This is a genomic window from Longimicrobium sp. (genome assembly GCF_036399935.1).
Classification (GTDB): Bacteria; Gemmatimonadota; Gemmatimonadetes; order Longimicrobiales; family Longimicrobiaceae; genus Longimicrobium.
In genome coordinates, this window is record NZ_DASWMD010000042.1 from 1 (window position 1) to 54490 (window position 54490).

Consider the following 54490-nt stretch of genomic DNA (forward strand, 5'->3'; position numbering starts at 1 on the left):
CACCTCGGGCTTGGTGAGCTCGCCCACGGGGAACAGCAGCAGGGGGAGCAGTTCCGGCGGCAGCGCCCACAGGAAGTACGACTGGTCCTTCTTTTCGTCCTGCCCACGAAGCAGCACGGGGTTGCCGACCGCGTCCGCGCCCATGCGGGCGTAGTGGCCGGTGGCGATGAAGTCGCAGCCCAGCATTCGGCCGCGCTTCAGCAGATCGCGGAACTTGGTGTTGCCGTTGCAGCGCACGCACGGGTTGGGCGTTCTCCCTGCGGCATACTCCGACACGAAGTCGTCGATCACGTCGCGCGTGAACTCCTTCTCCACGTCGAACACGTAGTGCGGAATGCCCAGCCGGTCCGCCACGCGCTTGGCGTCGAGGATGCCGTCGAGCCCGCAGCACGTCTTGGACGGGCCGTTCGCCTCCGACTCGGATTCCGAGTAGCAGAACGTCTTCATCGTGGCGCCGATGACGTTGTAACCCTGCTCCACGAGCAGCGCCGCCGCCACCGACGAATCCACGCCGCCCGACATCGCCACGAGGACGGTCTTCTTCTCCATCGCTTCCCTTGTCGTGAAAACTGCGAGGCCCCTCCCCCAGCCCCTCCCCGCACAAACAACGTGCGGAGAGGGGAGAACTTCAACTGCTTTACGATCGAACCCGCTCTACGACCGATGGAAAAACGTCCAGCACGCGGTCGATGTCCGCTTCCGTCGTCTCGCGCCCCAGCGAGAAGCGCACGGACGGACCGGCGATCTCCGGCGCCACGCCCATCGCCGTCAGCACGTGCGACGGGGTGACCGCGCCGCTGCTGCACGCCGAGCCCGACGACGCGGCGATGCCCTCCAGGTCCAACCCCACCAGCAGCATCTCGGGATCGGCGCCCGGGACGGAGACGTTGCTGATGGTCGGCAGGCGGGGCGCGGCGGCGGCGTTCACCACCAGCTCCGGCACGCGTGCGCGGAGCCCCGCCTCCAGCCGGTCGCGCAGCGCGCCGATGCGCGCCATCACCTCCTCGCGCTCCGCCTCCGCGGCTTCCGCGGCGGCGGCGAAGGCGACGGCGCCCGCCACGTCCTCCGTGCCCGGCCGTAGCCCGCGCTCCTGCCCGCCGCCGTGCATCAGCGGCGCCAACTGGGTCCCGCGCCGGACGAAGAGCGCGCCCACGCCCTTGGGTCCGCCGATCTTGTGCGCGCTGAAAGCCAGGAGCGCGGCCGGGACTTCATCCACCCGCACCCGCAGCTTTCCCAGCGCCTGCACCGCGTCGGAATGGAACGCCACGCCCGCGTCTCGGCAGATCCCGGCGATCTCGTTTACCGGCTGCATAACGCCCACCTCGTTGTTCGCCCAGACGACCGAGAGCACGGACGGCGAATCGCCCGCCACGATCGCTTGGACCTGGTCGACGTCGATCCTGCCGTCGCCATCAACCGGAATCTCGTGCAGCGAACCGGCGCGTGCCGACCGCGTCGCCTGGAGCACCGCCTTGTGCTCGATGGCGGAGCAGGCCACGGATCTGTGCGGGTCCAGCCCTGCCCGGCCGAGCACGGCCAGGTTGTCGGCCTCGGTGCCGCCGCGGGTGAAGACGATTTCCGCCGGGTTCGCGCCGATCACGGCGGCGAAGCGGGCGCGGGCGTCTTCCAGCGCGGCGCGCGCCTCGCGGCCCCAGCGGTGAATGCTTGACGCGTTGCCCCATCGCTCGGAAAGCACCGCCAGCATGGCGTCGCGCGCCTCGGGGCGCAGCGGCGCGGTGGCGGCGTAGTCCAGGTACACGGGATCGGGCATCGGCCTCCGGGGCGTTCGGCTCGTCTTGATAAACGCCAGTGGCGCTTAGGTTTCGCTGGGGCCGCCGCGAGGGTTGAGAGCGGCGGGGGCGCGCACTACATTCCGCGCCGGGACGACCACTCCACCCGTGCGCTTTTCCGATGATTCCACCGCTTCCCGAAGGCCAGCCGCCGACCTTTCGCACCACCGTGCACGGCACCCTTTTCGGCGAGCGCGCCGTGCACGTGGCCGCGGTGGTGCAGGGTGACGAGCTGATCCTGATTCCCGATCCGCCGATGGAGGAGGATCCCGCGGTGTGGGTGCACGCGCGCGGCGGCGAGCCGCTGGGTCACCTGCCGCCTGAGATCAACAAGTGGCTGGCGCCATGGCTTCAGCGCGGCGGCGGCGCCACCGCCACGGCCGTCCGCGTGCACGGGGCAGACGTGCCGAGCTGGAAGCGGCTGGTGGTGGAGGTGCACTGCGCGGAGGGAACGGAAGTGCGTTAGTGCGTTAGTGCGTTAGTGCGAAAAGGACGGCTCCGAGTCCCCGGGCTTCCGTGTCGCTGCCGCGTTCGGGCTGAGGGGTGTCCTCAGGTTAGAATCCTTCGGCGCGCCAGGGCTGAGGTACGGGATGGTGCCGTGCGCTTGCGCCTCTGGATGACAACGCGTGGTGCTCCTGCCGACCCCCGTCGCACTCCCGCACTTCAAATGCTCCGCACCGGAAGCGCGACCACGTCGTCCACCTGCATGGTTTCAACGACGTGGAAGGGTTCGCCGTACTCCGTGCGGATGAGCGAGCCGTAGCGGGCGGCGTGCATGCGCACCTGGTCGTACAGCGGGCGATCGCCGCCGGGAAAGACTTCGCCCCCCCACGTCTTGCCGTCGAACTGGCTGGAGTAGCAGTGCACGGCCTGCATCTTCGTCTCCATCTGGTCGGTGATGTCGACGACGAAGCTGGGTTTCACCGGGTCTTCGCGGTACGCCAGCGCGTAGAGGATCTTGTGCGGGCGGTGCGGCTCGCCGGGTGCGTCGAGCTTGGCGAGCCCCGCCAGGAAGCACGCGTCGTACGCCAGCTGCGAGGCAATGCGGTGGTCGGGGTGGCGGCCGGTGATGTACGGAATGATGACCACGCGCGGCCGGAACGCGCGGATGAACCCCGCCAGCAGCCGCCGCGTGTCGGGCGTGTTCTCCAGCCCCGCGTCCGGCAGCCCGGCGTTGCGGCGCGCGGTGACGCCCAGCACGCGCGCCGCCGCATCGGCCTCGGCGCCACGCAGCTGTGCGCTGCCGTCGGTGCCCCGCTCGCCGGCGGTGAGGTCCAGGATGCCGGTGCGGTATCCCTGCGCCGCCGTCTTGGCCATCGTGCCGCCGCAGAGCAGCTCCACGTCGTCACGGTGCGCGGCGATGGCCAGCAGGTCCACGGGCGGGGCGAGCGTCTCGTCGTCGGTCACGGTCTGCTTGGTTTAGAGAACTTCGATCGGGGTTCGTTCGACAAGGCCGGCTCGCATGCCGCGGGAGCCTCCTCCCCCGTCCCCCGCTGCGCAGGGGAGGGGGAGACCTGAATCGCGCCTCGGCTGGCCTGGTGCACCGGGCTGGCTCCCTTCCCCCGCGCAGTTTGCGGGGGAAGGGCTGGGGATGGGGGGCGCCGGCCCGCGCACCGAACCCGAGTTGACCCACCCAATCCTGGAGTGTACCACCCTCTCCCGCTTGCGGGAGAGGGTGGCACGCGTGTCAGCGCGGCCGGGTGAGGGCCCCACGGCAGCCGAGGCCCACGCAACGGTGACCGCTGCCGCGCCCTGGCTTGTTACGTGTCCGCGGCTGGATCCTTCGGCGCGCGATGTCCTTGCGTGCGGGCCGGTGCCGGGCGCTTGCGCCTCTGGATGACACACCGCTCCCGCCGGACGTCGGCGCTCCCCATCAGGTGCCGACGCGCCCCAAAATGGCGAACCCCCGGCACCCCGCGCAAACGCGAGGTGCCGGGGGCTCTGCTTCCATCGACGTCCCTGCCCTACTCGTATCGCAGCGCATCCACCGGGTCCAGGCGCGCGGCCTTGAACGCGGGGTACAGGCCGAAGCCCATCCCGCCCACCGCCGCTACCAGCAGCGACGCCACGATCGCCCACAGCGGGATCGTCGCCGGGATGGGGCTGATGGCGCCGATCAGCCACGCCATGCACATGGCGATCGCCAGGCCGATGATGCCGCCCACCAGCGTCACCGTCATCGCCTCGACCAGGAACTGCCACAGGATCTCGCGCGGCGTGGCGCCCAGCGCCTTGCGAACGCCGATCTCGCGCGTCCGCTCCGTCACCGAGATCATCATGATGCCCACCACGCCCACGCCGCCCACGATCAGGCCGATCCCCGCCAGCACCAGCATCACCAGGAAGAACACGCCCGTCATGCGGTCGAACATCTCGGTGAACGCCTGCTGGCGGACCAGGGCGAAGTTGTCTTCCGCCCCGGGCCGCAGTCCGCGCGAAACGCGGAGCGCCGCCGTCACGTCGTCCATGGCCTGCGCCTGCGTGTAGCCCGTCGCGGGCACCACCAGCAGGCTCATCCAGTCACGGTCGGCGTCCAGCTTGGTGAGCGCCGTCCGCGTGGGAACGAACGCGAAGTTGCCCGCCGCCGCGGAAAAGATGTTCTCCGTCTCCTTGTACACGCCCACCACCAGGAACTGCTGGCCGCGCAGCCGGATGTGCTTGCCCACCGCCCGCGTGCCGTCGAACAGGGACCTCGCCAGCCCGTCGGAAAGCACCACCACCGGCGCGCCGCTCCGCTCGTCGGCCGCCACGAAGTTGCGGCCCTCGATGAAGTCGCCCTTGCTGTACTCGGGCCAGGTGGCGCCGCGCCCCGCGATGTTCACGCTGGGCACCGTGTTGTTGCGGTACTTGGCGCTTCCCCCCGCATCCGCCGCCGTCACCACAGAACGGATGGAGGGCAGCGCCTCGAGCATGTCGGCCTCGGCGAAGGTGATGGCCGGCTTGCCGTCCCACGGTGCGGTCTCGGCGTCGTTCACGAACTGCAGCTTCGTCTGGTCGAAGCGGTTGACGATGAAGTTGTTGGGGCCCAGCCCCTCCATCGCCGACATCACCGAGCCGCGCAGCCCCGTGATGGCGGCCGCCATCGTCATCACCGTCGCCACGCCGATGACGATGCCCAGGATGGTCAGCGAGGCGCGCACCTTGTTGCTGCGCAGCGACTCCAGGGCGATCAGCACCCCGTCGCGCACGGACGTCAGGTTCATCATGAGTGCGCTCCTATTCCGACCGCAGGGCCACGATGGGGTCCAGCCGCGAGGCGCGCCACGCCGGGTACACCCCGGCGACGAGGCCCACGCCGATCCCCAGGAACATCGCCAGCCCGATCGCCCCGCCCGACACCCGCGCCGGCAGCGGCGACACGGCCGACACCAGCTGCGCCAGCCCGATCCCCAGCGCAATCCCCAGCAGCCCGCCGAAGCCGGAGAGCGTGCCCGCCTCGATCATGAACTGGGTGAGGATGTCCACCCGCCGGGCCCCCAGCGACTTGCGGATGCCGATCTCCCGCGTGCGCTCGCTGACCGACACCAGCATCAGGTTCATGATCACCACGGCGCCCACGATCAGCGACACGCCCACCAGCATGGGCAGCGCCATCATCAGAAAGCCGTTGATCTTTTCCCAGAACCCCAGCGACCCCTCGGCCGTCTCGACCGAAAAGTTGTTCTCCTCGCGGGGACGCAGCCGGCGAAGGGTGCGCGCCAGGCCGGTGATCTCCGACTCCGCCTGGGGAACCAGCTCGCCGCGGGGCACCTGGAAGGAGATGTCCTCCACCTTTCCCGCCTGCTCCCAGACGCCGCCGTTCACCGGGCTCTTGGCGGGGGCGATGGCCATGCGGTCCATCGTGAAGCCGAAGATCGCGCCCTGCTTTTCCAGCAGCCCGATCACGCGGTAGGGGAGCCCGGCCACCCGCACCGTCTGGCCCACGGGGTTCAGCCCCGGGAACAGCGCGTCGGCCACCTCCACCCCCAGGATGATGACGGGCACCCCGCGCTGCGCCTCCTGCCGCGAGAAGGGCCGCCCCGCCTGGATGTCCATCTCGCGGACGCGGAAGAAGTTCTCGTTCGCCCCGATGATGTTGACGCCCGACAATTCCTTGCCGCGGCCGTTGCCCACGCGCGCCGACTGGTCGTAGCTGTACGACAGCAGCCCGGGGGTGGTGACGTTGGCCGCCAGCCACTCGGCCTCGTTCTGGGTGAAGAGCGGGCGCCGCATCCACTCGCGCCACTGGTCCTCGGTCTGGGGATCCTCGCCCAGCTCGGGAACGCGGCGCAGCAGCACCGTGTTGTGCCCCACGATGCGGCCGGCGAACTCCTCCTTCATGTACGCATCCATCCCCTTGAGCAGGGTGATGACGGCGATCAGGAAGGTGACGCCCACCACCGTGCCCAGCACGGTGAAGAAGGCGCGCATCTTGTTGGCGCGGATCATGGCCAGGGCGATTCTCACCGCTTCGCGGATGCCCATGGCTCAGGCTCCCACGCCGACGGGCTCTTGCACGCGCTGGCGATGAGGCTCGGGCGCCACCGGCGTCTGCCGCCGGTCGCTGGCGATCACCCCGTCCTTGAGCGTCACCACGCGCTCGGCGTGCGCCGCGATGTCGGGCTCGTGGGTGACCATGATGATGGTCTGCCCTTGGGCATGGAGGTCGGCGAAGAGCGCCATGATCTCCTCCGACGTCACCGAGTCCAGGTTGCCCGTGGGCTCGTCGGCCAGGATGATGCTGGGGCGCGTCACCAGGGCCCGGGCGATGGCCACGCGCTGCCGCTGCCCGCCGGACAGCTGGCTGGGCCGGTGGTCCATGCGGTCGCCCAGCCCCACGTGCTCCAGGGCCTGCACCGCGCGCGCGCGCCGCTCCTTCTTGGCGAACCCGCCGTAGACCAGCGGCAGCTCCACGTTTTCCAGCGCGGTGCTGCGCGGCAGCAGGTTGAAGGTCTGGAAGACGAAGCCGATCTCGCGGTTGCGGACCCGCGCCAGGTCGTCTTCCTTCATCCCCGCCACCTTCTGGCCGTTCAGCACGTACTCGCCGCCGGTAGGCGTGTCCAGGCAGCCGATCAGGTTCATGAAGGTGGACTTGCCCGAGCCCGACGGCCCCATGATGGCCACGTACTCGTTGCGATGGATCTCCAGGTCCACCCCGCGCAGGGCGCGCACCGTTTCCGCGCCCAGGTCGTAGTGCTTCTGAAGGTCCCGCGCCTGGATGATGGGCGCCGTGCTCATCCCTTCCTCCGTTCCGCCCCCTTGGCCTTGCCCTTTTCGCCCTCCTCCGGCTCCGGCAGGCGCACCTTGTTCCCGGCCTCGAGCTCGCGGATGGCCTGGTAGCTTCCCGCCACGACCATCTCGCCGCCGCGCAGGCCGCTGACCACCTCGAAGTAGCGGTCGCCCGCGATGCCGATCTTCACCGGCACCCACACGGCGCTGTCGCCGCGGATCACGAACACGCCCTCGACCTCTTCCTCCTCCTTGCGCTCGCCGCGCACCGCCTCGGGGCCGTCCTGCTCTTCGTCGGCCGCCTTGAACTTCTTCCCCTGCGCGTCGCGGACGGTGAGGGCGATGATGGGCACCGAGAGCGAGTTCTCCCGCGTCTCCGTGACGATCTCGGCCGTGGCCGACAGGTCGGGCCGCAGCCCCGCCGGCGGGTTGTCGAGGGTGATGACCACCTCGTAGTCCACCGACTGCTGCTGGGTGCTGCCGCCGGCGGAGGGGAGCTGGATGGAGCTGTTTCCGATGGCCGTCACCCGCCCGCTCAGGGCCTGGCCCGGAAAGGCGTCCACCTTCACCGAGGCGCTGTCGCCCAGCGTCAGCCCGGGAACGTCGGTCTCGTCCACCTGCACCTTGGCCTCCATCACCGACAGGTCGGCGATGGTCAGCAGGAGCGAGCCGGGGTTGTTCATCGTCCCCACCACGGCCGTTTCGCCCTGCTCGATGTTCAGCCGGGTGACGCGCCCGCTCATGGGGGCCACGATCGTGGTCTTGCTCAGCTGGTCGCGCGCCTCGCTGACCGCGGCCTGCGACTGGCTGATGGCGAAGCGCATGGCCTGGAACTCCTGCTCGGCCACCTGCACCTGGGTGCGGGCCTGCTCCACGTCCGCCGCCGAAACCAGCTCGTTGGTGCGCGACAGCTGCTCGGCGCGGTTCAGGTCGCTCTGCGCCTTGGTGAGCTGCGCGCGCTGCTGGGCGGCGCGGGCCTGGCTCTGCGACACGGCGGCTTCGGCGCGGCGCACGGCGGCCACGTACTGCGTGGGCTCGATGCGCAGCAGCAGGTCGCCCGCGTTCACCCACTGGCCCTCTTCCACCGCCACCTGCACCACGCGGCCCGAGATGTCGGCCGAGATGTCGACCTTGCGCTTGGGCTCGATCTTTCCGCTGGCCTGCACCACCGACACCAGCCCGCGGCGCGCCACCTGCTCGCCGCGCACCTCCACGCCCTCGTCGCCGCCGCCCATCGCCATCGCGGCGCCGACGGATACGATGGCCAGCACTCCCGCGACGATCGCGACCTTCTTCTTCTTCGACATGGTTCTATGTCCTTGGTCCGGGGGGCCGGAAATCAGCGAAGGGGGCGGCCGACCAGCGCCTCGAGCGCGGCCAGCGACTTGTGGTACATGTACACCGAGTCGATCACGGCGCGCTCGGCCTCGGAAAGCCGCGTCTGCGCGTCGGTCACCTCCAGCGAGTTGGCGGCGCCCAGGCGAAAGCGCTCGCGGGCCAGGCGCAGCTCCTCGGCGGCGTTCTCGGCCACCTGGCGCTGAAGCTCGGCGGTGCGGAAGGCCGTTTGCGCGTTCAGCACGCCGGTGCGTACGTCCAGCTCCAGGCGCTGCTGCTGGGAGCGCACCGCCAGCTCGGCGTCGCTGGCCTGCACGCGCGCCTCCTCGATCCTGCGCTCGCGGGCCAGGCCGTCGAAGATGGGCAGCGAAATGCTCAGCGAGGCCTGCAGGGGCTGGCGCGTGTAGCCGAAGGGAAAGCTGGGGTTTCCGGCGGCCACCTCGTCGCGGACGGCGGCGCGGACCATGGGGTCGGCGGCGTTCAGCGGCGAGCAGTCGGCGGCGGCCACCCCGGCGGCCGTGCGGATGACGTTGGTTTCCTGGCACGACGAGTACGCGCCGGCCAGCCCGCTCAGCTGCTGCTGCACCAGCGGATCGATGTTGCCGGCGCTGTACACCGACCCCACCAGCCCCACCTGCATGCTCACGCTGGGGAGGTACTGCGAGCGGGCCGCCGTCACCTGGGTGCGGGCGGCGCCGCTGCTGGCGCGCGCGGCCTGGATGGTGGGGTTGGCCTCCTGCGCCTCACGCACCAGCTCGTCGGCGTTCCACGACGGCGCGAAGAGCTCGAAGCGGCTGGTGAGCGGCGTGTCGGCCGCAAGGCTGACACCCATCAGCTGCCCCAGGCGAAGGACCTCGGTGGCGTGCGTGTTCTGCCGCTGCACCAGCGCCACCTCGGCCTGGCCACGCTGCACCTGCGCACGGCGCACCTCCAGCGGCGTTCCCGAGCCCACCTCCAGCCGGGCGCCGGCCAGCCGCTCGTGCTCGCGGGTGCGCTCCACCTCGCGGGCGGCCTGCTGCACCTGGTCGCCCGCCTGCAGCGCCGTCAGGTACTGCTGCCGCACCTGCATCACCAGGCTCCACTCGTAGCCGGCGATGCGGCTTTCCGTGGCCACGTGCTGCGCCCGGGCGATGCTGGGCTGAAGCAGCTTGGCCCGGCTGATGTCGTACTGCAGGCCCAGGTTCCAGTTGGACGAGTAGTACTCGGGCTTGGCGCCGAACGTCTGCGCACCGAAGCGCTGCTCGCCCGGCGCCGTGTAGCCGAACCCGGCGCTGGCGTTGGCGGACGGCAGGAAGTCGGCGCGGGCGGCGCGCATGCCGGCGCGGGTGGCGCCCACGTCGTTGCGCTGCGCCAGCATGTCGGGGTTGTTCTCGCGGGCCGATGCCACGGCCTGCTCGATGGTGAGCGCGGGCTGCTGTGCGGCAGCGGGCGGGGCAAACAGGAGCGCGGCGAGCGCCGAAAGGCCGGCGGCTCGGCGAATGATGATGGTCGACATGGGTCGATTTCGGTTGTCGGGGTCCTGCGGAGGGGCGGCCTGGTACCGCCTCGGGATGCCCTACGGGAACGGTGCTGGTGGAGTTTCAGACAGGTTCAGGAGGGATGCGCCAAATCTAATCGCGTGTCGCCGAAATCCCAAGGACGTGGGTTTCACGAAAGGCTAACAGATACGGACTTCTGCTCAACCGTGTTGTGTCACCCCCCCACCATTTTTATGGCACGCAATTCAGTTTTATGTCGCGCTCGCTTGTTTTTAATGTCGCGCTTCTGTATTTTATGTCACGCGATCCATTTAATGGCGCGCATTCGTGGCGTGCGACCCAGAGTCGCCACACCTGCGGCCACGCGGAGAAGCGCCGCGCCAACCTTGCCGACGGTCCGATGCCCAAGTCAGCCCAATCCACCATCGATCAAGAACTCGCCGGGATTGAACGGTGGATCGCGGAGCATCCAGAAGGGCTCCGGATCAGGGACCTCGCGCAGCAATATGCACGCGCTTATCCCGACAGGACGAAACGCACGCTGAACAGACGTCTCGACGAACTCATCCGCAGCGGACGGATCATCGCCCGTGGCGAGAGCGTGGGCCGCGTATACCTGCCGAAGGTGCTGGAAGCACGGCCAGCGGGCGATCAGGCTCTCGTGGAGGCACCCCGGCAGGAGAGTGAACCCGACTACGTTCCTGTCTCTCCCACGGGCCAAGAGGTGCGCACGCTGGTCCGCCGGCCGATCATGTATCGCGAGCCGGTGGGATATGATCGCGGATTCCTGGAAGCGTATGAGCCCGGCACGACCTGGTACCTGCAGGAAGATACCCGCCGCCAGCTGCACGAGATGGGCGTCACTCCCGATCCGCAACGACCTGCGGGCACGTTCGCGCGCGACGTCTTCGACCGCCTTCTCATCGACCTGGCCTGGGCATCGAGCCGGCTGGAAGGAAACACCTACACCCGGCTGGATACGCAGAACCTGCTTCAGTTCGGGCAGCGTGCGGAAGGCAAGGATGCCGAGAACGCGCAGATGATCCTCAATCACAAGAACGCGATCGAGTTCATCGTAGAAAGCGCGGAGATCATCGGGTTCGACCGCCGGACCCTCACCACTCTGCACAGCGCGCTTTCCGAGAACCTGCTCGGCGATCCCAGCGACGAAGGAAGCCTGCGGCAACGCCCGGTGCAGATCACCGGAACGCGCTACGTGCCCGTCGCCATTCCCCAGGTGATCGAGGACACCTTCGACCTGCTGCTCCGGAAAGCGGCGGCCATTCCCGATCCATTCGAGCAGGCGTTCTTCGGAATGGTCCACATCCCGTACCTGCAGCCGTTCTCCGACGTCAACAAGCGGACCTCGCGCCTGGCCGCGAACATCCCCCTGATCCGGGCGAACCTGTGCCCCCTGTCGTTCGTGGACGTACCGGAACGCGCATACGTCGAGGGCACCCTGGGCGTGTACGAGCTGACCCGGGTGGAACTGCTCCGCGACGTGTTCGTCTGGGCGTACGCCCGGTCCTGCGCCCAGTACAAGGTCGTGCGTGATTCGCTGGTGCAGCCGGATCCCATGCGGCTGAAGTACCGGAACGAACTGGCCGCGGTCGTCCGTGAAATCGTCCTGGGGATGCAGCCGCCGCGTGAAGACCTGGTCCGCGCGCAGGCGGAGGCGCAGGACATTCCCTCCGATGACCTGGAGGGGTTCAGCGAACGCGCGATTGCGCTGCTCAACGCACTCAACGAGGGGAGTGCGAGCCGCTATTATCTTCGGCAGAGCGACTTCCGCGCGTGGTACGACCGATACCGCGTGCGTCCATGAGATGACGCGGCCCAGAGGCTGAAAAAAGAAGCGCCGGGCGGTGGGCCCGGCGCTTCATCGTCCATCGCGGCCGCGCGTCAGCGCGGGATTTCGGTGCGCTCGGCGCGGTAGCCGCGGGCGGGCACCTCTACCCGGAGCACGCGGTTCAGCGCATCCACCCACACGTGATGCTCGTCGCCGCCCTGCGGCTGAACGACCAGGTGGAAGAGGGTGATGGAGGTGCCGCCCACCTGAACCCGCTCTTCGCCGCGGCTGCTGATGGTGGCCATCACCTGCCGGTTCTCGCGGGGGACGATCACGGGAAGGCGCCCGTTGTGGGTGCGCTGGGCCAGGAAGTGGTAGTGGTGCGCCACACCCTCGTCCAGCACCACGGCACCGCGGCTGGCCACGTACTCGCGCAGCTGCTCGCCCGACGCGGTGACGATCTTGGCGCTGAAGCGCCCGCCGCCCACCGTGCCGACGATCTTGCGCGGCGAGGTGCCGCCCACGTCCACCTGGTACTCCACGGGATCGCCCTCGATGCCGCGGGTGCGAAGCCGGGGATCCAGCTCCAGGCTCCCCTCGGGGAGGCGCACGCGCACGCGCCCGGTGGCGAACACCTCCTGCCCGGTGCCGCTCCCCGTCTGCCGGATGGTGAACTCTTCCGTGCCCACGTCCTGGTCCTGCGCGTAGACGCGAAACGTTCCCTGGTCGATCTGCGCCGCCGCCGGGGCGGCCGTCGCCAGCCCCGCGAGCAGGGCCAGCTTGCTGGAAATCTTCATTTCTCCTCACGTGATCGGCGGCGCGTCCGCGTGCAGCGGCAGGCGCCGGTCCGAAAGAGCATACCCCGCGGCGGGGCAGGGGTTTCTCCGCCCTACAGCTCGGGCTCGTCGGCCGGCGGGGCGATGAATACTTTGAGGCGGATCTTCTGCAGGATATGTTCGTAGATCCGTGCGCCCTTTTCCGCGGTGCCCAGCGTGGGCCGGCCCACCGCGCCCTCGCACTTGGAGGGGATGCGCTTCAATCGTCCCCCCACGAACTTTCGCGCCTTTTCGGGGTCCATCCGGTAGTCGCGCGCGGCGTACATCCGCACCGCGTCCGGTCGCAGGTGAAGCAGCAGCGAGGTGAGCACCTCGCCCGCGTGCTCCGGCTCGCCGCCCGCGTCCAGCAGCTCGCGCAGGTCCACCGAAAGCGCCTCCACCACCCGCACCCGCGCTCCCGCGGCGCGGATGGTGGCGATGGCCTCGGCATGCGGCGCGTGCACGTTGGCGGTGATGGCGATGAACTCGTCGAAGCCCTGCAGCGCCCACGAGGCCAGCAGCTCCATGAAGGCGCGGTGGAGCGTCTTGGGATGCAGCGCCGCGGTGCCGGCGTAGGTGGCTTCGCCGGGCAGGTTCACCCCGTACGGAAACGCGGGCGCGCGCAGCACGCCGAACTCCTGCGAAAGGTCGCGCGCCAGCGCCTCGGCCACGCAGGTGCCCGCGCCCACGGGCAGGTGGGGCCCCGACTGGTCGCAGGCCCCCACGGGAATGATCAGCCGGCGGTCGCGCCGCAGGTGCAGGGCGACGTCGGTCCACGGCAGGTCCGAAAGTGCGTAGGAGCGCTGGGGTTTGAGCATCGAGACGATGGCGGTTGCGGATGACGCCGCGAGCACGCAAGAAGCGGCCCCCACCCCGCCCGCCGGCGACGTCGCGGCGCGCGCCGGGTGGGCCGCGGGATGGGCGTCGCTCCTGCTGCTGGCGGTGTGGATGGGCCAGCTCACCCCCGGCTGGCTTCCCGCGGCCGCCGCCTGCGCCCTCGCCTGGGCGGTGCTCGCGCGCACCGTTCCCTGGCCATGGCGGGCGGCGACGCTCGCCGCGCTGGCCGTCACGCTTGGCCTGGCGGCGCACACCCAGCGGCAGCTGTGGAGCGTGGCCCACGACTGGTCGCGGGTGCGCGCGGCTGTGGACACCACCGCCGGCGAGCGGGTGAACGAGGGGCTGGACCAGCTCTTCGACCGCGGCGGCCGCGCCGTGCTGGGCGCCGCGGACCTGGCGGGCGGCGCCACCCGCCCCAGCGCCGGCCTCTTCGCCGAGATGAGCCGCATCCGCCACGAAACGGGGATGACGGCGCTGGCCATCTACCGCCCCGACGGCTCGCCCATGGTGTGGGCGGGCGAGCACCGGGGAGCGGTGCCCGATTCGGTGAAGCGCGGGATGGTGGAATCGTCCTTCTCCGCCGGCCCCCTCTTCGGCTACGTGTACTTTTCCGAGCGCCTGCAGACGGGAAACGTGGCCGTGGCCGCCAAGCTGCTGCAGGCCCACGTGAAGCTGGGCGAGGGGGTGCAGCCCTACGCCGAGCGCTTCGCCGAGCGAAACGGCATCGTCCCGCTCTTCACCACCCCCGAGCTGGCGCAGGGCGACCGCATCTGGGACTGGGCCACCGACTCCGTCACCATCCTCAGCGGCGTCTTCGAAACGCTCACCCAGCAGGGGTGGCGCGACCGCGTGATCCAGCGCGGACGCGAAGACGTGACCAGGGCCCTGGCCCTCGCCGCCCTGCTGATGGTGATCGCCTGGTACCGGCGGCCGTCGCGCGACCCCGCCCTTCCCGTGGCCGTTTTCACCGCCGGGCTCCTGCTGCTTCCCCTGGCCGATGCCTCGGCCGCGGCGGGGCTCTTCTCGCCCGTGCGCTTCGTCCTTCCCCTGCCGGTCGACGTTACGCTGGGGCAGCTGCTCGTCGTACTGTGCGGCGGCTCCATCTGGATGCTCGCGCGGCAGAAGGCGGGGCGCCTGCTGGGGCGCGTGCCGCTGGCCCTGCGCGTGGCCCTCGCCGCCTGCGTGCTGGTGACCGCGTCCTGGATGGTGCGGCACTCCGTGGCCGCCTCCGTGCTGGCCGAGCGCGAGGGCGGCGGCGCGCCGCTGATCGTGGGCTTCGCGCTGGGGATGGCGCTTCCGCTGTACCTGCTCTTCGGCCGCCGCAGCGACGGGCCGGTGAGGACGCACCTGGTGGTGGCGGCGCTGGCGGTCTCGGCCGCGCTGGGGCTTCTGCTGGCGGCGTGGTGGGGGCCGGGGCGCTACGTGCCGGTGTGGGCCGCCGCCGCCTGGGCCGTTCCCTTCGCACTGGCCGCCGCGGGGGTGCCGCGCAGCGAAAGCCGGCGCGGCGCGCTGCTGCCGTGGGTGTGCGTGGCGTGGATGGCGGCCACCCTGGCGCTGCCCACCCTGTGGACGATGCACCTGAACGAGCGGCTGCGCGAGTCCGAGCGCGAGCTGGTGAAGCTGGGCACCCAGGCGGACCCGTTCCTGGACTACCTGCTGCGCCAGTTCGCCGAAGAGGTGCTGCGGCTGGACGCCGAGGGGCGGCAGGGGGTAAGCCTGCTGTACCAGGCGTGGGTGGAGGCGGGGCTGGCGCGCGAGGGATACGAGGCGCGCATCACCCACTGGAACGGCGGCCGCGCCGGGAGCGAGCTTCGCCTGGCCGACGCGGCCCTGCCGCCGGAGCGCGTGGCCGCGCTGCTGGAGCTGGCGCGCCGGGAGGAGGAGCCCAAGCTGGAGCGGCTGACCAGCGTTCCCGGCCTGCACTACCTGCTGGTCGTTCCGCTGGCGGGGGGGCAGAGCGTGACGGTCGCGGTTCCCCCGCGGGCCTACCTGGGCCGCTCGCACTCGCTCGCCCGCTTCCTGGACCCCGAGGACAGCGACGCCACCGACGCGGCGGCCACGCTGTCGCTGGTTCCCGCGCCCCCCGGCGCGGCGGAGGCGGGGGGCGCCGTCCGCTGGGTGCGGGCCGAGAACGGCTGGCGCAGCGAGGCCACCGTCGCCTTCCCCGGCGCGCGGATGCACGCCCACCTGCTGGTGCCCACCCCCACGCGGCTGATCCTGTTCGCCCGCGGCGTCGTCTCCCTGGCGCTGGTGCTGGGCGCGCTGGCGGGGCTGTGGGCGCTGGGCCGCACCCTCTGCGGCGAGCCCTTGGGCGTGGAGCCGGCGCGCTGGGGATGGATCTTCACCTTCCGCGGGCGGCTTACGGGCGCGCTGTTCATCTTCTTCCTCCTGCCGATGGCGGCGTTCGGCGCCACCGCGTACCGCGCCCTTTCGCGCGAGGTGGAGCGCACCGCCGCCGCCATCGCCGACCGCGCGCTGACGCAGGCCGCCTCCGAGGCGCGCGGGCAGAGCCTGTCGGCGCTGGCCCGCCACGTGGACGCCGACCTGCTGCTGTACGAGCGCGGCGTCCTGCGCCAGGCCGCGGCCCCGGAGGTGATCGACCTGGGGCTGTACCACGCCTGGCTTCCCGCCTCCGTGTACCTGGACTTCGCCCAGAGCGAGGCCACGGAGCGGGTGGAGAACCGCCAGCTGGCCGGGCACGAGTACCTGGTGGCCTACCGCCGGCTCCCCGGCGGGCAGGTGCTGGCCTCGCCCACCCCGCTGGCCACGGGAGAGATCGCCCGGCGCCGGCGCGAGCTGGCGGACCTGGTGGCGCTGGCCGGGCTGGCGGGCGCGGTGCTTTCCATCGTCCTCTCCCTCTTCGTCGCACGGGCGTTCTCACGGCCCATCGAGGCGCTGAGCGGGGCCGCGGAAAGCGTGGGCGCGGGCAACCTTTCCGTGCGCCTTCCCGCTGGCCGCCGCGACGAGTTCGGCCGCGTGTACAGCGCGTTCAACCGCATGGTGCGCGGGCTTCGGCAGACGCAGGCGGCGCTGGTGCAGGAAACGCGGCGCACCGAGGCCATCGTGGCCGAGGCGGGCACCGGCGTGGTGGCGCTGGACGGGGCCGGGCGCGTGGCGCTGATCAACCCGCGCGCGGAGCAGATCCTGGGCGGCGAGGTGCCGGTAGGTGCGCGCATTCCTGAAGACCGGCCCCTGCCCGCCGCGGTGGCGGCCACGGTGCGCGACTTCCTGGCGTCCGGCGCGCGCGAGCGGGTGGACGAGCGCGAGGTGGACGGGCGCGTGATCCGCCTGCGCATGCGCGGACTGAGCGTGGACAAGGCGCGGCGCGGCGCCGTGCTGGTGCTGGAGGACGTGACCAACGAGATCCGCTCGGCCCGCGTGCTGGCGTGGGGCGAGATGGCGCGGCAGGTGGCGCACGAGATCAAGAACCCGCTGACGCCCATCAAGCTGGCCGTGCAGCACGTGCGTCGCGCCTGGGCCGACGGGCGCGACGACTTCGGAACCATCCTGGACCGCAACGTCGAGGCGGTGCTCCGCGAGATCGACCACCTGGGCGAGATCAGCCGCGCCTTCGCCCGCTTCGGGACGCCGGCCGAGGCGGCCGCGCCGGTGGAGCGGGTAGACGTGCGCCGCGTGGCGGAAGAAACGCTGGCCCTGTACCACGGCGGGCGCGACGGCATCCGCTACGAGCTGGACGTGCCGGCGGATGCGCCCCGCGTGAGCGCCCGCCCCGGCGAGCTGAAGGAGGTGCTGGTGAACCTGCTGGAGAACGCGCGCGGCGCGCTGGACGGCGACGGCGAGGTGAGGATCTCCGCCGCGCTTTCCGGCGGCGGCGAGTGGCTGCGCGTGGACGTGGCCGACACGGGCGAGGGGATTCCGCCCGAGTCGCTGCCGCGCGTCTTCGAACCGCAGTTCTCCACCCGCACCAGCGGCACGGGGCTGGGCCTGGCCATCGTCAAGCGCCTGGTAGAGGCGTGGGGCGGCGAGGTCACGGTCGATTCCACGCCGGGCGAGGGCACCACGGTGCACCTGCGGCTGCGGGTGGCCGAGCCCGCGGGATCGTAGTCAGCGTCGGCTGCCCGTCCAGGACCGGGTGCCCCGCGCGGCAGGACGGCTTCGGCCCGGAGTATCCTGCGTAGACTTGTGCAAACCGTGGAATACGTTGAGATTAGAAGGCATGGGATCCCCGGCCGGCATCGCCCGGGCGGCTCCCGCTCCCTGCTGCGTTCCTTCCCCGTGGTAGAAATCCGATGCGACGCATCCTCGCCTGTTCCGCCGCCGCCCTGCTCGTCGCGGGCTGCTCCGATTCCACCGCGCCGTCGGTGGCTACCACCGTCACGATCGCTCCCGGCTCGGTGTCGCTCGACGCGCTCGGCGCCACGCAGGTGGTCCGCGCGTCCGTCGCCGACCAGAAGGGAAAGGCGATGCCGGGCGTGGGCCTCACCTGGACGTCCAGCTCCACGGCCGCGAGCATCGTAGCGTCCGGCGGCGACAGCGCCGTGGTGACGGCCATCGGCAACGGCGCGGCCACGCTGACGGCCACGGCGGGCGAGGCCACCGGCACGGCGCAGGTGCAGGTGGCCCAGGTCGCCACGAGCCTGCAGAAGGTGGGCGGCGACGGCCAGTCCGGCGGGATCGGCGCACCGCTCGGCGGGCAGGTGCAGGTACAGGCGCGCGACCGGCTGGGCGCGGCGGTCGCGGGACAGGCGGTGACCTTCACCGTATCCACCGGCGGCGGCTCCGTTTCGTCGACTACGGTGGTCACCGGCAGCGATGGTACGGCATCCACCACGTGGACGCTGGGCGCCGCGGGGGCCAACACCCTCACCGCCACTCTGGCCGGCGCTCCCGCCTCGCAGGTGGTCTTCAACGCCACCGCGGTGACGACGCTAGCGGGCAGGATATTGATCGTCGCAGGCGGGTTCCAGGCCGCGATGGAAGGCGCGGCCGTGCCCGTTCCGCCGTCCGTGCGCGTCGAGAACCAGTCCGGCAGTGCCATGCCCGGCGTCACCGTGAACTTCAGCGTCACGTCGGGCGGCGGGCAGGTGACGGGAGGCTCAGCCATCACCAATGCGTCCGGCGTTGCTACCGTCACCCGGTGGACCCTGGGCCCGGCGGCGAACCTGAACACCCTGACGGCGGCGGTGCCCGGGACGGCGGCGGCGCCGGTCGTCTTCCGCGGCGCGGGGTGCTCGGGCGCGGGCCCGGCCTTCGAGATCACCGTCTGCATCACCACCGCGATGACCCCGTCGCAGCGGCAGGTGTTCCAGGCCTCGGCCGCCCGGTGGAGCACCATCATCAAGGGCGATTTGCCCGATGCCGCCGGGGACGTCCCGGAGAACGCGTGCGGCACCGGAACGCCGAGCGCCAACCAGACGTACGACGACCTGCTGATCTTCGCGGCCGTCACCGACATCGACGGCCCCGGCCAGGTGCTGGGCCAGGCGGGCCCGTGCTTCGTCCGCAACCCCAGCAGCCTGCCGGTGATCGGGAGGATGCAGTTCGACGTCGCCGACCTGAACGCGCTGGAAACGAGCGGGCGGCTGGGCGAGGTGATCCTCCACGAGATGGGGCACGTGCTGGGGATCGGAACGCTGTGGACGCACCTTGGCCTTCTGCAGAATCAAAGCACGGCCGAGGCCCCGCTGGATACCTACTTCACCGGCGCAGGGGCGATCGCGGGCTTCGACGCCATCGGCGGCACCACCTACACCGGCGGACAGAAGGTGCCGGTGGAGAACACCGGCGGACCGGGGACCATGAACGGACACTGGCGCGAGTCGGTGCTGAAGAACGAGCTGATGACCGGCTTCCTGAACGGCAACGTCACCAACCCGCTGAGCGTGCTGACGGCGCGGTCGCTGGCGGACCTTGGGTACGTCGTCAATCCCGCGGCGGCCGATCCCTTCTTCCTGACGCTCTCCGTCAGGGCCGACGGGGGTGCCTCGCAACCCGGGCTGCGGCTTCACAACGACCTCTACACCGGCCCGCTGTACACACTTTCGCGGACCGGCGAACGCACGAGGATCCGGTGACACTCAGGCATCGCCTGGCTCCGGCCCTGGCCCTGGGGACGGCCCTGGCGCTCTCCGGGGCCACCTGCGCCGGCCGTGGGCCCGCGCCCGCCGCCGTGCCGTGCGGACCCGTGGCGGGCGAGCTGGCCGCCGGTGCGCAGGCCGAGCCGCTGGAGGGGGAGTTCCGGCTGACCCTGGTGGCAGTCAGCGGCCCGCGGGCGGGGAGCTCGGCGGCGGGGACGCTGAGGCTGCACGCCTTTGGAAGCAGGCCGGCACCCGTCCCGGCGGCGGCGGGCGTGTCCCACCCGCTGTACGGCGCCACCGACGTGCGAATGGCCGACGTGGGCGCCGCGGCTCACGGTGACGCGGCGCGCGACGATCCCGCCGCCCCGGGGGTGCTCGTGATCGAGTGGCAGCGGTCGGGGCCGCCCGCGCGCAACGAGATCACCCTGCGCCTGGGCGCCGACGCCAACCACGGCGACCAGGTCCGGTTCGATGGCGCGCACATGGCGCTCTTCGTGACATCGATCTCGCCCGAGCGCTTCACGGGCCGCTGGCGAAGCGGCGGCGGCGACCAGCACGCCGAGGGCTACTTCTGCGCGGAGCGGACGGCCCGGCGCTGAAAACCCGGCCCACGCGGGCTGTACGGGAAACAGGAAGGAGGCACGGAGAACGATCGCGTTCTCCGTGCCTCTTTTCACGTCCGGCAAAGACGATTTCACACCCATGCCACGGAGAACGACACCGGGGCGCGGACTGATCCAGGCCTGTTTCGGTGCATGCGTTCCGAATGGGCGGGCCGTTGCGGCCACGGATGAAGCGCAGATCGCGTCTTCGGCCGAGCCCCGCGTGCGCCGCGCGACGCACCGTCTGCCGACGCGGACAGGCATTCCGCGTCCGCTCGTGGCGGCATCTGTGCCCAGCCGCTTCGGGACAGCGCGGGACCGAAGTGCTCCGTGGCGGATTGTGAAAGTTGACGGTGGAAACAGCGGTCCGGTAGCTTTCGGGGGTCCGCTTGCCCGCCGAACCGCCCCCGTGGAGGCCCGCTTTGCTCGCCCGAGTCCTGTCCGGCGCCGTGCTGGGAATCGACGCCTACCTCGTCACCGTCGAAGCCGACGTAGCCAGCGGCCTTCCCGCCTTCTTCACCGTCGGGCTGCCGCAGGGCGCGGTTAAGGAAGGCCGCGAGCGGGTGATCGCGGCCATCCAGAACAGCGGCTACCTGATCCCGCCCAAGCGGGTGACGATCAACCTGGCCCCGGCCGACATTGCCAAATCCGGCAGCGGGTTCGACCTGCCGATCGCGCTCGGGATCCTGGCTGGGACGGGGCAGCTGGACTCCATCGACCGGCTGGACCGGTACCTCCTGCTGGGGGAACTGGCACTGGACGGCGCGCTGCGGCCCATTCGCGGCGCGCTCTCCATCGCCATCACCGCCCGGGCCGCGGGGCTCGCCGGGGTCGTTCTTCCCCACGAGAACGTGCCCGAGGCGGCCGTCGTGGACGGGGTGGAGGTACGCGGCGCCACCACGCTCACCGAGGTCATCCACTTCATGGAGGGCTCCGGAGACCTGCCGCTCGCCTGCGTGGACCGCGACGAGCTGTTCCGCACCGCCTCCACGTACGACGCCGACTTCGCCGACGTGAAGGGGCAGGACCACGTCAAGCGTGCGCTGGAGGTGGCCGCCGCCGGCTCGCACAACATCCTCATGCTTGGCCCGCCGGGCTCGGGGAAGACCATGCTGGCCCAGCGCATTCCCAGCATCCTGCCGCCCCTCACCTTCGAGGAGGCGCTGGAAACCACGAAGATCCACTCCGTCGCCGGGCTGCTGACCGGGGGCAAGGCGCTGCTGAACGTGCGCCCCTTCCGCAACCCGCACACGACCATCTCCGACGCGGGCCTCATCGGCGGGGGCAGCAATCCACGCCCGGGTGAGGCGTCCCTCGCCCACAACGGCGTGCTCTTCCTGGACGAGCTTCCCGAGTTCCGCCGCAACGTGCTGGAGCAGCTTCGGCAGCCCCTGGAGGACGCGCGCATCACCATCTCCCGCGCCGCCATCTCACTGACCTATCCCTCTCGTTTCATGATGGTCGCCTCGATGAACCCGTGCCCCTGCGGCTTTCACGGCGACAGCCAGCGCCGATGCACGTGCAGCCCGCTGGCCGTGCAGAAGTACATGGGCCGCGTCTCGGGGCCGCTGCTGGACCGCATCGACCTGCACGTGGAAGTGCCGGCCGTGCGGTACCGCGAACTCGCCGACCAGCGAATGGGGGAGACGTCGGAAGCGATCCGCGCAAGGGTCACGCAGGCGCGCGAGATCCAGCGGAGCCGGTTCGGCAGCCGGCCCGACATGCACGCCAACGCGCACATGGGCGCGCGCGAGCTGCGGCAGTTCTGCAGCATCGGCGAGGGAAGCGACGCACTGCTGCGCACCGCCATCTCGCGCCTGGGCCTGTCCGCGCGCGCCTACCACCGCGTCCTGAAGATCGCGCGCACCATCGCCGACCTGGGCGGGGGTGGGGAGATCACCACCGCCCACGTCGGTGAGGCAATCCAGTACCGCTCGCTGGACCGGGCCGCATCCCCGGCCTGAGCACGGATCGACAGCAACGGACGCGCGGCCCCATATGTCCTTCCGTTGACAAACCGATAGATAGGACATATACTCACACCCACCCGCCGCGACGCAGGTCGCGGGGAGGGAACCGTGGCATACACAGCCTACCTCGCAGAGCCGTGGAGAAGCCGGGGCTGGAAGATCAAGATCTTCGATCGCGAGCGGAACGAGGAGCCGCACATCACGATCGTCCGCGGAACCGCGTACTGGCGATGGGGACTGCGATCTCGTCGGTTCCTGGGCCGCGAACCGGATGCGCGCGAGGTGCCCAGGGCACTGGTAGAGTTCGCGTGCGAGAACATCGTGCTGTTGACGAACGCGTGGAACATGCTGCATCCCCACAATCCCGTTGCTTCGAAGGAGGTGCTCGATGAATGAGGAATTTCTGCTCCTGGGAACGGGATGGGGCCACACCGCGGCGCTCGCGGACCTTCCGGCGCGACGGGCGGGCACCGCGGACGAACTCCAGAAGTGGGGCGGCTCGTCATCGGCGGATCTGCTGTGCATCGCGCACACGCCCGCCGACCTCAGCCACTTCGTGGGCGCCGCCCTGGAGTACAGGGCCAGGAGGCCGCGGGCCAGGCTTCACAAGGTGCTCGTTCTGCACCCGCTCACCGCAGGGCAGCGCACCATCTACCAGGACCTGTTTGCGCGCGTGTTGGCGCCGGGAGACGGAATTCAGATGCTTTCGACGAACGACCTGCTGGAGGCACTGGCCAGCGAAGATAGAGCGGACCGCGTGATCGGGGTTGCCGTAGATGGCGCCAGCGAACTGGTCATGATGTATCGCGGCAACCTGGACACCGTCATGGTGCCGTTTGCGTGGTTCCGCTCCCCGCACGCGAGCACGCGGCCCGACTTCTCGGATTTCGAGCCCGTGGATCACGGGATCGGCGTGCGTTTCGGCGAGTACGAGGCGGCGGTCGATGCCATCCTCTACGAGTTCGATCCCGCGTACCGGCGCCGCGTGAAGAACGCCGAAGTCGGCCGGGACGACAGCGTCGGCGGGTCGGTGCGCCGGCTGCGCAATCTGCGCGGCCTCAAGCAGTCGGACTTTCCGGGGATTTCCGTCAAGGAGATCGGCAGAATCGAGCGAGGCGAGGTCAAGGCGCCGCATCGGGCGACCCTCGACCGGATCGCCCAGACCTTTGGGGTTACCGTCGAAGCGCTCCGCACGTACTGATTGGACGGCTAGGCCGGTGCGGCCAAGTGCTCGTACAGCCCGGTGGCGCCTCGGTGGGAGAGCTTGCGGAGTGCGGCCGCCTGGGCGCGGGACACGGCCGCAGAGACCGTGCAGCCGGCGAGGAGGGCGGCGAAGCAGGTGACGCCCCACACGTCACCGCAGCCCGTGGGATCTCCCTCCCCGGGATCGACTGGGTGGGTGTCGACCGAAGCGGACTCCGCCGGGGAGGAGGAGCCCCGGTGCGCGGGCCAGGACAGCGGGTCCGGAGGGAAGTTCGGCCGCGAGCCCGTTGCCGCGCCCCGATCGCCGAGGGTGACGAGCACCAGCCCCGGTCCGGCGCCCAGGATGCGGCCGATGCGCGCCTCGATCGGCTCGCCCGGCTCGCCGATTTCACCCAGCTCGTCGGCGTTGAGCTGGATGGCGTCGAAGCAGGCGGCCCAGCGCTCCCACTCCGGCAGCTTCCGCGGCTGCCGCTCGCCCTTGCCGGGGCAGCCCAGAAAGAGCGAGTGAAGGTCGCAGTACAGCGGCCCGTGAAAGCACGCCCGCAGCTGCTCCGCCGTCTCCACCCCCATCTCGAAGCCGGAGAGGAAGTTGACGTACAGCGCGTCGAGACCCGCAACGCGCGGCTCCAGCTCGTCCCACGTCCACGCGTCGACGCCCCCCGTCAGCCGTTCGCCCCGGCGGGCGGCGTCGGTGTAGCGCAGTTCCACCCGGTTGTTGGGCTCGGGGACAGTGAGGATGCCCGGGCCGGCGCACACGCCGGGGAGCGCGGCCATGAACGCGTGCGCCTCGTCCGACAGGTCGGCGCCCACCCGGGCCAGCGGCACGATCTCCCATCCCGGGGGCCGTGCCGCAGCAGCCGCGGCGAGCGAGTACGCCACCCCGCCCCACGTCTCGAACGCCCGCCCGGCCCGCACGTCGGCCAGGGTCCAGATGGTGTCCCACACGAAGGTGCCGAGCACGCCCAGCTTCCGGGAGCGGGGGTGCGGGGGTGCGGGGGTGCCTTGGGGGTGGGTCATCCCGCCTTCCCTGCCCCGAACACGTCCCCTTCGTCGATCGTCCAGATACGGGGGGTGCCCAGTTCCAGGCTATTGCCGGCCGGATCGCGGAAGTACAGCGAGAAGCCGCCGCTTGGCCACCGGTGCTCGGTCTCGATGGGCACGCCGGCAGCCTGCAGGCGCTCGCGCCATGCATCGATCTCCGGCTCGCGCATGGCGAAGCACACGTGCCCCGGTCCGATTGCGCCGTGGCCAGGGATCATCCCGCCTTCCCGCGTGCGTTCGGGGTTGAAGACCAGCAGCACCCGCGATCCGCAGCGAAAGAACACGTGGCGACCCTCCACCCGCTGGATCACCTCCAGCCCCAGCACGCTCGTGTAGAAGCGATCCGCTGCGTCCAGGTCCGACGCGTAGACGCTCGCCTCCAGAATTTCTTCTGCCCGCATCGCCTTTCTCCGGGTTCAGGCCAGGCGCGAAAGGGCGTCCACCGCGTCGGAGCACCCGCGCGGCCCGGCGTCCCTGCGCAGGATGGAGAGCGCGGCCTCCGGCGTCATCCCGGCGCGGTACGGGCGGTCGGCGGTAAGCGCTTCGTAGATGTCGGCGACGGCGAGGATGCGCGCCGCGGGCTCGAGCTCGTCCGCGCCGACACCCCAGGGATAGCCGCTGCCGTCCAGCTTTTCGTGGTGAAGCGCCGACATCCTCGCGAATCCCTGGAAGGCGCCCACGCGCGACAGGATGGCCCACGTGTGCAGCGGGTGGCGCTCGATCTCCCTGCGCTCTTCCTCGTCCAGCCGCCCGGGCTTTTCCAGGATGCGGCTGCTGACGCCCAGCTTGCCGATGTCGTGAAGCAGCCCGCCCAGGTGCAGCCGGCGCAGGTCCGCGTCGTCCATCCCCATCTCCTCCCCCATCCGCACCGCGTACATCGCTACGTTTGTGGAGTGGCGGAACGTGTAGGGCGACTTGGCGTCGACGATGTCGGCGAAGGCCCCGGCGACCGTGTTCAGCATCTCCTCGTCGGCTCCGCGCCTGCGGTCGCGCGGCTCCTCGGCTACCACGCGCTCCAGGATGTGCGGCTGGCGAAGCTCGTTCCACCACGCCTCGTCGCGCCCCCAGCCCAGCAGCACGTCGACGAGGTCCGGATCGAACCAGGTTCCGCGCCGCTGGCGGGCGACACGAAGCGCGCCGCGCCGGCCGTCGCGGGCGTGGAAGATCTCCACGCACTGCGCCAGGTTGGCGATCCGCGCAAGGAGCGGGATCTCGTGCTCGCGCTTGCCTTCCGGGTAGCCCTTGCCGCACCAGTGCTCGTCGAGCGAGCGGATGGCCTCGGCCGTTTGCGGCGGAAAGCCGAGCTGCAGCGCGATGTTCGCCCCGCGGTCGCAGCGGATCTGGATGAGGTCGCGCGTGAGGTCGTCTTCCTGGGCGATCCGGGCAAAGTGCTTCACCCGCGCCCAGAGCGGCCGCCCGGCGCCTGCCGTGGCCGCCGTCCGCAGCGCCAGCCGGCCCCGGTGGTGCCAGTCGGTGAGCTTCATCTGGTACTTGCCGCGCTGATCGGCGGTGCCGAACAGCGAGGCGAAGCGCTGGGCGTTGCTGGAGCAGCCGGCGTCCTTCAGCAGCAGGGCATAGTACAGCGCCGAGCGCGCCTCGGCGTCCAGCCCCGCCTCTTCGCCCAGCCGCATGCCGATGGCGCAGGTGCGCAGGGTGTGGCCCTGCGGCTGCCCCTCCGTCAGGTCCAGCGCGTGCGACAGCGCCGAAAGCACCTCCGACAGGCTTACCGCTGCTTCGATGGTCTGCACCGCTCGCCCCCCGTTTCCACGACCGCCGGCCCATTCGGCACCGGCCGCCGAATCACCGTGCGAAGACCGTTCCTCGCCTGGCGGAGCTGTAGACCCCGGAAACAACTACGGCCACCCGAAGGTGGCCGTAGGATTGCCGCAGCCTCGCTGTGAAGGCCCGGCTACTCCGCGCCGCAGATGGATTCCAATTGGGCGAAGTCCACCAGCACGTCGCGGGGCTTGGAGCCGTCGGGCGGGCCCAGGATGCCGGCTTTTTCCAGCTGGTCCATGATGCGCGCCGCGCGGCCGTAGCCGATCCGCATCCGCCGCTGCAGCAGCGACGTGCTGCCGCCCTGGTGCTGAATGCACAATTCCGCGGCCGTGCGGAACAGCTTGTCGCGCTCGCCCGGCTCCTCGTCTGCCTCCAGCTCGCCCGTGTCTTCCTGCGCACGCACCTCGTCCAGGATGTTGGCCTCCACCACGTGCGACGGGTCCATCCCCCGCTCCAGCGCCTCCTGGCGGCGAAGCTGCGCCTGCTCGCGGTACCAGGCCATCAGCGCCTCGGTTTCGTCCGTCGACAGGTAGGCGCCCTGGATGCGGACGGGCTCGTTGCTGGCGGGCGGCATCAGCAGCATGTCGCCGTTGCCCAGCAGCGCGTCGGCGCCGTTCTGGTCCAGGATGGTGCGGCTGTCCACCTTGCTCGACACGCGGAAGGCGATGCGGCTGGGGAAGTTGGCCTTGATCAGCCCCGTGATCACGTTCACCGACGGGCGCTGCGTGGCCAGGATCAGGTGGATGCCGATGGCACGCGCCTTCTGCGCCAGCAGCGCCAGCGGCTTCTCCACCTCGCCCTGCACCGTCATCATCAGGTCCGCCAGCTCGTCGATGATGACCACGATGTACGGCAGCTCGCCGCCCTTGTAGATCCAGCGGTCCGGATCGCCCTCGTCGCCGTCGGCCTCGGGGGTGCGCAGGATGGCGTTCTGCTCCACCCGCTTGTTGAAGTCGCCGATGTTGCGGACGCTGTTCACCGACAGCAGCGCGTAGCGGCGCTCCATCTCCAGCACCGCCCACTTGAGCACCGCGGCGGCGTCGTTGTTGTCGGTGACGACCGGGTGCCGCAGGTGCGGAAGGTCGTTGTACATCGACAGCTCCACCATCTTGGGGTCCACCATCAGGAACCGCAGCGAGCGCGGCGTGTGGCGGAAGATGAGGGAGGTGATGATGGTGTTGACGCAGACGGACTTGCCGGAGCCCGTGGCGCCCGCGATCAGCAGGTGGGGCATCTTGGCCAGGTCGACCACGGTGGGCCGGCCGGCGATGTCCTTGCCCAGCGCCAGCGGCAGCGCGGCCTTGGTGGCGCGGTACGCGGGCGATTCGATGGTTTCGCGGAAGTACACCATCTCGGGCGTGGGATTGGGCACCTCCACACCCACGGCGCCCTTGCCCGGGATGGGCGCCACGATGCGCACCGAGGGCGCGCGCAGCGCCAGCGCCAGGTCGGCCTCCAGGTTGGCGATGCGCGCCACCTTCACCCCCGGCGCGGGGCTGATCTCGAACTGCGTGACCACCGGGCCCGACGTCATCCCGACGATCGACCCCTCGATCTTGAACGTGGCCAGCTTGTCGATCAGCACCTGGCCGAGCTTGTCGAGTTCCTCACGGTTGCGCGCATCGTCGCGCGGCGGCGCGGCGGTCAGCATGCCGCTTGGCGGCACGTCGTTGGCGAGCGGATCGCCGCTGTCTTCCGGGATCAGCTCCACCTGCTCGGCGCTCACGCCGCGCGGGCCGGCCGGCTTGGCCGCGACGGACTTCGGCGCCGCCTTCGCCTTGGCGGCGGCCACGGGCTGCGCCACAGGGACGGCGGCAGCGACGCCGTCGAGCACGGTGGCGTCCGGATCCACGGCCACGTCCTCGTCCAGCCCCTCCCAGTATCCCTCGATCTCCGCTTCCTCGTAGTCGTCCTCCACCGGCGCGGGCGCGGCCCCCGGAACCGGGGGCAGCCCTTCGTCCTCCTTCGCCTCGTCCGAGACGGTGCGCTTGGGGAGGAACTTCAGCGTGCTCGGCAGCGCCAGTGTGGGCTTGGGCAAGGCGACCGCCGCCTGCTTGGCCTGCGTGACGGCGAAGCGGCCGCCGTGGAACATGCTGCGCAGCGGGTTCCATCCCACCGTGGCTACGCAGAGGCCCGCAAAGGCGAAGAAGAGCACGATCGCACCGCCCACCGTGCCGATGGCCGAAACCAGCAGCATCGCGAGCGCGGCGCCCAGCCAGCCGGCGGCAAGCGTCGGCGTTCCGGCTGTGGCGCCGAGCACACTGATGGCGCCGGGGATGATCACCATCAGCCCCGACAGCAGGAACGTCCAGCGGAAGGCGGTCGCCGGCCCCATGCGGTGGTAGGCGAACGCGCCCCAGATCCACGCCAGCAGGGGCAGCGCCACGGCGCCCACGCCAAGGAATCCGATTACCGCCTGGCCCAGGTGCCGGCCGACGATCCCCACCACGTTGCCGGCGGGGAACACGCCTTCGGCGCCGACCGCGGCGACGGGGAACAGGCTGAGCGCCAGGAGCAGGCCCAGGGCGAACAGACCCAGGCCCCACAGCTCGCGCCGCTGCTTGTCATCGAGGGTAAACACAGTGCTCACCGGTCCTGCGGGGTCACACGGAAGCGCGGAGGCGGTGGCGAGGCCGTGCAGGCCCGTCCGCCGGGAGGAACAAGTGGTGAAACAAGATAGTGCGAACGGCGCTCCCGGCCAACGGGCACGTGGCGGGAGCAAATTTGACGCAACCCGCGCACCCGCCATACCGTGTGGTCGGCCGCACCGGCCGCCGTTCCCACACACCTCGACCGACGATGCGCTACTCCTATCACCTGCTGGACGTGTTCACCGACCGCGTGTTCGGCGGCAACCCGCTGGCCGTCTTCCCCGATGGCCAGGGTCTTTCCACCGGGCAGATGCAGCGCGTCGCGGCGGAGCTGAACCTGTCGGAAACGGTCTTCGTGTTCCAGGCCGAGACGGAGGCGGGAACGCGAAAGCTGCGCATCTTCACCCCCGCGGTCGAGCTTCCGTTCGCCGGGCACCCCACGGTGGGCACGGCGGTACTGCTCGCCGAAACGGGCGCGGTGCCGGAGGACGTCCAGAACATCGTCCTCGAAGAGACGGTCGGCCCGGTAGCCGTGCGGATCGCGCGGGAACCCGGCCGGCCGACCTTCGCGCAGCTCACGGCGGCGCAGGCCCCGGAGTTCGGCCCGCCGCCGCCTCCTACCGCGGAGCTGGCGCGGGTCATCGGCCTGGACGAGTCGGACCTGCTGGACGGGGAGTGGGCGCCGGGGACGGCCTCGTGCGGTGTGCCGTTCCTCATCCTGCCCGTACGCTCGCTCGAAGCCCTGGCCCGCGTGCGGATGGACCAGGGCGCATGGGAGCGCGTGCTGGCGGACACATGGGCGCCGCACGTGTACATCGTCGCGCCCGGCGCGGACCTGCGCGCGCGGATGTTCGCGCCCGCCATGGGCCTGGGCGAAGACCCCGCGACTGGCGCCGCGGCGACGGCGCTCGCCGCGTACCTGGCCCGCCGCGAGAACGGCGAGACGACGACGCAAAGGTGGACGGTGCAGCAGGGCGTGGAGATGGGCCGTCCCAGCACGCTCTACCTGGAGGCGGAGGTGGAAGCCGGCTCCATCACGGCGATCCGCGTGGGCGGCAGCGCGGTTTTAGTCGGTGAAGGCTGGATGGAGATACCGTCCGATGTTTCTACGTAACTCATTCATGGCTCAGAACTTGAACGCGGAGAGGCGACCGGTGTAAGGGAGCGTGGATGAGGCCCGGGTGCTCGGAACAGGAGAGGCTGATTGTCGCTAGGAATACAGAGATCCGCCCACAGATTCGCCGTCGTTACACTCACCCTGCTTCTCACGGCGGGTTGTCTGGACAACGTGGGACCGGTTGCCCCGGAGCCTGATCCCGATCCGGCCGTCACGAACCCGCATCCGGACCAGCCGCTCTTCCTGGAGGCCGCCCGCGCGGCGTGGCAGTACGCCGACAGCCAGTACCAGCCGGCGACCGGGTTGATCAACTCCGTCCACGACTACAAGTACGCCACCGTCTGGGACATCGCCAGCGGCCTGTCGGCGATGTACTGCGCCAACCGGCTGGGGCTGCTGCCGCGCGCGGAGTACGACACGCGGATGAGCCGGGCGCTCAAGACGCTGGAGACCATGCCCCTGTTCGAGGGGGCCGTGTTCAGCAAGAACTACCGGACTCCCACGGCCACCATCGCCGGGCGCGACGACCGCGACGTCAGTTCGTCGGAGCGCGGCACCGGGTGGTCGGCCACCGACCTCGGCCGGCTGCTCGTCTGGCTGCGCATCATCGCCGAGAACCAGCCCCAGTACGCCGCGGAGATCACTCGCATCGTCGCGCGGCTGGACCTGGACCGCGTGGTGGCCGACGGGTACCTGTGGGGCACGGACGTGGATGCCGCCGGAACCGTGCGCCGCTATCGCGAGGGCAGGCTGGGCTACGAGCAGTACGCGGCGCGCGGCTTCGAACTGTGGGGCTACCCCGCCCCGCGCGCGCTGAGCCTGTCCGAGAACACCTTTCCCATCGAGGTGCTGGGCGTGCCGCTGCTGGCCGACCGCCGCGGCGACGAGCACCTGACCAGCGAGCCGTTCATCCTTGCCGGGCTGGAGGTCGGGTGGAGCGCCGAGATGCGCTCGCTGTCGGAACGCGTGCTGAAGGTGCAGGAACAGCGGTTCAAGGTCACCGGACAGATGACGATGGTCAGCGAGGACCACGTTCCGGTGGCGCCGTGGTACTTCTACTACTACTCCATCAACCACCACGGCCAGCAGTTCGTGGTGAACGTGCAGGGCTCCGACGTAGACCTGTACGAGCCCCGGTGGATCAGCGCCAAGGCGGCGCACGCCTGGCACGCGCTGCTTCCCGGCGCCTACACGCGGAGCGCGGTGGGTGCGGTCGCTGCCGCGCGCACCGAGCGCGGGTGGAGCTCCGGCGTGTACGAGGACGGACGTGGAAGCACCGGCGCCGAGAACATCAACACGGCCGCCGTCATCCTGCAGGCCGCGCTGTACAGCCGCACCGGCCTGCCGCTGATCGACTAGCAGTTGACGCTGAGGCACACCAGGCGGGCTCGGCCGTGATTGCGGCCGAGCCCGCCTTTGTCTTGCTCCGCCCCGCGCGCGCCGGTACACTTGGCTTCGATCCAGCTCGACGCCATCCCAATCCTTCGCACGAAGATCCATGCCTGCCGACCGCGACCTCGAAAAGACGTATTCGCGCGCCCAGTTCGTCCAGAAGCTCCGGCGCCTGGCCGACGCCATCGAAACCGGAAAGCCCTTCAACATCCAGGTAGCCGGCGAGCGCCTGCGCATCCCCTCCACCGCCGACTTCAACATCGAGCACGAGCGCGAGGGCACCTCGGAAGAGCTGGAGTTCCAACTCCGCTGGACACGCGACGCGGAGTGAAGGTCAGGATGGTGAGTAGACCCAGTGCGATTCACCGCGATCCGGAGATCCTAGGCGGAACGCTAATCTTTGTTGGCACTCGCGTTCCGTTCAAGAACTTGATCGACTACCTGGCAGGCGGCCACCCGTTGAGCGAGTTTCTGGAAGACTTTCCCAGCGTAGCACGCGGCCAGGCAATCCAGGCGCTGGACGAAGCGCAGCAGGCGCTCGAAGACCGCGCGTCTATGTAAACGAACCGCGCTCGCACGGCAGGTGAAGCCCCGAGCGGGACGCGACAGCGGCCCGAGTCTGGGCTTTCCGCTTTCCCAGCGGCGGGTTCACCCGCTCAGGGGCTCGCGGGCCGTGTGTCCTGCGCGCCACCGGGAAGCCGAGGCCTCTACATCCGTGACCGCTGCCGCGCCCGAGTTTATACGCGTCCGCGGCTAGATCCTTCGCCCCGCGTGGAACGGCGATGGGGACAGTGCGGTGCGCTTGGGGCTCAGGATGACAGTTTTCCGCAAAGCAAGCGGCCCCGCGCCTGGAGACGCGGGGCCGCTTTCGTCTACGTCCGGCGCCTCAGACCGCGGCGGGCGCGGCGAGGGTCACCTGGCGGTCGTGGAGCACCGGCACCGCGTCGCGCAGATCCCGCTGCGCACAGTACGCCAGGTCGTCGCCCAGCCCCGCCTCGAGAATGGAGCGGCCGGCGGCGGTGACGGGAAAGAGCTTCGCCGGGTCGGGATACTCGTCGGCCAGGGCCAGCGCCGCCAGCGCGCCGTCGTTCAATTCCCACTCCTCGTCCGGAACCGCCTTCATCACCGCCGCGGCAAGCTGGCCGGCGCACACCGCGTCTTCCAGCCCGAACACCCGCTCGCGCCCGGCGCAGAGCAGCACCGGCTCGGCCCCGGTCCGCACCAGGTCGTCGACCACCGCCTGGAAGTTGAGCCACGAGGCGACGATCACCCGCGCCCCCGCCGAGGCCGCGGTCAGCGCGATGGTACCGTTGGTGGTCGACATCACCACGATCTTTCCCGCGATGCGCTCGGCCGTGAACTCGCCCGGCGAGTTGCCCAGGTCGAAGCCCTCGATGGGCAGGCACTTTCGCTCGCCCGCCAGCAGCACCTCGTCGCGCCCCAGCGTGTTGGCCAGGCGGATGGCCTCTTCGATGGTACCCACCGGGAAGAGCGCCCGGGCGCCCGCCGCCAGGGCCTCGACGATGCTGCTCGACGCGCGCAGCACGTCCAGCACCACCACGGTCCGCTCGGCGATCTCCCCCGGAACCAGTTCGCCGGGGGTCAGCAGCACGTCCAGCCTCATCTCAGGAACCCGCCCGTTCGGCCATCCACCGCTCCAGGAACTTCGTATCGACCTCGCCGGCCACGAAGTCGGGGTTGTCCATCACCTGCCGCAGGAACGGGATGGTGGTGTGCACGCCCTCGATCACCGTTTCGGCCAGCGCGCGCCGCATCCGCGCGATCGCCTCGACACGGTTGGGCGCGTGCACGATCACCTTGGCCAGCAGCGAGTCGTAGAAGGGGGGCACGCGGTAGCCGCTGTACACGTGCGTGTCCACCCGCACCCCCGGCCCGCCGGGCGCGTTGAACACCGAGATGGTGCCCGGCGACGGCGCGAAGTTGCGCGACGGGTCTTCGGCGTTGATGCGGCACTCGATGGCGTGGCCGCGCAGCTGGATCTCGGCGTCGGGGAGCGACAGCGGCAGCCCGGCGGCGGCGCGGATCTGCTCCTTCACCAGGTCGAAGCCCGTGCACATCTCGGTGACCGGGTGCTCCACCTGGATGCGCGTGTTCATCTCCATGAAGTAGAACGAGTTGTCCTCGTTCAGCAGCATTTCGATGGTGCCGGCGCCCACGTAGTCGATGGCCTTGGCGCCCGCCACCGCGGCGTCGCCCATGGCCTGGCGCAGCTCGGGCGAAAGCGCGGGAGAGGGCGCTTCTTCCAGCAGCTTCTGGTGCCGCCGCTGGATGCTGCAGTCGCGCTCGCCCAGGTGGATCACGCGGCCGTGCGCGTCGCCCAGGATCTGGAACTCGATGTGCCGGGGGCGCGCCAGGTACTTCTCGATGTACACCGAGTCGTCGTTGAACGCCGACGACGCCTCGGCGCGCGCCATGCCGAAGGCGGCGATGAACTCGTCCTCGCTGGCGGCCACGCGCATTCCCTTGCCGCCACCGCCTGCCGCGGCCTTGATCAGCACGGGAAAGCCGATCTCGCGCGCGGCGGCCAGCGCCTCTTCGGGGTCGGCGATGGCGTCGGTGCCGGGAACGATGGGCACGCCCGTTTCGCGCATGGTGCGTCGGGCCGTGGCCTTGTCGCCCATCATGCGGATCTGCTGCGGCGTGGGGCCGATGAAGGTGATCTCGCTGGCCTCGCAGATCTCCGAGAACTCGGCGTTCTCCGCCAGGAACCCGTAGCCCGGGTGGATGGCGTCGGCGCCGGTGATCTCGGCCGCGGCGATGATGCGCGGGATGTTCAGGTAGCTTTCGCGCGCGGACGGCGGGCCGATGCACACGTCTTCGTCGGCGAAGCGCACGTGCAGGCTTTCGCGGTCGGCCTCGCTGTAGACGGCCACCGTGCGGATGCCCAGCTCGCGGCAGGCGCGGATCACGCGGAGGGCGATCTCGCCCCGGTTCGCGATGAGAACTTTGCGGAACACGTCGTCTATCTTTTCAGGCGTCGCGCCGGCCCGTCCAGTCCACTTCCTGCTCGCCGGGCTGAACTCCCGACACGCGCAGGGCGAACTCGGACGGGTTCGACGCGTAGTGCATGGCCCACTCGTAGCTGATCCACCCGCGCGAATACAGGTCCAGCAGCGACTGGTCGAAGGTCTGCATCCCGTACTGCACGCGCCCTTCGGCGATCAGGTCGGGGATGGACTGCGAGTCGTCGCCCGTGCGGATGAGCTGCGCGATGGCGGCGGTGTTCACCAGCACCTCGGCCGCGGGAACGCGCCCCGGGCGGTCGGCTCGGGGGATCAGGCGAAGCGAGACCACCGCGCGCAGCGCGTTGGCCAGCATTCCCCGGATCTCCTGGTGCTGGTGAGGCGGAAAGAACGAGATGATGCGGCCGATCGTCTGCGCCGCGTCGGCCGTGTGCAGCGTGCTGAGCACCAGGTGCCCGGTGTCGGCGGCCTTGAGCACCGTTTCCATCGACGGCCGGTCGCGGATTTCCCCCAGCATGATCACGTCGGGGTCCTGCCGCAGCACGTGGCGCAGGGCGTCGTGGAACGAGTGCGTATCGGCCCCCACCTCGCGCTGGCTGACGATGGACCTCACGTCGCGGTGAAGGAACTCGATGGGATCCTCGACCGTGACGATGTTCACGGCCCGCCGCTCGTTCAGGTGGCGGATCATCGCCGCGAGCGTGGTGGACTTGCCGGAGCCGGTGACGCCCGTCACCAGCACCAGCCCGCGCGGGGTGACGGAGATCTGCTCCAGCACGGGCGGAAGGTCCAGCGTTTCCAGCCCGGGCACCTCGAAGGGAATGCCGCGCAGGGCCATCCCCAGCGTGCCCCGCTGCTGGAAGATGTTGGCCCGGAAGCGCCCCAGCCCCTGCACGCCGATGGCGAAGTCGATCTCCTTGCGCTCGGCGAACTCCTCGCGCTGGCGGGGGTTCAGCGTCTGCTCGCTGCACCGCTTCAGGTCGTCGGGGCGGAGGACGGGGAGGTCGGTTTCCACCAGCTCGCCGTTGACGCGCACCACGGGCGGGCGGCCCACCTTCAGGTGAAGGTCGGAGCCGCCGCGCCTGACCAGGTCGGCCAGCGCGTCGCGCAGGCTGAACTCGCGGCCGCCACCGCCGGGCTTGGCGGCGGCCACCCCCTCCGCCGTGCTCACGCCGGGTCGAGGCGGAACAGCACCTGGCCGTACTCCACGGGCTCGCCGTTCTCCACCAGGATCTCGCGGATGGTGCCCGCGGTGTCGGCGGGAAGCTCGTTCATCAGCTTCATCGCCTCCAGGATGCAGAGCGTCTGCCCCTTGCCCACGCGCGTGCCCACTTCCACGTACGACGGCGCCTCGGGGGCCGGCGAGCGGTAGAAGGTGCCCACCATGGGCGACTTGATGTCGACCAGGTTGCTGGCCGGGGCGGCCGGCGCGGCGGCGCCCGCGGCGGGTGCGCTGGGCGCGGCGGCGGGCGCCGGTGCGGCTGTCGGCGCCGCGGGAGCCGCATGGGCCACAGGCGCGGGGAGGGCGGCGGCGGCCACGGGGGCCGGGGGCGGCGTCTTGTTGATCCGGATGCGGGTGCCGCCGCGGCTGATCTCCATCGAGTCGATGCCGCTGGCGTCCACCGCGTCGATCAGGCCGCGCAGGAAGTCGAGATCGATCATTTCGCGCGCTCGATGTACTTGTCTTCACGCCGGTCGACGCGGATGACGTCGCCCTCGTTCAGGAACAGCGGCACCTGCACCACGGCGCCGGTTTCCAGCGTGGCGGGCTTGGTGCCGCCGGTGGCCGTGTCGCCGCGAACACCCGGGTCCGTCTGCGTGACGGTGAGCGTGACGAAGAAGGGGAGCTCCACGGAGATCACCTTTTCGCCGTGCAGCAGCCCGTCCACCTCCATGCCGTCCTTCAGGTACTTCAGCTGGTCTTCGCCGATGACCTCGGCCGTCAGGGCCACGTCGTCGAACGACTGCGAGTCCATGAAGTGGTACAGGTGGCCATCGGTGTAGCTGTACGTCATGGGCCGGTGCTCCAGGCGCACCTCGTCGATGCGCTCGCCCGCCCGGAACGTCTTTTCCAGCACGTTGCCGGTAAGGACGTTGCGAAGCTTGCTGCGCACCACCGTGTTGCCCTTCCCCGGCTTGTGATGCTGGAACCACATGATGGTCCACAGCGTCCCATCCATGTTGATGGTCATTCCGTTCCGGAAATCGGCCGTCGTCGCCACAGATTCTCCTTTAACAGAGTGCGTTGGTGCGTGAGTGCGTGAGTGCGGAAAGTTCGTCTGTTTACTGCCGCACTCACGCACTGCCGCACTCACGCACTTCGGTTCAAACGGTTCACCAGGGCCCGCAGCCCCAGCAGGTAGCTGTCCACGCCGAAGCCCGAGACGACGCCTACCGCCCCGGCCGCCAGGTACGACCGGTGCCGGAAGCGCTCCCGGGAAAAGACGTTGCTAAGATGCACCTCCACGTACGGCCGCGCCACTCCCGCCAGCGCGTCGGCGATGGCCACGCTGGTGTGCGTGTACGCCGCCGCGTTCACCACGAACCCGTCCACGCCTTCCACGGCGGACCGCTGGATGAAATCTACCAGCTCGCCTTCGTGGTTGCTCTGGAAGGAGCGGACCCGCGCTCCCAGCTCGCGGCCCAGCGCCTGCAGCTGAAGGTCGATCTCGGCAAGCGTCTGGCGGCCGTAGATCCCGGGCTCGCGGGTGCCCAACAGGTTCAGGTTGGGCCCGTGCACGACCTCGATGTTCACCGCTTCAGGCTCTGCAGCCAGGCCTGGAAGCTTTCCAGGTCTTCGTCGTCTTCCTCCTGCGCGCCCGCGGCCGGGGCGGGCGCGGAGGGCGCGGCCGGCGGCGGCGTGGGGGGCGCGAACGCCGACGGAGGCGGCGTGTAGGGCCCCGGGTCCAGCGCGGGGAAGCTCGTCGGCAGCGGCTCCGGCGTCGGGGCCGGCGCGGGCTCGGGCGCCGGGGCAGCGGGCGCGGCGGGCGCGCTCCCCGCAAAGAAGTCTTCGAAGCTGAATCCGCCCGCGGGCTCGGCGGCGGCGGCGGGCTCCGCCGGCTGGGCCGGAAGCTCCCACGGCAGCAGCCCCTCGTCGTCCGCCTGCGCGGGCTCCTGCGGGGCGGGCGTGCTCTCGGCAGAGTGTGTGCCGCCGGTAAGCTCGTCGCTCAGTTCGAACGCTTCCAGGTCTACCGTCGAACGGGGCGCGGACGGCGCGGCCCAGGGCTCGTCCAGGTCCAGCGGCTCCAGCTCCGCCGCCGTGGGCTCCGGCTCCGGCTCGGCCACGGGCGGGCCCGCGACCGGTACGTCGCCCGGGAACGCCCAGGGCTCGTCGTCCGCGGCCGCGGGCGCATCGATCACCGCGTCCGTCCCAGCCCCGGCGAATCCCAGCCCGTCCACCGCGGCGGGCTCCTCCAGCGGCGCCGTCTCCGCTCCCGCCAGGTACGCGTCGATGGAGGACGGCTCGTCCGCCGCAACGGGCTCGTCCAACGGCGCGGCGTCGGCCCCGGTCAGGTACGCGTCGATGGGCGAAGGTTCGTCCACCGGCGGCTCGATCGCGGGGAACCCGGGCTCCGCCAGCGCGTCGGCCTGGGCCGGTGGCTCATCCACCGCGCCGAAGCCGAGATCGTCCATACCGGCATCGAGCGACGAGTCGTCCCCCGCGCCCGCATCCAGATCGGCCGCGGGGGCGATGCTCAGCGTACCGTCATCGACCGACGCCTCGTAGGACGGCGTCTCTACGGCCGCGTGGCCGGGCGTCCACGAGAGCAGCGACTGGAAGTAGCCGGCCATCGTGGAACCAGCGGGCGCGGCGGCGGCCAGCGGCAGGTCGTCTTCGTCGTCGCCTTCGTCCAGCGGGGCGGCGGCGATGGTCCAGTCGGCGCTCAGGTCGGCGACCTCCTCGGCGGAGGCGGGGATGTGCAGCTCGCCGCCGTCGTCCGCCACCACGATCAGGTCGAAGCCCGCCGACTCCGTGGGCGTCACCGTCGGCGGCTCCCACGCACCGCGCTCATCGTACACGTCCGCGGCCGCCATCGCCGTCTCGGGGAGCGCGGCAGCCTCGTCCGTGCCGCCGAACCCGTTCGCGAACGAGTCGGCGAAGGGGTCGGCGGAGGCGGCCGCGGGCGTTGGCGCATCGAAGGACGACATCCCGGCATCGGCGGACGCGGGTTCATCCGCCGCGCCGAAGTCCAGCGTGCCGAGGGACGGCGAAAGGCCCGTGTCGGGCAGCGCGGAGGGCGTTCCACCGGCGGCGAAGGCGTCCACACCGGCCAGCCAGTCGGGCGCGGCCTCTTCCTCGTCGCCCGCGCCGAAGGCCGAGGGCCCCGCGGGCTGGGCGGCACCGCCGGCTTGCGCCTCGATTTCCGCCAGGCGGCGCACCAGCCCCGGCTCGGGCCCGCGCTGGTCGATGAGGGTGCGGTACGTGTCCGCCGCGCGGTCCAGCAGACCCTGGCTGGCGTACAGCTCGGCCATGGTTTCCGTCACCACCTCGGCATCGACGTCGTCGTGGTGGTCGGCCCCGTGGTCGTGCGCAGAATCGTCGCCCGTATGGAGCAGCGGCAGCCCGGCCCCGGCGAGCGGGGCGTTCAGCAGCGCATCATCGTACGCCGGGGCGTCGGCCGCGGCGCTCTCGCCCACGTCCTGGCGCGCATCCACGTCCATCCATCCGCCCGAATCGTCCACGGGGCCGGAGGGCGCATCCGAGGAGGACGCGGCGCTCGCGGCCGTCGTGTCCAGGTCCAGGCTGCCGAACCCGAACGCGTCGAAGCCGTCATCCGCGGCGGGAGCCGACGGCGCCGTGGCGGGCGCGCCGTCGTCGATGGCGATGTCGCCCCACGTGTCCAGCCCGGCGGTCGCGTCGGCCCCGTCGGATGCGGCCGGGGCAAGGTCCACCATCCCGAACTCGCCACGCTCCGCATCATCCGCGAAGCCCGCGTCGGCGCCGCCGGCCACAGGCAGCCCCTCGCCCGCGCCGCCCCAGCTGGTGCCCACCTGCACCGGCTCGTCCACCGTGGCCGCGTCGGCACCGGGGCGGTCCAGGGCCGCGAGGGCGGCGCGGGCGTCGGCGTTCACGGGGTCCACCGACAGCAGCTCGCCGTACCAGCGGCGCGCCTCGTCGGGCCGGCCGTTGGCCTGCGCCATCTCGGCCAGGGTGCGCAGGGCGATCAGGTTCTGCGCGTCGATGGAAAGGACGTAGTGGAACTCGTTGGCCGCTTCCTGGTGGGCCCCGCGGTCCGCCAGGCAGCGCCCCAGCAGCACGTGCGCGCTCAGGCCGTGGTGCCGCTTCAGGTTTTCGCGCAGGATCTCTTCGGCCCGGGAAATCTCTCCCGCGTCGCGCCAGGCACCGGCCAGGGCCACGAAGAAGCGGCCCGGGTTGCCGGCGTAGCTGGTTTCCAGCTGCTGAATCCGGGACGCCAGCTCAGGAGAAAGATCGGCCATACCGTGTAACGGGGCGCGAGAAAAGCCGGGGCGAGGCTGGGGTGACAGGGGGTGCAACTTAAATCTGGCGCTCAGCCACTGTCAACAACGCCGCCGGGTTGCGTGGGCGCGGCGCTCCAACTATTTTGGGCGGCTTGCTTTCCCGCATGAAACGCGGTTTCCCGGCACCTTCAGACGCCGAATCGCCAGCCGGCGCTTCGGATCCCAGCGCGGAGTCCGTTTCCACATGATGCAGTTCATCCGCTCCAACGTGGGCAAGGCCCTGGTCTTCCTCATCATCCCCGCTTTCATCCTGTGGATGGTGCTCGAGATCGGCATGGAAGTGATGGGTGGCGCCGCCGGGCGGGCCGGCGCCGTGGGCAGCGTCAACGGCTCGGCCATCACGGCGCAGGCGTACAACGACGCGTACAACGCGCTGATCCAGCAGGCGCAGCAGCAGGGCAACGAGGTCACGCCCGAGACGGAGCGCGCCATCCGCGAGCAGGCCTGGGACCAGGTGGTCGCCGAGATCCTGCTTCGGCAGGAGCTTTCGCGCCGCCGCATTCGCGTGACGGACCAGGAAATCCTGTGGGCCGCCCGCAACCTTCCGCAGCCGGACCTGGCGCGCCAGGAGATCTTCCTGACCAACGGCCAGTTCGACCTGCAGAAGTACCGCGGGTTCCTGGGCAGCGCCCGGGCGACGCCCGAGATCTTCGCGCAGCTGGAGCAGTACTACCGCGAGACGCTGCCGCGCCAGAAGCTGATCAACCAGCTTTCCGCCGGCCGCTTCCTGAGCGACGCCGAGCTGTGGCGCGCCTTTCAGGACCGCAGCGAGACGGTGACGGTGGACTACGTGGCGCTGCCGCTGGAAAAGCTGGCCCCCGCGGTGCCCACGGTCACGCAGGCGGAGATCCGCCGCTACTACGACGAGCACCGCGACGACTTCGCCCGTCCGCAGGGCGCGCGGCTGAAGGTGGCGTACCTTCCGCTGACCATCACCGAGGCCGACCGCGCGGGCACCCTCCGGCAGGCGCAGGAGCTTCGCCAGGAGCTGGCGGGCGGCGCCGACTTCGCCGAGGTGGCGCGCCGCGAGTCCGACGACCCGGGGAGCGCGCAGCAGGGCGGCGACCTGGGCACGTTCGGCCGCGGGCAGATGGTGCCCTCGTTCGATTCGGCGGCCTTCATGCTGCCGGTGAACGAGATCTCGCAGCCGGTGGTCAGCCAGTTCGGCGTGCACCTGATCCAGGTGCAGGAGCGCACGGGCGACCAGGTGAAGGCGCGGCACATCCTGCTGAGCTTCGAAAAGGACCCGCAGGAGGTCGACCGGCTGGAGAAGCAGCTGGCGGCGGTGGCGGCCAACGCCGAGCGCCAGGGGCTGCGCCGGGCGTCGCAGGGCGTGCAGGGCATCACCTTCCGCGACAGCGTGGAACTGACGTCGGAAACGGCCTTCCTTCCGGGGGTGGGCCCGGCGCAGGAGGCGCTGAACTGGGCGCAGCAGGCGCAGGTGGACATCGCGGCCGGCGACGGCAGCAACGTCAGCGAGGTGCTGGAGTCGCCGCAGGCGCTGTACCTGGTGCAGCTGGACGAGTACTACAGCGCCGGGAAGATGACGCTGGCCCAGGCCACGCCGCGCATCCGTGACCGCTTGATCCGCGACAAGCGGATGGAGGCGGCGATGGGCGCGGCGAACAAGATCCTGGCCCAGGTTCGCGGCGGGCAGAGCCTGGAACAGGTGGCGCAGGCGAACGGGCTGGCGGTGCAGCGCACGGGGCCGTTCAGCCGGGTGATGGGGAACCCGGTGTTCGGGCAGGCCAACACGGCGATCGGCGTGGCGTTCGGAACGCCGGTGGGCCAGGTGGGCCCCGTGGCCTGGACCGAGACCGGCCTGTTCCTGATCCGCCCGTTCGAGCGCACCGAGGCCGACCGCGCGCAGTTCGACGCGCAGAAGGCGGCGCAGCGCCAGCAGTCTGCGCAGGCGATGCAGCAGGAGCTGTTCATGCAGTGGCTGCGCAACGCCCGCGACAACGCCGAGATCAAGGACAACCGCGAGAAGCTGCTGGGTCAGAGCGCCGCCTGATCCGCTTCCGCTCGGTCGGAAGAAGCCCCGCCCCGGAGTTCCGGGGCGGGGCTTTTCTTTCGCGCGCCAGGCCCCTGTCATCCGGAGGCCCAGGCGCGCCGAGCTCGCCCGCCCGCCGTCCCTCGCGGGCCGAAGGATCTTGCCTGGGGCACTTCTCAGCCTGGGCGCGGCAGCGGTCACGGCAGCCGAGGCCTCGGCTGCCGTGGGGCCCTCACCCGGCCGCGCTGACGCGCGTGCCACCCTCTCCCACAAACAGCGTGGGAGAGGGGGTACACTGCAGGATCGGAGGCACATCGATGGGCTCGGTGCTCAACCCCGGCGCCCCCCATCCCCAACCCTTCCCCCGCAAACTGCGCGGGGGAAGGGAGCCAGTCCGGCGCACCAGGCCAGCCTGAGCGCACTCGAATTCTCCTCTCCCCATGGGATTCATGGGGAGAGGTTGGGAGAGCGGGGCGGCCGCGGCTTGCGTCAAATTCAGCCGGAGCGCAGTTCAGGTCTCCCCCTCCCCTGCGCAGCGGGGGACGGGGGCCGGGGGGGAGGGGGCTCTCAAGGCATGCACCGGCAGCCGTTCGAACCCCGAGCGAAGTTCTCCTAGCCCCCGCGAGGCGGATTGGGCTACAGCCTCGGCGCCATCAGCGCGGCCGCATCGGCGGACGTGAGCACGGGGATCACCTCGAAATCCACCAGGTCCTTCCACTGGTCGATCCACTCGTCCAGCAGCTCGCGGCGGTCGCACTCCATCACCTGGAAGCACCGCTGCAGGTCCGGCGTCACCCAGCTGCTGACGTATCTCAATCCCTCGGGCGCAAGCCGGCCGCGGTCGCGGAACCGCCGGTAGACGGGGTCGGGATCACCCCGGAAGTCCTCCAGCACCATGTAGAGCATCCGTCCTCCCATGTCTGCGTGGATGCAGGCCGGTTGCTTCAGCGGCGCCCGCGGGAGGACGGCTCCACGCAGGCGAGGCCGTCCAGCATCGCCTCCAGCGCATCGGGAGACACCACGCCGTTCACCAGGATCTCGCCGTCCGCGCCCAGCCGTACCTCGATCCGCTGCGGATCGAACTGCAGTTCCTCGCGCAGGTGGGCGTACCGCGGTGTGAGGAAGTGGAGGCGCTGGTTGCTGGAGCCGGCCAGCCCCGCCGCCCCGCCGGTGCGGGCCGCGAGGAAGGGGCCGTCCACCAGGAGGTCCGTCGCGCTGAGCAGCGCGTTCCAGTCTGCCCGGGCGCCGCGCCGGAGCGTTTCGAGGGTGTAGCCGCTGTAGGTGAGCACGGAAAGGCCCTCCGCGCGGAGCAGGGCAGCCAACTGCGCCAGCGGCCCCGCTTGCGCGAAGGGTTCGCCGCCCGCGAAGGTGACGCCCTCCACCGGCGGCCCGTCCAGGACGCGCCGGGCCAGGTCTTCCACCGAAATCGCCTGGCCGCCGTCCTCCGGCCAGGTCCACGGCACCGCGCACCCGGCACAGCGGATGGGACATCCCTGCACCCAGATGCACGCGCGTTCGCCGGGCCCCTCCACGCGTGTCTGTGCAAGGAAGCGGGCGATGCGCAGCTGCACGTCAGTAGTCCACCCGGCGGCCCGTCGGACGCGGCGGGGCCGCACGGGGCGTGGTGAAGGCGAGGGCCCGGATGCGCTCCAGGATGTGCGGCTTCAGGTCCAGCGCGTCCCCGAAGTCATCCACCGACGCGAATCCGCCCCGCGCCTCGCGCAGCTGCATGGCGCGTTGCGCCAGGATGGGTCCGATCCCCGGGAGCGCGGCGACCGCGGCCTCGGGCGCGGCGTTCAGGTCCACGGGTGCGGCAGCTTGGGATGCGGGCCCGGGGGGCGGCGCGGGAACCCGCGGGGCGGGAGGCTTGGGTGCGGCGGGAGGCGCCAGCGGAGTGTGGGTGGCGTCTACCGGCACGACGCGGGTCGTGCGCGGTGCCGGCGAGCTGCGCGCCGCGTCGCCCGACAATTCTACGTCCAGGCGGATCAGGAACTCCGGGCGCGCGACGAAGGCGTGCACGGTGCCGGCCACCCAGATGCCGATGAGTATGAAACCCGCCGTGTTGCTGCCATCCAGCGTGAGAGCGTAGACGAACGCGGCGAAATAGACCACCGCCGCGATGATCCAGGGCCGGTTCCGCGTCCTTACCCCGGCGTACAGGAACCCCGCCCAGGCGAGCATCCCCAGGCTGCCCAGCGGCAGCAGCACCCACCAGGAGGCCAGCAGTTCCCACCCCGTCCCGCGTCTCGTGATCGCCATCTCGGTTCAACCTGCCAAGGATCAGAAGTCCACCACGCGGCGCCCCGCGCCCGGTGCCGGCGGCATGGAGGGCGGCGGCGGCGGACCCAGCACCACGCGCGGACGGAGGCGCTCCAGGATGTGCGGCTTCAGCGCCAGCACCTCGCCGAACTCTTCCAGCGAGCCGAACCCGCCACGCATCCGCCGCTCCTCCGCGGCCCGCCGCGCCAGCACCGGGCCGATCCCGGGGAGCGCCGCCATCTCGCCTTCCGCCGCGTTGTTCAGGTCTACCGGGGCAGATGCCGGCTCGGCGTGCAGCGGCGCGACGGGGCGTGGCGGAAGCGCCGGTGCGGGCGGTGGCGGAGGCGGGCCGCCCTCGAACGGAGCCCACGGCGGCGCGGGAACGCCCTGGAACTCGGTTTCGGCCGCCACCTCGCGGCGCAGGTGGGCGTACGGGTCGGCGCCGTGCACGGCATCCAGCCGCCGCAGGTATTCGTTGCGCACCCACACCGCGTGGATGATCGAGGCGAGCCACAGCGTCATGAAGATCCCGCCGATCACGCTGTTCGACGTTTCACTGTACGGGATGGGCGACGCGGGCTCCGCCACCGCGGGGGGAGGCGCACCGGCGGGCGGCGTCTTCGGCTTGGTGGGCAGGACCCCGAGCGCTACCCAGCTCAGCAGGTAGACGAAGCCGGCGATCACCCACTTGCGGGTGCGCGTCTTTCTGCCGGCGTACAGGAACGCGGGGCCGGAGAGGAGGCCGAAGCTCAGCAGGGGCAGCAGGGTCCACCACGAGTGGCCCCACTCCCACTTTGTTCCGCGGTTCGTGACGGGCATGGCTCAGCCCCCCCGCACCTGGCGCCGGCGCACCTCGTCGGCGCGGACGTCGTCCGCGTGCACGTCGTCGGCCCGCACGTGCTCGGCCTGCTGGTACTCCGCCGTGTACGCCGAGTCGGCGGTCTCGGCCTCCAGCAGCTCCTCGAGGATGGCGATGTAGTCGGTGCAGCGCTTTCCCCTGGCGCCGTGCACCTCGGCCTGCACGGTGCCGTCGGGAAAGATGCGAACGGTGAACGCCTCGCTCATCGGCCCGCCCTCACCGGCATGGCGTAGCGCAGCACCACGGACCCGTCCGCGTCCACCCGCTCTCGCTCCAGCTTCATCCCCCGCTGGGCGGCCTTCTGCTTCAGCCGCTCGTACACGCGCGCCTGCACCAGCCGCGCGTACTCGTGCTCCACCGCGTCCACGAACGCCCGTGCCTGCACCTCCGTCACGGTGCCGACGAACACGGCGTCGTGCCGCCCCTCCTCGCCGGGCTGAAAGACGATGCGCCCGCCCTCGATCACGCTGTGCACGTTGCCCTGCTCTTCCACCGACTGGCAGCCGTAGTCGTGGAGCGCCGCGCGCAGCAGCTCCGCGTCCTTGATGCGCGTGGGAAGGCGAAGCACGCGGTCGGTGCCCTCGCCGCTGTCCTCGAAGAGGCGCGGCATGGCGTCGGCGGCGGCGATGATGATGGGGATCAGCAGGAGCGAAACACCCATGGCGTCCTCTCAGAAGTCCACCGCGCGGCCGCCGCGCGCTTCGCTGATGTCGGCCGGGGGCGCGGGCGCGGCCCCGGGGGCGGGCGGGGTCGGCCCGCCGTCGTTCGGCGAGTCGCCCGCCACCTGGTACTCGGCCCGGCCCTCGCGCGGCGTGGCGGCCACGGCGCGGATGGAGGCCCAGGCGCGGATGGCGCGGATCTGCTCCGCCTGCGTGACGGAGAGCGGCACCGTGTTCTTGATCACCCACTCGAAGTCGGCCATGCGGATGGCGCGCCGCTCGGAGAACGCCTCGAAGAGCGCCGCGATCACCGCCTGCTCGATCTCCGCGCCCACGAAGCCTTCCGTGAGGCCCGACAGGTACTCGCACGTCCGGTCGTCGATTCTGAAGTCGCCCAGCACCGCGCGGTTCTTCAGGCGCTTCGCCAGGTGCACGGAAAAGATCTGCTTGCGCTCAGTCCGCGTCGGCAGATCGACGAAGAAGATCTCGTCGAAGCGCCCCTTGCGCAGCAGCTCCGGCGGGAGCGAGTTGATGTTGTTGGCGGTGGCGATCACGAACACCGGCTTGGTCTTTTCCTGCATCCAGGTGAGGAACGAGCCGAAGATGCGCGTCGAGGTGCCGCCGTCCATGTCGCCCGCGCTGCCGAACCCCTTCTCGATCTCGTCGATCCACAGGATGGAGGGGGCGATGGCCTCGGCGGTGGCGATGGCCGTGCGCATGTTCTGCTCGCTGCTCCCCAGCAGCCCGCTGAACACGCGGCCCACGTCCAGGCGCAGCAGCGGCAGCTGCCACGCCGAGCCGATGGACTTGGCCAGCAGGCTCTTTCCGCACCCGGGAACGCCGGTGATCAGCACGCCCTTGGGCGAAGGCAGGCCGTAGTCGCGCGCCTCGTCCATCCAGGCGCTGTTCCGCTTCTGCAGCCACCGCTTGAGGTTCTCCAGCCCACCCACGTCGGCGATGTCAAGGTCGCTGGCGATGAACTCCAGGATTTCGCTCTTGCGGATGGTCTGCCGCTTTTCCTCCAGCACCGTTTCCACGTCGCGCGCGTCCAGCCGCCCGTCGCCCACCATGGCGCGCGCGAAGGCGTTCTCCGCCTCGTGCAGCGTGAGCCCCACGGCGGCCTTCACCAACCGCTCCGCGTCCTGCGGCGGCAGGTCGATGGTGATGCGCCCGCTCCCCTGGTTGGCCTGGATGATCCCGTCGAGCACCGTGCGGATCTCGTCGGCCGTGGGGAGCACGAACTCCAGCACGGTGACGTCCTTCTGCAGCTCCATGGGCAGGTGCAGCGTGGGCGACACGAAGACCACGCTGCGCGGCGCCTGCCCGCCCTTGAGCACCGGCGCCAGGTCGCGCAGCTTGCGCACCACCTTGTGGTCGCACCCCCGCTGCTCGCTGCCGAAGTAGGGGTGCGCGTCGTGGAGCACGAACACCGAGGGCTCCACGAAGTCCTCGATGACGTCCAGCGCCTGCAGCAGGTCTTCCGTCCCCTCCGGCGCGCTCCACCCGTCGGAGCGCAGCCCCTGCGTTTCCGTCCACGTGAACACGCGGCGGGGCGTGCGGATCCTCTGCGCGTCGCCCGCAACCTGGCGGATGACCGACACCACCCGCTCCTCTTCCCACGTGGGGACATAGAGAAACGGAAAGCGGGCCTTCAGCAGGTTGGCGAAGTCGGTGGAAAAGTCGTGCATCCGGCCGTGGCGGTGCGGGATGAGTGCGCCCCGGAATCCCGGTGGGCGGGAAACCAATGTCGCGAGCGGGCGCGCTTCCGTCCAGTGCCACCCCCGCGGCGGCTCCTGCCCGCGCGACTGGCCGGGCCGAAATCATGATGCTTGACGTCAGGTGTACTAGGACGCATAGTACGCCTATGCTTCCGTTCGAGGTCGTGCTCAGACCGGGTGAATCGCCCTACAAGCAGATCGTCTACGCGGCCACGCGGGCCGTGGTGGCGGGCGAGCTGCTGGCCGGCGCGTCCTTTCCTTCCGTGCGGGAGCTGAGCCAGGCGCTGAAGATCAACCCCAACACGGCGCACAAGGTGGTGGCGCAGCTGGTTCGCGACGGGATCCTGGAAGTGCTTCCGGGAATCGGCACCGTCGTCGCCCAGGCGCGGGGGTCGTCTTCCGAGGAACGGCGTCTCCTGCTTTCCGATGCCGTGGAGCACCTGGTGGTCGAGGCGAAACGGCTGGGGCTGGACGAGGCGGACGTACTGAACGCGGTATCCACCCGGTGGGCGGCCCTGTTCGGCGGCGTGCCCGGAATGGACGGGCCAGGTTGATGGCGGAAACGCGGGTGAACCGGAGGAGCCAGTCTATGGGGATCGTTGAAGCACGAGGCCTTTCGCATCGATATGGCCGGCGGAACGCGCTGCTGGACGTGGATCTGGAGGTGCCCGAGGGCGCGCTCTACGCCCTGCTGGGCCCGAACGGGGCGGGAAAGACCACGCTCCTGCAGATCCTGATGGGCATCCGCCGGCCCACCTCCGGCAGCGTGGCCCTGTTCGGCAAGGACGCTTCGCGGCTGAGCGTGGAGGAGCGCGGCGCCATCACCTACGTCGCCGAGGGGCAGCCCCTGCCCGGGTGGATGACGCTGCGCCAGCTGGAAGCGTACCTGGCCCCGCTCTACCCGCGGTGGGACCCCTCGCTGGCGGCCGACCTGCGCAGCCGCTTCGGGCTGGAGCCGGACCAGAAGATCCGCACCCTCTCCCGCGGGCAGCGGATCAAGGCGGCCGTGCTCTGCGCCCTCGCCCCGCGCCCGCGCCTTCTGCTCCTGGACGAGCCGTTCACGGGGATGGACGTGATGGTGAAGGACGAGCTCGTCCGCGGACTGCTGCAGTCCGCCGGCGACGAGGGATGCACGATCGTGATCTCGTCGCACGACATCGGCGAGCTGGAGGCGCTGGCGGATTGGGTGGGGTTTCTGGACGGGGGCCGGCTGACGCTCTCGGTGCCCATGGACACGCTGCGCGAGCGGCTGAAGCGGGTGGACGTGGTGACGCGCAGCGGCGCGGTGGCGCCGGCCGCCTTTCCCGCGGAATGGCTCTCGGTGGAGCGGGCCGGGCCGCGGATCAGCTTCCTTCTCTCCGGCGCGGAACGGGGCGGCGACGCGGGGAATGATCTCCGGCGCTGGTTTCCGGAGCCGGCGCGCATCGAGGTGCGGGAGGCGTCGCTGCGAGAGATCTTCGTGGCCCTGGCCAGGGGCAACGCCGAAACGCGGACCGAAGAGGTGGCCTCATGAAGTGGCACGCGCAGGTGGCCCACGTGGTTCGTAAGGACGTCCGGCAGTTTCGGTGGATGATCGCGGCCTACGCCGCGGCGGTGGCGGCGGCGACTACCATAGCGATGCGGTGGAGCACCTTCGGTGCGGGCCATCCTCTGCTGTGGATGTTCGCGATCGTGGTGCTGGGGATGGTGCTGCTGGCGGTGCTGGTGCAGGCCGATTCACCGGCCAGGAGCACCCCGTTCTGGGTCACCCTGCCGCTGCACCCCTCGGCAGTGCTCACGGCGAAGCTCGTCGTCGGCGTGCTGGTGGTGCTCGGGCTGGCGCTCGTGGGCCAGGCCGCCGCGCTGTCGGCGCACGCCGTTGCCGCCGGTGATCTGCCCCGGCTGCTGGGCCACTCGGCACTTTCGTTCGGCAGCTGGCTGGGCACGGCGGCCGTGATCGCGGCACTGGCTCCCGACCTTCGCACGTTTCTGCTGGCGCTTACGCTCACCACGCTGGCGTCGTTCGTCGGTGCGCAGGTCATCTGGTCGTTGCACGACTTCTCGTACCCCCGCCCTTCATCCCTCCTGATACCGGTGGCTGAACTGTGCTGCATGGTCCTGCTGCTGGCGCATCAATACCTCACGCGGCGGGTGCGCAGGGGCGTAGCGGCCGGTGTACTCCTGTGGACGGCAGGCCTGCTGCTTCTGGTGGTTGCCCTGCGTTCCAGCTCTTCGGCGGAACTCGCGGCGGCGGGCGTTGTGCCGGGGCCGCTGCGGGGCGCGACAATCAACATCGACGAGGTGCAGTTTCATTCCGGCGCGGAGCCGACTGTGATATTCCGCGCAAAAGGATTGTCGCCCGTTCACGACTACGTGCTGGTGTCGCCGGTCGTGGAGTTGCGCATGGATGATGGTTCTTCCGCCCCCGTGCGCCTGGACGACTCTTTCATTGGACTCGGCCATGCCGCCGTGCCAATGGAAGGGATTCGATGGGTGAACGGCCCGGATCCGGCGACGGAGATCGGCAGGAGCGTGACGCTGAAGGTTACCCTGGCCCAGCGCCGGGCGCTGGAGCAGGGCCGTGCGCGGCTGTCCTTGCGGGGGCGCGTCGAGGTGCGGGAGCCGCGCGTGAAGATCGATCTGCCGCTCGTCGCGGGCGTCGCAGCGGCCAGGCAGGGCCTGCGAATGCGGGTAACCAGGGCCGAGGTCCTAGCCCAAGGTCCGTCCGTCGAGGTGCAAGCGTCATCGGTTGCCGCGTCCAGGAGCGCCGGTTCGGGGTCGGAGCGCCGGTCCGGATTTGGCCCCGCTGATCACGTCCTGGTGAACCGATCCCGCGGGGAAGGCATCATCATGAACCAGGGCCGCAGCCATGGCAGTGGCGGTGGCCTGGTGTTGCCAGGGCCGAGCACCCAGGTGAGCACGACCGTGTTCGAGCCGGAGATAACCCTGGCTCGGGAGATCCGCGTCGAGGCTGGCTGGCTCGACGGGGCCCGTCTGGTCGTGCTGGAATGGGTGCCGCTGGGCAGCTATCCCATCGCGATCCAACAACAATCGCCCTGACGCGGACGCAGCCGCGGGCCCTTCGCCCGGGGCTGCGGCGGGTTGTCCTGGCGAGGTGGGCCGCGCGAGATGCTTGCGTGCGGCGATCCGCGCGATTATATACAACCATATGGTTGTACGTCACCCACTCAGCGATGCGGACCTGGACCGCCTTTTCCGCGCGCTCGCCGATGCGACGCGCCGCGACATCGTCGCGCGCCTGATGGCCGGGGAGCCCCTGTCGGTCTCCGCCCTCGCGGCGCGGTACAACATGTCGTTCGCGGCGGTCCAGAAGCACGTTGCCGCGCTGGAGGCAGCTGGACTGGTGACCAAGCAACCGCAGGGCCGCGAACGCATCGTCCGCGGCAACCCTGACCGCATCGGCCGAGCGCGCGAGCTGCTCGCCCACCTGGAGGGGCTGTGGAGGGCGCGCTTCAGCCAGCTCGATGCGGTACTCGCCGATCCCACCACCACCCCGGAGTGAGCCATGCCGATTACGTCCGTTACCTCCAATCCCGAGACGCTCACCCTGACGGTGACCGGTGACTACCCGGTGCCGCTGGAGCGGCTGTGGGACGCCTGGGCGGATCCCCGCCAACTGGAAAAGTTCTGGGGCCCGCCCACGTGGCCCGCCACCTTCACCCGCCACGACATGGCCGTCGGCGGCTGGTCCCAGTACTACATGACGGGGCCGGACGGTACCACGGCGCACGCCTGGTTCCGCTTCGTGACGATCGAGCCGGGGCGAAAGATCGAGGTCGATGACGGCTTCGCACACCAGGATGGCCGGATCGACGAGTCGATGCCGGTCATGCGCATGATCTTCACGTTCGAGCAGACCGCCGGCGGCTCCCGGTTCACGGGCGTCACGCATTTCCCCAGCATCGAGGCGATGGAGCAACTGATGGCGATGGGGCTGATCGACGGGATGCAGTCGGCGCTCGGGCAAATGGACAACGTGCTCGCCGACCTCGCATCGTTCGCGGCGGGCCGCGCCACGGACGCACAGATCCTGGACGACACCCGGGTTCGCATCAGCCGCGTCATCCGCGGGACGGTGGACCAGGTGTGGCGCGCGCACCACGATCCCGAGCTCCTGAAGATCTGGCTGCTGGGGCCGGATGGGTGGACGATGCCGGTGTGCGAGGTGGCGTCGGCCGTCGGGGACGCGTACCGGTACGAGTGGGAGGCGGTGGATGGCTCGCAGCGCTTCGGCTTCGAGGGAGAACTGCTGGAATCGGAGCCGCCCCATCGCTCCGTGACCACCGAGCGGATGATCGGGATGGAAGGCCCGGGCGCCGTCAACGAAATGACGCTGACAGCCGTCGAAGGGGGAACGCTGATGACGCTCCTGATCGCCTACCCGAGCGCCGAGGTGCGCGACATGGTGCTCGGCACCGGGATGACGGACGGCATGGAACGGAGCTACGCCCGACTGGAGAGCGAGGTGCTCGCGGCCGCTCCGGTCTGAGGACGTTCCTCGCGGAGTCAGACCGGGGGCGCTTCGGGGTGGCGGAATCCGCTCACCCCCCGCGCTCCCCGCCAGCCCCATCCAAGCTCCCGCCTGGCGTATCGAATCGCCAGCGCGGGAGTTGTGCGTCGCCGTCAAGGCGCAGCCGTAGCTGGCCGCGTTCGCCCCTGCTTGCATAAAACCGCGGGTTGCAGCACCTTCCACCCTCATAACGCGTCCGTCTCGGTGCGCTCCCCGCTGCTGCGGCCACCCCGGCCGCACACGGCTCCGCCGCTCCGATTTATCTGGTTCGTCCGTCTCTCATAAGGCAGGCCATAATGAAGAAAGTCCCCGTCGTCTTCCTGTCCGCCGACCCGACGCGTACCCTTGCGTTGGACGAGGACCTGCGCAACATCCGCACAAAAGTCCGCGCGGCCAAGTACCGCGGCGTTCTGCAGTTCGACTCGCGTACGGCGGCTCGGCTCGACGACGTAGTGCAGGCGCTGTATGAGACGAAGCCGCAGGTCGTGCACTTCAGCGGGCACGGCGGCGGGGGCGGGTTGATGCTCGTGGGTGAGGACGGACATACGCCGCACTGGGTGAGCGCGGACGACCTCCAGAAACTGTTCACCGGGTTCCGGGACGATATTCGTGTCGTCGTCCTGAGCGCCTGCTCTACCGGCCCCCACGCCAAGCTAATCGCCGACATCGTGGGCTGCGCGATCGGCACGCCCACCACGATCGCGGACGAGGCGGCAATCGCCTTCAACGCCGAGTTCTACCGGGCGATCGCGTTCGGGGAGTCGGTACAGGGCGCGTACGACAAGGCATGTTCGGCCATCGGTGCGCACGACCTTGACGCGGTGCGTCCGGAACTGGAGACGGGGGACGGTGTCGATCCCGCGCAGCTGTTTCTGGTCAGGAAGCCCACCCCCGTGCCCAGGCGGCGAATCGCTGCAGGTGCCGCGCTGCTCGTCGCGCTCCTGGGGATGACGCAGGTCCTGACTGGGTCCGAGGAATCGCCGCCCCCCGTTGTTTCGCTGATGACCCCGCCCGTGGAGGCCTTGGCCACGGCGCTCGAACTTCAACGCGGGGGGAACCACGCAGGCGCCCTTCCGTTCTTCAAGCGCGCGGCAGAGGCAGGGAACGCCGAGGCCATGGGGTACCTGGGAATCGCATACCTTCGCGGGGAGGGTACGGAGCGCACGCCGGAACTCGCGGCGCATTGGCTGGAGGAGGCGGCAGAAAAGCGCGATGCGCGCGGCATGAACGCCTACGGGCAGGCCTACGAGGAAGGAGCCGGGGTGGCGCAGAGCTACCGCTGGGCCCAGCACTGGTACGAGGCAGCCGCCACCGAGCAGAACGACGTGGAGGCCATGCGGAACCTGGCGCGGCTGTACCGCCAGAGGCCCCGTACGAGCCGCCACGATTCACTGGCCCTCGCCTGGTACCTGAAAGCGGTGGATGAGGGATCGGTGGAAGCGATGGTCGACGTGGGGCTGATGTACGCCGAGGGTGTGCATGGGCAGCGCGATCCCAACCAGGCGCTGGGCTGGTTCCAGCGCGCGGCGGATGCGGGCTCGCCCCGGGCCATGCACGCCATCGGCCGGCTGAACGAAGAGGCGAAGAACTACCGCTACGCGCTGGCCTGGTACCGAAAGGCCGCGGACGCGGGTTCCGCCGAAGCCATGAACAGCCTGGGCGTGCTGTACCAGAACGGCTGGGGAGTTGCCCCCAATCGTGCGGAAGCTGCGCGCTGGTATCGCCGGGCCGCGCGGGCCGGCTCCCCCGCCGCCCAAGCCAGCCTGGCCGCCCTGGAACGCAGCTGACGGCACCGCGTACCCCTCTCACGGGGTAGCGCCCGACTTTCCCGTGCATCATGGCCGGCGCTGTCTGCGCCGGCCTTTTTTCGTGGACCCGGCTGCAGGGGTGGCCGGGCCGAACCCGCCGCTATCCAGCCGATCCCCCCCTCTCGAAATCACACGCGCGCGCCCCGGAACCCGCGCGGGGAATTCTGCCGCGCGTGCCCGACGAATGGCACGTGAGCCGGAGCGGCGGCACTCGCGGACCTTTCCGTTGCCCCTCGCTCATGCCCGTCACCCCACCGATCCTGGTGATCGGCGCGTTCATCACCCCACCGGCAAAGGACAGCGTAGTGCTCCAGAACCTCGTACGGTGGATCACCTCCATCTTCCGCCCCGCCGACCAGCCTGAAGACACGGGCGCCGCGGAATCGGCTGCCCCCGCCGCCTCCGCCCCGAAGCTGTGGCTGCGGTGGCCGTTCAAGCTGCGGATCTCCGGCTTCAGGCAGAACGCGAGCCCCGCCGCGGCAGCCGAGGCCGAGGTGATTCAGCCTCCCGATTGGGACGGAATCCTGGACTCCCTCTTCTGGTCCGGCTACACCGGCACGGGCAACCCCGACGAGATGCTGCAGCGCCTGCGCAGGATGCAGGACACCGCGGTCGATGCCACACGCGTAGAGTACTTCCTGCGCGAGACGGGGCTGCGCGCCAGGCTCGACGCCCTCGCCGAGGAACGGCGGCAGGACCGGGTGGACGAGCCGGAGGTCAGGGCACGCATCGAGGCACTCCAGACGCATCGCGAACCGGGGGCGGCCGCCGTACACGCCGCGCGGGAACGGCTGCTCCCCGCGTACGCCCGGCTGACGGCCCTGCGGCAGGGATTCCCGGTCCGCCAGATCCAGGAGCGCATCCGTGCCGAGGCGGCGCTCTCGCAGACGCTCGCCGACAACGTCGTGGCCACGGAGGCGGTGCGCACCTCCGCCGAAGACGCCCTGGTGTCGCGGGAGGTCGCCCGCCGTGAAAAGGCCGGCCCCGCCCTCGCGGAGTGGGAGGCCGGCCACGCGGAGCGCGTGCGCGTGGTCCGCGAGCAGGGCGAGCGCCAGGGCCGCGTGGTGGGCAGCCTGCGCGCGTCGGGGATGAACGAGCGGATGGCGGGCTTCTTCGTCTGGGCCGGCTACGTGGGAATGATCATCTTCGGCTGGCGGCTGGGCGAGGTGCTTCACGAGCGTGCGTTCCCCAGCGCCGGCTCGCTGCACGGGCTGATCGCGCCCCTCGCCCAGAC

The 54490-nt window shown here is 70.6% G+C and carries 48 protein-coding genes; 20 read left to right on the forward strand and 28 right to left on the reverse strand.

Annotation, left to right across the window (positions count from 1 at the left end):
• Together VGB24_RS13255 and VGB24_RS13260 are read right to left on the reverse strand one after the other, a co-directional pair.
• Positions 1–549, reverse strand: a 549-nt coding sequence (locus VGB24_RS13255; RefSeq protein WP_331073423.1) for an asparagine synthase-related protein, incomplete at its 3' end; no start/stop codon positions are given.
• 88 nt (positions 550–637) lie between these two features.
• Entirely contained in the window at positions 638–1771 is a 1134-nt protein-coding gene (locus VGB24_RS13260; protein WP_331073424.1) for a cysteine desulfurase family protein, read from the reverse strand.
• Between the two features lie 140 nt (positions 1772–1911).
• On the opposite strand from VGB24_RS13260, the gene VGB24_RS13265 reads away from it, so the two are divergent.
• Complete coding sequence (locus tag VGB24_RS13265; RefSeq protein ID WP_331073425.1) at positions 1912–2256, forward strand: hypothetical protein; 345 nt, start codon at positions 1912–1914, stop codon at positions 2254–2256.
• 197 nt (positions 2257–2453) lie between these two features.
• Here VGB24_RS13265 and bshB1 read toward each other — a convergent pair whose 3' ends face one another.
• The 6 genes from bshB1 to VGB24_RS13295 all read right to left on the reverse strand — a co-directional run bounded on the left by bshB1 (position 2454) and on the right by VGB24_RS13295 (position 9828).
• Positions 2454–3197 carry a bacillithiol biosynthesis deacetylase BshB1 gene (gene bshB1 / locus VGB24_RS13270; protein ID WP_331073426.1) on the reverse strand — a complete coding sequence of 248 codons (744 nt, stop codon included), beginning with the start codon at positions 3195–3197 and terminating at the stop codon, positions 2454–2456.
• 557 nt (positions 3198–3754) lie between these two features.
• Complete coding sequence (locus VGB24_RS13275; protein ID WP_331073427.1) at positions 3755–4996, reverse strand: ABC transporter permease; 1242 nt, start codon at positions 4994–4996, stop codon at positions 3755–3757.
• A gap of 10 nt (positions 4997–5006) precedes the next feature.
• Positions 5007–6254, reverse strand: coding sequence for an ABC transporter permease (locus VGB24_RS13280; RefSeq protein ID WP_331073428.1), 1248 nt, complete (start codon positions 6252–6254; stop codon positions 5007–5009).
• Between the two features lie 3 nt (positions 6255–6257).
• On the reverse strand, positions 6258–7007 hold the full coding sequence (locus VGB24_RS13285) for an ABC transporter ATP-binding protein (protein WP_331073429.1): 750 nt from the start codon (positions 7005–7007) through the stop codon (positions 6258–6260).
• Positions 7004–8305 carry an efflux RND transporter periplasmic adaptor subunit gene (locus VGB24_RS13290; RefSeq protein ID WP_331073430.1) on the reverse strand — a complete coding sequence of 434 codons (1302 nt, stop codon included), beginning with the start codon at positions 8303–8305 and terminating at the stop codon, positions 7004–7006. The genes VGB24_RS13285 and VGB24_RS13290 overlap by 4 nt, the downstream gene beginning before the upstream one ends.
• Positions 8306–8337: 32 nt before the next feature.
• A complete protein-coding gene (locus tag VGB24_RS13295; RefSeq protein WP_331073431.1) occupies positions 8338–9828 on the reverse strand; it encodes a TolC family protein in 1491 nt (496 codons plus the stop codon).
• 236 nt (positions 9829–10064) lie between these two features.
• Between VGB24_RS13295 and VGB24_RS13300 the strand changes: the two genes are divergently transcribed.
• Entirely contained in the window at positions 10065–11636 is a 1572-nt protein-coding gene (locus tag VGB24_RS13300; RefSeq protein ID WP_331073432.1) for a Fic family protein, read from the forward strand.
• Positions 11637–11713: 77 nt separating this feature from the next.
• On the opposite strand, the gene VGB24_RS13305 is transcribed toward VGB24_RS13300, so the two are convergent.
• Positions 11714–12397, reverse strand: coding sequence for a hypothetical protein (locus VGB24_RS13305; protein WP_331073433.1), 684 nt, complete (start codon positions 12395–12397; stop codon positions 11714–11716).
• Between the two features lie 92 nt (positions 12398–12489).
• A complete protein-coding gene (locus VGB24_RS13310; RefSeq protein WP_331073434.1) occupies positions 12490–13233 on the reverse strand; it encodes a creatininase family protein in 744 nt (247 codons plus the stop codon).
• On the opposite strand from VGB24_RS13310, the gene VGB24_RS13315 reads away from it, so the two are divergent.
• The 6 genes from VGB24_RS13315 (at position 13226) to VGB24_RS13340 (ending at position 23063) form a co-directional block, all read left to right on the forward strand.
• Entirely contained in the window at positions 13226–17317 is a 4092-nt protein-coding gene (locus VGB24_RS13315; RefSeq protein WP_331073435.1) for an ATP-binding protein, read from the forward strand. The genes VGB24_RS13310 and VGB24_RS13315 overlap by 8 nt on opposite strands.
• A 185-nt stretch (positions 17318–17502) precedes the next feature.
• Positions 17503–19287 carry an Ig-like domain-containing protein gene (locus tag VGB24_RS13320; protein WP_331073436.1) on the forward strand — a complete coding sequence of 595 codons (1785 nt, stop codon included), beginning with the start codon at positions 17503–17505 and terminating at the stop codon, positions 19285–19287.
• Entirely contained in the window at positions 19284–19889 is a 606-nt protein-coding gene (locus tag VGB24_RS13325; protein WP_331073437.1) for a hypothetical protein, read from the forward strand. Before VGB24_RS13320 ends, VGB24_RS13325 begins: the two co-directional genes overlap by 4 nt.
• A gap of 425 nt (positions 19890–20314) precedes the next feature.
• Positions 20315–21856: a YifB family Mg chelatase-like AAA ATPase gene (locus tag VGB24_RS13330; protein WP_331073438.1), complete on the forward strand. Its 1542-nt coding sequence runs from the start codon at positions 20315–20317 to the stop codon at positions 21854–21856.
• A 114-nt stretch (positions 21857–21970) separates the two neighbouring features.
• On the forward strand, positions 21971–22258 hold the full coding sequence (locus VGB24_RS13335) for a hypothetical protein (RefSeq protein ID WP_331073439.1): 288 nt from the start codon (positions 21971–21973) through the stop codon (positions 22256–22258).
• Positions 22259–22472: 214 nt separating this feature from the next.
• Positions 22473–23063 carry a helix-turn-helix transcriptional regulator gene (locus tag VGB24_RS13340; protein WP_331073440.1) on the forward strand — a complete coding sequence of 197 codons (591 nt, stop codon included), beginning with the start codon at positions 22473–22475 and terminating at the stop codon, positions 23061–23063.
• 8 nt (positions 23064–23071) lie between these two features.
• Here VGB24_RS13340 and VGB24_RS13345 read toward each other — a convergent pair whose 3' ends face one another.
• The 4 genes from VGB24_RS13345 to VGB24_RS13360 form a co-directional block, all read right to left on the reverse strand.
• The gene (locus VGB24_RS13345) at positions 23072–24082 is read right to left on the reverse strand and encodes a hypothetical protein (RefSeq protein ID WP_331073441.1); all 1011 of its coding nucleotides are present in this window, start codon (positions 24080–24082) and stop codon (positions 23072–23074) included.
• Positions 24079–24507: a VOC family protein gene (locus VGB24_RS13350; protein ID WP_331073442.1), complete on the reverse strand. Its 429-nt coding sequence runs from the start codon at positions 24505–24507 to the stop codon at positions 24079–24081. The genes VGB24_RS13345 and VGB24_RS13350 overlap by 4 nt, the downstream gene beginning before the upstream one ends.
• 15 nt (positions 24508–24522) lie before the next feature.
• Positions 24523–25854, reverse strand: coding sequence for an HD-GYP domain-containing protein (locus VGB24_RS13355; protein ID WP_331073443.1), 1332 nt, complete (start codon positions 25852–25854; stop codon positions 24523–24525).
• Between the two features lie 161 nt (positions 25855–26015).
• Positions 26016–28475 (reverse strand): DNA translocase FtsK, encoded by a 2460-nt coding sequence (locus VGB24_RS13360; RefSeq protein WP_331073444.1) that lies wholly within the window; start codon positions 28473–28475, stop codon positions 26016–26018.
• 209 nt (positions 28476–28684) lie between these two features.
• On the opposite strand from VGB24_RS13360, the gene VGB24_RS13365 reads away from it, so the two are divergent.
• The 4 genes from VGB24_RS13365 to VGB24_RS13380 all read left to right on the forward strand — a co-directional run bounded on the left by VGB24_RS13365 (position 28685) and on the right by VGB24_RS13380 (position 31546).
• Positions 28685–29590: a PhzF family phenazine biosynthesis protein gene (locus tag VGB24_RS13365; protein ID WP_331073445.1), complete on the forward strand. Its 906-nt coding sequence runs from the start codon at positions 28685–28687 to the stop codon at positions 29588–29590.
• Between the two features lie 174 nt (positions 29591–29764).
• Positions 29765–30952 carry a DUF3131 domain-containing protein gene (locus VGB24_RS13370; protein ID WP_331073446.1) on the forward strand — a complete coding sequence of 396 codons (1188 nt, stop codon included), beginning with the start codon at positions 29765–29767 and terminating at the stop codon, positions 30950–30952.
• Positions 30953–31091: 139 nt separating this feature from the next.
• Complete coding sequence (locus VGB24_RS13375) at positions 31092–31316, forward strand: amphi-Trp domain-containing protein (RefSeq protein WP_331073447.1); 225 nt, start codon at positions 31092–31094, stop codon at positions 31314–31316.
• An 8-nt stretch (positions 31317–31324) separates the two neighbouring features.
• Positions 31325–31546: a DUF433 domain-containing protein gene (locus VGB24_RS13380; protein WP_331073470.1), complete on the forward strand. Its 222-nt coding sequence runs from the start codon at positions 31325–31327 to the stop codon at positions 31544–31546.
• Between the two features lie 325 nt (positions 31547–31871).
• Here VGB24_RS13380 and VGB24_RS13385 read toward each other — a convergent pair whose 3' ends face one another.
• The 7 genes from VGB24_RS13385 to VGB24_RS13415 form a co-directional block, all read right to left on the reverse strand.
• The gene (locus tag VGB24_RS13385) at positions 31872–32609 is read right to left on the reverse strand and encodes a 2-phosphosulfolactate phosphatase (protein ID WP_331073448.1); all 738 of its coding nucleotides are present in this window, start codon (positions 32607–32609) and stop codon (positions 31872–31874) included.
• 1 nt (position 32610) lies between these two features.
• Positions 32611–33963 (reverse strand): acetyl-CoA carboxylase biotin carboxylase subunit, encoded by a 1353-nt coding sequence (accC, locus tag VGB24_RS13390; protein WP_331073449.1) that lies wholly within the window; start codon positions 33961–33963, stop codon positions 32611–32613.
• Positions 33964–33976: 13 nt separating this feature from the next.
• The gene (locus VGB24_RS13395; protein ID WP_331073450.1) at positions 33977–35140 is read right to left on the reverse strand and encodes a type IV pilus twitching motility protein PilT; all 1164 of its coding nucleotides are present in this window, start codon (positions 35138–35140) and stop codon (positions 33977–33979) included.
• A complete protein-coding gene (gene accB, locus VGB24_RS13400; RefSeq protein ID WP_349263920.1) occupies positions 35137–35628 on the reverse strand; it encodes an acetyl-CoA carboxylase biotin carboxyl carrier protein in 492 nt (163 codons plus the stop codon). The genes VGB24_RS13395 and accB overlap by 4 nt, the downstream gene beginning before the upstream one ends.
• Positions 35628–36191, reverse strand: coding sequence for an elongation factor P (gene efp / locus VGB24_RS13405; RefSeq protein WP_331875378.1), 564 nt, complete (start codon positions 36189–36191; stop codon positions 35628–35630). The genes accB and efp overlap by 1 nt, the downstream gene beginning before the upstream one ends.
• An 89-nt stretch (positions 36192–36280) precedes the next feature.
• Complete coding sequence (gene aroQ / locus VGB24_RS13410; RefSeq protein ID WP_331073453.1) at positions 36281–36724, reverse strand: type II 3-dehydroquinate dehydratase; 444 nt, start codon at positions 36722–36724, stop codon at positions 36281–36283.
• Positions 36721–39408, reverse strand: a complete 2688-nt coding sequence (locus VGB24_RS13415) for a tetratricopeptide repeat protein (protein WP_331073454.1) — start codon at positions 39406–39408, stop codon at positions 36721–36723. The genes aroQ and VGB24_RS13415 overlap by 4 nt, the downstream gene beginning before the upstream one ends.
• A gap of 226 nt (positions 39409–39634) precedes the next feature.
• On the opposite strand from VGB24_RS13415, the gene VGB24_RS13420 reads away from it, so the two are divergent.
• Positions 39635–41464: a peptidylprolyl isomerase gene (locus VGB24_RS13420; protein WP_331073455.1), complete on the forward strand. Its 1830-nt coding sequence runs from the start codon at positions 39635–39637 to the stop codon at positions 41462–41464.
• A gap of 615 nt (positions 41465–42079) precedes the next feature.
• Here VGB24_RS13420 and VGB24_RS13425 read toward each other — a convergent pair.
• Genes VGB24_RS13425 through VGB24_RS13455 form a run of 7 tightly spaced genes read right to left on the reverse strand, consistent with a single transcriptional unit; the run spans position 42080 to position 46908 of the window.
• Positions 42080–42349, reverse strand: a complete 270-nt coding sequence (locus tag VGB24_RS13425; RefSeq protein WP_331073456.1) for a DUF3303 domain-containing protein — start codon at positions 42347–42349, stop codon at positions 42080–42082.
• Between the two features lie 38 nt (positions 42350–42387).
• Positions 42388–43014: a 4Fe-4S single cluster domain-containing protein gene (locus VGB24_RS13430; RefSeq protein ID WP_331073457.1), complete on the reverse strand. Its 627-nt coding sequence runs from the start codon at positions 43012–43014 to the stop codon at positions 42388–42390.
• 1 nt (position 43015) lies between these two features.
• Positions 43016–43702, reverse strand: coding sequence for a ComEA family DNA-binding protein (locus VGB24_RS13435; protein WP_331073458.1), 687 nt, complete (start codon positions 43700–43702; stop codon positions 43016–43018).
• Positions 43703–43723: 21 nt separating this feature from the next.
• Positions 43724–44521, reverse strand: a complete 798-nt coding sequence (locus VGB24_RS13440; RefSeq protein ID WP_331073459.1) for a ComEA family DNA-binding protein — start codon at positions 44519–44521, stop codon at positions 43724–43726.
• 3 nt (positions 44522–44524) lie between these two features.
• Complete coding sequence (locus VGB24_RS13445; RefSeq protein WP_331073460.1) at positions 44525–44767, reverse strand: DUF2997 domain-containing protein; 243 nt, start codon at positions 44765–44767, stop codon at positions 44525–44527.
• Positions 44764–45222, reverse strand: coding sequence for a hypothetical protein (locus tag VGB24_RS13450; RefSeq protein ID WP_331073461.1), 459 nt, complete (start codon positions 45220–45222; stop codon positions 44764–44766). Before VGB24_RS13450 ends, VGB24_RS13445 begins: the two co-directional genes overlap by 4 nt.
• A gap of 9 nt (positions 45223–45231) precedes the next feature.
• Entirely contained in the window at positions 45232–46908 is a 1677-nt protein-coding gene (locus VGB24_RS13455) for an AAA family ATPase (protein WP_331073462.1), read from the reverse strand.
• 194 nt (positions 46909–47102) lie between these two features.
• Here VGB24_RS13455 and VGB24_RS13460 point away from each other — a divergent pair, with 194 nt between their 5' ends.
• From VGB24_RS13460 to VGB24_RS13490, 7 genes are all read left to right on the forward strand, one after another.
• Positions 47103–47492 carry a GntR family transcriptional regulator gene (locus tag VGB24_RS13460; RefSeq protein ID WP_331073463.1) on the forward strand — a complete coding sequence of 130 codons (390 nt, stop codon included), beginning with the start codon at positions 47103–47105 and terminating at the stop codon, positions 47490–47492.
• Between the two features lie 35 nt (positions 47493–47527).
• On the forward strand, positions 47528–48451 hold the full coding sequence (locus tag VGB24_RS13465; RefSeq protein WP_331073464.1) for an ABC transporter ATP-binding protein: 924 nt from the start codon (positions 47528–47530) through the stop codon (positions 48449–48451).
• Positions 48448–49977, forward strand: a complete 1530-nt coding sequence (locus VGB24_RS13470; protein WP_331073465.1) for a hypothetical protein — start codon at positions 48448–48450, stop codon at positions 49975–49977. The genes VGB24_RS13465 and VGB24_RS13470 overlap by 4 nt, the downstream gene beginning before the upstream one ends.
• 109 nt (positions 49978–50086) lie before the next feature.
• On the forward strand, positions 50087–50440 hold the full coding sequence (locus VGB24_RS13475) for a metalloregulator ArsR/SmtB family transcription factor (protein WP_331073466.1): 354 nt from the start codon (positions 50087–50089) through the stop codon (positions 50438–50440).
• A gap of 3 nt (positions 50441–50443) precedes the next feature.
• Positions 50444–51427 carry an SRPBCC family protein gene (locus VGB24_RS13480; protein ID WP_331073467.1) on the forward strand — a complete coding sequence of 328 codons (984 nt, stop codon included), beginning with the start codon at positions 50444–50446 and terminating at the stop codon, positions 51425–51427.
• Between the two features lie 317 nt (positions 51428–51744).
• Complete coding sequence (locus VGB24_RS13485) at positions 51745–53235, forward strand: CHAT domain-containing protein (RefSeq protein WP_331073468.1); 1491 nt, start codon at positions 51745–51747, stop codon at positions 53233–53235.
• A gap of 260 nt (positions 53236–53495) precedes the next feature.
• A partial coding sequence (locus VGB24_RS13490) for a hypothetical protein (RefSeq protein WP_331073469.1) occupies positions 53496–54490 on the forward strand: 995 nt, incomplete at its 3' end.

Bases quoted from the DNA above. Each gene is read 5' to 3' on its own strand.
- VGB24_RS13260 (WP_331073424.1), bottom strand. From the start codon at position 1,771: ATGCCCGATCCCGTGTACCTGGACTACGCCGCCACCGCGCCGCTGCGC.
- VGB24_RS13265 (WP_331073425.1), top strand. From the start codon at position 1,912: ATGATTCCACCGCTTCCCGAAGGCCAGCCGCCGACCTTTCGCACCACC.
- VGB24_RS13275 (WP_331073427.1), bottom strand. From the start codon at position 4,996: ATGATGAACCTGACGTCCGTGCGCGACGGGGTGCTGATCGCCCTGGAG.
- VGB24_RS13280 (WP_331073428.1), bottom strand. From the start codon at position 6,254: ATGGGCATCCGCGAAGCGGTGAGAATCGCCCTGGCCATGATCCGCGCC.
- VGB24_RS13285 (WP_331073429.1), bottom strand. From the start codon at position 7,007: ATGAGCACGGCGCCCATCATCCAGGCGCGGGACCTTCAGAAGCACTAC.
- VGB24_RS13290 (WP_331073430.1), bottom strand. From the start codon at position 8,305: ATGTCGAAGAAGAAGAAGGTCGCGATCGTCGCGGGAGTGCTGGCCATC.
- VGB24_RS13295 (WP_331073431.1), bottom strand. From the start codon at position 9,828: ATGTCGACCATCATCATTCGCCGAGCCGCCGGCCTTTCGGCGCTCGCC.
- VGB24_RS13300 (WP_331073432.1), top strand. From the start codon at position 10,065: ATGTCGCGCTCGCTTGTTTTTAATGTCGCGCTTCTGTATTTTATGTCA.
- VGB24_RS13305 (WP_331073433.1), bottom strand. From the start codon at position 12,397: ATGAAGATTTCCAGCAAGCTGGCCCTGCTCGCGGGGCTGGCGACGGCC.
- VGB24_RS13310 (WP_331073434.1), bottom strand. From the start codon at position 13,233: ATGCTCAAACCCCAGCGCTCCTACGCACTTTCGGACCTGCCGTGGACC.
- VGB24_RS13320 (WP_331073436.1), top strand. From the start codon at position 17,503: ATGCGACGCATCCTCGCCTGTTCCGCCGCCGCCCTGCTCGTCGCGGGC.
- VGB24_RS13345 (WP_331073441.1), bottom strand. From the start codon at position 24,082: ATGACCCACCCCCAAGGCACCCCCGCACCCCCGCACCCCCGCTCCCGG.
- VGB24_RS13350 (WP_331073442.1), bottom strand. From the start codon at position 24,507: ATGCGGGCAGAAGAAATTCTGGAGGCGAGCGTCTACGCGTCGGACCTG.
- VGB24_RS13365 (WP_331073445.1), top strand. From the start codon at position 28,685: ATGCGCTACTCCTATCACCTGCTGGACGTGTTCACCGACCGCGTGTTC.
- VGB24_RS13375 (WP_331073447.1), top strand. From the start codon at position 31,092: ATGCCTGCCGACCGCGACCTCGAAAAGACGTATTCGCGCGCCCAGTTC.
- VGB24_RS13380 (WP_331073470.1), top strand. From the start codon at position 31,325: ATGGTGAGTAGACCCAGTGCGATTCACCGCGATCCGGAGATCCTAGGC.
- VGB24_RS13385 (WP_331073448.1), bottom strand. From the start codon at position 32,609: ATGAGGCTGGACGTGCTGCTGACCCCCGGCGAACTGGTTCCGGGGGAG.
- VGB24_RS13415 (WP_331073454.1), bottom strand. From the start codon at position 39,408: ATGGCCGATCTTTCTCCTGAGCTGGCGTCCCGGATTCAGCAGCTGGAA.
- VGB24_RS13420 (WP_331073455.1), top strand. From the start codon at position 39,635: ATGATGCAGTTCATCCGCTCCAACGTGGGCAAGGCCCTGGTCTTCCTC.
- VGB24_RS13425 (WP_331073456.1), bottom strand. From the start codon at position 42,349: ATGCTCTACATGGTGCTGGAGGACTTCCGGGGTGATCCCGACCCCGTC.
- VGB24_RS13435 (WP_331073458.1), bottom strand. From the start codon at position 43,702: ATGGCGATCACGAGACGCGGGACGGGGTGGGAACTGCTGGCCTCCTGG.
- VGB24_RS13440 (WP_331073459.1), bottom strand. From the start codon at position 44,521: ATGCCCGTCACGAACCGCGGAACAAAGTGGGAGTGGGGCCACTCGTGG.
- VGB24_RS13445 (WP_331073460.1), bottom strand. From the start codon at position 44,767: ATGAGCGAGGCGTTCACCGTTCGCATCTTTCCCGACGGCACCGTGCAG.
- VGB24_RS13450 (WP_331073461.1), bottom strand. From the start codon at position 45,222: ATGGGTGTTTCGCTCCTGCTGATCCCCATCATCATCGCCGCCGCCGAC.
- VGB24_RS13455 (WP_331073462.1), bottom strand. From the start codon at position 46,908: ATGCACGACTTTTCCACCGACTTCGCCAACCTGCTGAAGGCCCGCTTT.
- VGB24_RS13465 (WP_331073464.1), top strand. From the start codon at position 47,528: ATGGGGATCGTTGAAGCACGAGGCCTTTCGCATCGATATGGCCGGCGG.
- VGB24_RS13470 (WP_331073465.1), top strand. From the start codon at position 48,448: ATGAAGTGGCACGCGCAGGTGGCCCACGTGGTTCGTAAGGACGTCCGG.
- VGB24_RS13475 (WP_331073466.1), top strand. From the start codon at position 50,087: ATGGTTGTACGTCACCCACTCAGCGATGCGGACCTGGACCGCCTTTTC.
- VGB24_RS13480 (WP_331073467.1), top strand. From the start codon at position 50,444: ATGCCGATTACGTCCGTTACCTCCAATCCCGAGACGCTCACCCTGACG.
- VGB24_RS13485 (WP_331073468.1), top strand. From the start codon at position 51,745: ATGAAGAAAGTCCCCGTCGTCTTCCTGTCCGCCGACCCGACGCGTACC.